Source organism: Butyricimonas sp. DFI.6.44, assembly GCF_022132345.1.
Classification (GTDB): domain Bacteria; phylum Bacteroidota; class Bacteroidia; order Bacteroidales; family Marinifilaceae; genus Butyricimonas; species Butyricimonas muris.
Genome location: NZ_JAKNJD010000002.1, coordinates 1 through 56165, shown reverse-complemented (window position 1 = coordinate 56165; position 56165 = coordinate 1). Strand labels below are relative to the sequence as shown.

Below are 56165 nucleotides of genomic sequence, written 5' to 3'. Positions count from 1 at the left end.
TTCGAGCCCCAGCGTCCAGCCTTTGTAGTCGTCGGGAGAGAGCGAGAAACAACGGGCATAGCGGTTGTTCTCTTTCAGGAAGCGTGAGTGATGCTCATACGAATCGCCCACACTGTCGTAACTGCAGAACTTCTCGTTCGGCTTGTCATCGGAATACAGGCTGTACCGGCCACCCTCGGCAATCCATTCGGGCGTGGCCTTGATACCGAAGTGGTTGTTCTCATTCTGCGCCAAACGGCTCTGTCCGTTGGAACTTTCCAGTATGCCCTGTGCCAGCGTCACGGAGGCCGGAATGCCGTACCGCCGCATCTGTTCCATCGCATAGTCTGCATATTGTTCCGTATATTCTTGATTCTTGTTTGCCATATTTCTACCTCCTCATGGTTGGACGTTGTTCGTTCTCTTCGTCGGTTGTTTCTGCAGGCCCGTTTTGCTGTGCCTTGGACATACCGTCACAATCCATCACGTATGCCCGTAGCGCATGAATTTGCTGCCTTGTTTCCTCATTGTCATGCTCGAATACCAATATGATTTTGTTTGCATCATACGGAACGCGTTCTTTGCTCGGAGGCAGGTTCAGTTCGTTCGCAATGGTCTCCGCATCATACATGGAAGCATAATAGTTGTTCCCATGTTTGAAAAGGACGACCGCTTCCGGTTGTTCTTCTTTGATTTGCTCATACTTGCCATACAGTTGTTCCGGCATATCTTTTATGGACAACTCTTTTAGGGATGAACCGGCTTTCTGGGCTTCCCCGGCGGTTTGTTTAGGATTCTTGTCTTTATCCTGCTGCTGGGTATCCTCTTCTCCTTGTTTCTTTCCGGCACTCTCTTCCTGCGTCTGTCCTTTGCGCAGTACGTCGGCGAAAAGCGTGGCCGCCAGATGGCATTTGTATTTGGCACGGTCCTCCGCCACCCACATGCGTTGCCATTGTTGCCGGGTGACGCTTCGGGGTTGTAATTTCTTTCCGTCAATGGTCGCCACGCACAGAGTCCCTTCTTGTTTGGTCTTGAACACGGACACCCGCTGAATCCGGTTCAGGTCAATGTCCTGCGCCCCGCTGCTGAACAGGTCCACTTTCAGGTCGGGTTGTGTTTCCGCCAGCGCATAATACTTGTGCGCCAGCTCCATGCGTACATTTTCGATATTGTCCATCGACTGTTTGAGGGTGGAGAAGAAGCGGTTCAGGTCGTCCTTGTCGGGATAGATACTGTACCCGCTCTGATGTTCGGGCTTCAGATACAGTGCCCAGCGGTTCTTGTCGTCCTGAATCATCTGTACTTGGTCGAAGCCGATTTCGTCCGCCCGTTTGACCGCAGGCGTTACGTCCAATGTGGAGAGCATCTCCAGCGCCCAGTTCTTCAGCCGGGCCAGTGACACCTGTTTTTGGGCGAAATAAGTATCATCGGGCCTATACCCCCATGCGCCGTCAGGATTGAAGAAACGCACGTTTTCGATCCCTTCCCTTCGCAAAGCCCTGCCGATACGGGCCTTGTTCATGCCCGGCACTTCATTGTCCACTTCCGGCGACGCACCGGCAGGGAGTATCACATCCGCCGATTTCGAGGACGGGTCGATGACAATGACAATGGTCTTGTCCTCCTTGTTCGGGTGTTTCCGGATCTCGTCAGCTACATAGAAATGCTTGGGTAACTGCTCCTGCATGTCCGAGGTCTGCCGGCGGTTGCGCATCGTGGCATATTCGATTTTCTCGCCCCGTTCTGCCTTATGGATTACTTCGAGGGCGTTGTTCACGTCGCTTTCAAGGGCGTCCACCAGGTTGGGGTTCTCCTTGAGTTCCCGGTTCCAGTAGTCCACCAGTTCAAGGCTTTTGTCGGACAGACGGGCGGGCAGTCCCAATTCCAGCATTTTGATTCCCGAAGCCACCTCCACGATTAGCCGTTCCTGTTTGAGGGCATCTTCCGAGGGACCCATACCGTTTTTCATCACCATGCCTTCACGGGCCAGCCGTTGCTGGTGTCCCGTGGCACTTACGATTTGCCGCAGTGCCTCCTGTACATAATCGTTGTAGTGTCCGAAATCCCGTTGGCGCGGCATATAGACCGCATCGCGGTCTGTCTCGTAATGGGGCATTCCGCTTCCGTCCGAACGCACGGGCACGAGATTGTCCCGCATTTTCAGCAGGAAGTCGTTGAAACGGATATGCAATCGCCGTTCGTCGGCCTCGGAATATCCCCGTTCCACGGCACTGCCGTCTTTCAGCAATACCATATCGTATTCCTCCTTATCCACGTAAGGCAGTGTCGTTTGGTCGATATTGAAAAGTGTGCGGATCTCCCGGTTATGTATGCCCTTGTACTGTTTCTGCACCTCCTCGTCCAGTTTCAGATAGGCGTCTCGGCTGATGATGTCCTCCGGATTGTTGCGATGGACGTACTTATTCCAGTTATAGAACAGGAACGGGACTCCCTGCTCGTGCTCACGGACAGATGTGCCGCGAGCCTTGGCATCGCTGTAAAGGGTAAACAGGTTGGTCTTGCACCCGTTCCGGTCCGAATGCAATGCCATAAACAACCCGTTGAACGGGCTGACGGCGACACCGCGCGGGTAGAATTTTGGAAAACCTTTGCCAGCGGCGTTGAGCCAGTGGCCTCCAGCGTTCGATGCTTCGTTCAAAGCCGTGGAGAGCAACTCTATCTGTCGCTCCTCGGCATTCTTTTCTATCTGCGATTTCTCTTTCATATTCCAAAATTTTTGTCGGTTACGAAATGATATTACTGAATGCCCCGTGTCCGCACGATGGTCTCCTGTTGTCCGTTGTCATAGTTCTGCGAAGCCATCTGGCGAAGTCGGTCGCTTTGGACGAGCACGGCATTGGCCAGCGTGTTCAGCGGCAAGGCACCGGCACGGTAGGCGTCCGCCACCGTGGAATTAAGCTGCACCGTGCAGGGCACGTGGTCTATCGTGGCAATAAGGGTATTGCCTTGCAGTACCGGATTCACAATACGTGGATTGAGCGGCTCATCGGGATAGCGTCTGTACTGCACCTTTTTGTCGGTCGTGGCCACATTTCCGTTTCTCTCCGTCCTTTCTTTTCCCAGTGCCTCGTGCCCCGCCTTGTTCAGCAGGTTCGCACCACCCAAGCCGATAAGCAACATCTTTAGCATCGGATTCTTGACGAATATGCCCGCCACGATACTCGCTATCGGCAGCAGGTTTTCTTTCAGTCCCAGTGATTGCGTCTTGCCTGTGAATATACCCAATAGCATGTCTGGCAGCATGGCCAACACACTGCCCGGATTACTCATGACTTCGCTGAAACCTTCCAGTCCGAGGAAACGGGTCAGTCCATCCCAACCGTTCTCGTTGGTCTGTATGGTCTGCGGTTCTTGCCCGGACGGCTCTTCCCGTATCGTTTTCTCGGTGGAGACTGTGGAAACCTGCACTTCTTTCGCCTCTTTTTCCCTCTGTTCGGATTCCTGACCGGCTTGTTCCGTTTCGGTATTCCCTCTTTCCAAGTCTTGCAGATAGGCTTCCTCCTGTCCGGGAGCGACCACCATCGGCACATCTTTATACCGTTCCGCCCGCTTCCGTTCTTCCCCGGCAGTTTCTTCCCGCCACGGCATATTTATACTGTCTGTTTTCCACCAATCCATAAAATCGAATGTTATAATCGGTATCTTTTTCTGTAACTCTCCGTTGGCTTCGGCCAAGAGTGTGTTCTCTTTGGGTGGAATCGCCGCTGCTTCCTTACGGAATCCCTCGAACACATTGCTTTCGCTGCCGAACACACCCTTGCTGATACACTCCTCTGCAGAGAGCGTCTGTGTCTCTTCTGCCCCGAAGTGATCGGCAACGGCCGAGATGGCTGTATCCGCTCCGATGAACCGTGCGAAGCTCGCCCACGAACCTGCACCGCCCAGCATGACGGTATCGGCTGAAGCCCCCAACACCCAACCTGCTCCTTTTTCCAACTTGCTCGGACGATAGGCGGCCTCTCCGCGTTTCTCTATCTCTTCGGCCAGCGGCGAGCGGCTCAACGCCTGAGGCAACCCCAACAGGCTTGATTCAGCCGCTTTGCGGATGATGTAGTCCGCCGAGGACTTGGGCATACGTTCCTTCACCAGATGGTCTATCATCAGTTGCTCCACGCGGTAGTCCACGAAAACGTAGGCGAGGTCACAGCCCAATTCCTGCGACAGTTCGTCGTAACGCTCGCGTCCGACTTCCTGCACGACGGTATCGCGCCACTCTCCGGCCATGTAGGCGAGATCGTGCTGTATTTCTTCCGACGAGAGAATCCGTTTATTGCACATCTCGATGTAGTCCTCTGTCGTTTTGGAGTTCCATTCTCCCGTTACCTTGAGTGTTTGGTACGGGTCGGAGAGCGGTTGGCCCGCCGACGCCATCATGCCGAGTATGCCGCTTATGGAAGTCGAATACTCCTTCATTTCCTCGCCCTGCTTCTCGGTCAGGTAGGTTTGCGTCTGCGTCATGACGGGGACGAGATGATGGCGGAAATAACTGCCCATGAGGGTCTCTATTTCCGCAAACCTCCTGCTATGTTTGATTTCGTCCATATAATCAATATCTTTCTATATCATGTTTATCTGTTTCAGCAGTTGTTTCTTCGTTTGTTCGATGGCGTTGTGGTACACTTCCATTTGCTTGGGGAAAAACTCTTCGAGCCATGCATCTTTTTCGATACGGTCTTGAATGAAGCGTACCGCCTGTTCCCGTTCGATTTCCACCGAGGCTTCCCCTTCTTCCCTGTTGTTGAACCATGCTTTCGTCCACCAGCGGACTCCGGCGCGGTCGGGATAGACGGAGACAATCCTCGATATGTCGAAACTCTGGATGTCGATGTCCAACTCCGCCAGCGGGTCGATGAGTCCGCAGCCCGCTACAGCTTCGTCATGAAGTTTTTTTTTACCTCGCCGCCCATTGTGGAGAGGTACACCTCATGCCGCAGGGCAAGGTAGTTCAGGAAATCCGCTATCAGCAGGTTCTGAACTTTGCAGGCAAGCGGCATGGCTTTGCGCCCCAGTCCGAGGGGATTGGCTATGCTCGGCATCTGCTCGTAGAAATACTCTTTCATCGCTCCCATCGTGAAGATGTGGCGGAGCGACTGTTCCGTATGTGCGGGCACCGTGTACGCTCCCCGCTGCAAATCCTCCATGTAAAGCGGCAGAAAGCGGAGCATCAGCTCTTCTATTTCCCTTTGGTCCTTCTCGTAGTCGTTTTTTACTCCCGTTTCCGCATCGTAAAAACCTGCAGGGCCGTTGCCGTCGGTTTCCTGCAAAGCCTTGATGTTGCCGTACAACATGGTCAGGAACTCTATCGGGTTCAGCTCCTCGCCCTTGAATTTGACTTCTATATGCAGCCGTTCACCGCTCAAAGCCACCGTTTGTCCGGCTTTCACCCGTTGTCCGAATTGTGCGAACACATTCGACAGAAGACCGTATGTCACCTCGTACCCGCCGTAACGGACTGTCTGGCAAATGCCGTGTACCGGGTCGTTTCCCACGCCCGACACGATGCCACTGGCCACAGCCGACAGTATGTAGTACCGCGCTTTGAAGTCTATCCCGTGATGAAAGAACTTTTCTCCCGTTGTCGGGTGTACCTGCTCGCCGTAACCGAGCGACAGTTCCACGTCTTTTCCCCGCGGCTCTTCGAACGGCATACAGTAACCGCTGTCCGAGTGCAGGATCATTTCTTCCGTATATTTCATTGTGATATATATTTTTTATGTGTTCCTACCTTCTCATTCCTCCGCTTTGCGCTTGTTCCTCCGGAGAGAGTGTCGGCGTCTGTGTCCTCGATACCGTTTCCGAGGGAACCGTGCGGACAACGCCCGCATTGTTGCCGATAAGCATCATGCCCAGGAACAGACCGGCGATTTTACCCAGCCAGCCGGAACGTCCGAACACGAGGTACGCCGCCGCAATCAGTCCTGCAATGTTCAACCCCGACACATTGCCTCCTCCGAGGTTTCGCAAAAAGCCGCTGAGCATGTTGAACAACCCACCGCCGGAGGCTTCCCGCAGGAAGTTCGACACCCCGTTCAGTTTCGAGTCCGCGCCTCCCACAGCCTCGCCTATGGCAGAGACCGTCTCTCCGGCTTTGTCTTTCAGTTCCTTCATGTCTTCGGTCGTACCTGCAAGGGCATCCGTGGCGGATTTGCCGACTACGGCCTCACTGACGATCCGTGCGACACTTTTGTCGGTGGTCAGTTTTTCCCAGCCCACATAGCCGACGGCAGCTCCGGTAGTGGCCATTTTGACCGCCTGCCCGGCTCCCCGAAGGGTCTGCGAGGGATGCAGTACCGCATGACCGGCACTTTTTCCCGTCGCATTGGCGGCCTTGCCCATGCCTTTCATGGCCTTTCCGCCGTATTTCAATATCGTATCCCAAGCTCCCATATTTTTATTCTTTTTTAGGGTCTAACATTTCTTCCATTTTGCCGCCATCGTCTTTGGGCGGCTTTCACGATGTCGTACTTGTCCGCAACAGGGCGTGCACCCTCGTCGATTTCCCGCCAGATGTCGCCCATCCTGGTATATTTCACGGCTTTAGTCAGCCGTTGCAGCGTCCGGTTCATCGACCGGAGTTTCGGACGTATGCCGAACACGATCTCCATACGTTCCCTTTCCGTCATCTTGTTGTCCGACAGGCAGGCCGTGCGGATGTCGTTCACAATCTCCACGCTGTTCAATATCATCTCCCGGTAAATCTGGTTGCGCCGCGTGGAGAGGGCGACAGCCAATGCACCCGTCGAATGTCTGCTCAATTGTTTGGTGAAGTCGCCCATGTTGTCCGTAAGCTGCGATATTTCATGGTAGAAACCGTAAATCTGCGCCGCATAGCAGACAATCGAACGGAACGAGTTCAGGTAATTGTTGAACTCCCGTTGCAAGTCCGTCGTACCTTCCACTTCTTCTTTTGTCCACACATGCCCTGTGGTTTGCATCAGCATGACCTTCTCTTGGTTTTTCAGTTCCTTCTCGGCCTTGTTGGTATAAACCAGAATCATTCCCGCAAGGGTCGCATCGTTCTGCGCCTGTACCTTCGAGATACCGGCGCACAGCAACAGAATCCATATCGAGATTATCCGCTTCATCGTTCTTCGTTTTTTATTGTCCTTTTTTCAACGGGCGGTGGCTGCCGCCCTGCGCCAGCGGGACATGGCCAGACGGGCCACTTCGCCGTTGCTGCGGTCTATCATACCCGCCGTTATGTTGTTCCACACGTCGTTCAGGGTATAATAGCGCAGGCTCAAATAGAGCAGATGCAGTTTCCGGCTGAATGCCGCGAGCTGGTCGTTCAAAGCCCACAGGGTTTTGCTCCGTTCCGCCCCCGTGAGCATGTTTTCCATGCCGCCTTTGGCCACGGCATCGTTCAGCAGCGTGAACACGGAGACCAGTTCCGTCGCTGTCTCGATATAGAGGTTGTTCATGTTCATGCTGGCGACGATACCCTGCGGGTTGTTCCGTATCGCTTTGCCCAATTTTTCCAGTGTGAGGAAAATCCGTACACCGTCATTATAGAGGTGCGTGCAGGCTTTCAGCGACGAGGCATAGCCGCTCGCCGTCTTGAGGTAGCTGTTGTACTGTTTCTCCCACTCGTGTATGCGATTGAACTCTGCTGCGATACTGTTTTGCATCAAGGCGGTCTGCGTCTGTCCTTTGATTTGTTTGTCTATCTGGCCGTTAATCAATTCATTGCCCTCGGCCAACGCCGCCCATTCCAGCGGGTTTGAGGCGGCAATCTGCGCCTTGGCCAGTTGCGGAAGCAGACCGGCAAGTATCAAGACCGCCCATATACTAATGATTCGTAATCTCATAGATTCCCTTTTTTCGTTTATTGATTTCCACACGTTCACGGATAATCGCCACGATGTCGTTTCCGCATCGGACGCCGATAAGGTCGAGCCTTGGCGTGTTCCGGTCCATCGAGAGAATGCGAACCGTCTTTAACCCGCAAATCTGTTGCAGGAGGCTCTGGTGTTCTTGAAAGTCCACGATACGGTACAGTTCCATGTAGTCCACCCTGCGTATGAAAATGCCGTGTTCGCTGACAAGCTGTTCTTCGCCGACCCTGTAACGTATCCGACGCAGGTAGATGAAGCGATACAGCAACACGAGGAGCAGAAATAAGGAAACGATTCTCGCCATACTGCTCAACGGCAGACCTTCCATGCCGCCGTACACCAGCCCCGCCATGCACACGAACATCAGCGGCAGTTCGTCGATGACGAATTGCCCGGTATGCGGCCGCAGAAGGATATTCCGCTCGTCTTGTATGGAATGCTGCATAGTCATCGGCGAAAATGTGTTTGTCGTTCTTGTTCAGGTTCTTCCTCTCTGACCGACTCTTCACGGACCGATTCTTGCTGTTGCTCTGCCAGCAATTGTTCATTCCAGCCTGTATAGCGACAGTCCGGCATTTCACGGGAAATGGCGACATCATGCTCCTTGTCGATACCGAGAAAATCCTGTAATTTCTCACGGAACTCACGGTAACACTTCCTCATGGTATCTATTTGGTCCTGCACATCTTCCGGGGCACACAACCTGCTCGAACTCATTGATATGGCTTCTTCCCGTTCGGCATCGAATCGTATGCAGCTCTCTTGCAAGCCGCCTTTGGGCAACAGATAAAATTCTCCTTCGTCCAGATCATTGCCGTCCGGTATGGAATCGAGATATGGTTTCCGCTCCGGTGTCTCCTCGATGGTGGAGCGTATCGTGCGGCAGATTTCCTTTTGCAGGGTTTGGGCAAACTTCCACCCCTCCCGACCGGTGTCGAAACAGATATGCTGCCGGGCCGGGATCGTAAGCTCAAGCACGCCTCGCATCTGTTTCTCGGTAGGTTCGCCGCCCGTTGAGACGAAGACCGCCTTTCGTAGCTCTTGGTTTTTCGCCTGATGAAGCTGGTAGTAGGCCATTGCCTCGCTGGCACTCTCGAACCAGTAGATATGCTTGGCTTCCGAAAGAGCTGTCCGGGCAGGACTGGCAATCCATACACCTTCCCCCGAATGGTTGCCCTCGGTCATGTCGTCGTAGCTGGAGTTACCGTCCGTGTAGGCGTGTCCTCGCTTCTCGAATCCTACGATCTTATCCGCATCTTCGGGTAACGTCATCGGAAAGGCGAGGCAAGTGCGCCTCTGACCGTCCTCGCTGTGTCGGGTCGCCAGACAGAAGTCCCGGTGAAAGGTTTGCTGCGTACAGAGGTCGATACCCCTTTTCTCGAAATAGGGTGCAAACTTCTCCTGCGTACCCCTGTCCTGCGGATCGAACTTCTGAATGTTGTAGTCCGCAATGTCGAACGGTCGGGTGTCCCGCTGGGGTTGTCCTGTGCGGGTTTCCTGTTCGGGAATAGGGTAATGCAGAAGGCGGTAGCATACGAGTTCCACCAGCCGATCCGGATTTATGCCCTCATGGTATTCTGCAAAAAGATGCGGGTGTTCCTTGATGAACGAAACGACGTTGTATTCCTTCTGCCGGGGTGGCTGGCAACAGCACTTCCCATGCTGTGTGATGACGAACTTGTCGCCCCGGATACGCTTTCCCTCACTGTCCGTGCGGATAAACGAAGAGAGACGCAAACCGAAGCGTCGGTTCTGGCGATAACCGGCATCGAGCAGTACATCCCGGATGTCGAGCCTTTGCAAAAAATCGTCATGTGTCAGTTCTTTGTCATTCATTGTCTTCTCTTTTGTTGTTTCATGTGGGGTGTGCCGCATTGTCATCGGTGGAAACGTGCTTGCCGTTCCTGTTCGGGTTCTTCTCTTCTGGCCGGCTCTTCGTGAACTGATTCTTGCAGCTTGGCTTTTGCCAAGAGCTGTTCGTTCCAGTCCTTATAGCCTTTGTCAGCGGGCTCGTACACGATAAGGTCGGTGCTGTCCTCGCCGGGAGCGGGAAGATTACGGATCGCATCCTCTATGGCCATGATATTTTGTCTCATGCCCTCCAGCGTTTCCTCACTGGCCGAACCCTCGGCAAGAGCCATCTCGTACTCATCTTGGCACACCATGCTCATCTCCTGCAAATATCCGTCGCCGATTGTCCGATAGTCAAGCGTACCATCTTCCCGATAGATTTCTTTGGGACGTAAAAGCGTGCCGACTATCCTGTGAAAGTCGAAGGGTTCGAGTTTTACTTCGTAGTTTTGGTTCTCCTCGCCACTGATACGGACCAGCAGTTTGTCGTCTTTCGTCACGTTACTGGTGAATGTCTTGCCCGCATGGGTGAGCGCGAAGTTGATGGCGAAGATCTGCCCGGCACGGTCCCCGTCGAAGCAGAGATGGTGGTAAGCGTGTGGAGTGGCCTCTATCATGGCTTTGAACTGTTGCTGGCTCGGTGCTCCGCCAGTAGAGACGAACACTCCCTTTCTAAGTTCCTTGTCCCATTTCTGGTTAAGCTGGTAATAAGCCATTGCGTCGTAGGCACTCTCGAACCAATAGATACGCTTGGCTTCCGCAAGTGGGGTCTTGGCAGGGCTGGCAATCCACAGCCCCTCGCTCGAATTGCTGCCCTCGGCCTTGCCTTTGTAGCTGCCGCTTCCGTCCATTCTTGCACGTCCCCGTTCTTCGAAGCCCACGACCGTACCGTCGCCTTTGGGCAAGGTCAGCGGAAAAGCGAGATTGGTGTATGCCGCACCGTCCTCACGATGTTTCGTCGCCAGACAGAAGTGGCGGTGGAAGGCATATTGCGTGTAGAGGTCGATACCCCGGCTCTTGAAATAAGGATAGAACTTCTTCTGTGTCTCCCGGTCCTGCGGGTTGAACTTGTGCAGGTCGTAGTTTGCGATGTCGAACGGGCGGATGTCCCGCTTGGGCTGTATAATCCGCGTTGTCCGGTCCTCGATAGGATGGTTCAGCAGCCGGTTGCACACGAGGTTCACCAGTCGGTCGGGGGACATGCCCACACGGTATTCCGTGAAGAACTGCGGGTGCTCCTTGATGAACGAGATGATGTTATAGACTTTCTGCTGCTGGGCTTGGAAGCAGCATTTTCCCTGTTGCGTCACGATGAACTTGTCGCCGCGGATACGCCGTCCCTCGCTGTCTATACGAACATACGAGGGATAGCGCAGGCCGTCGCGCCGGTTCTGGTGGTAGCCCGCGTCAATCAGCACGTCCTGAATGTTCAGCCTTTGCAGGAAGTCGTCGTAGGTAAGGTCTCCTTCTCTCATAGTTGTCTTTATCTCCCTCTTCTCATATCGTTAATATCCTGATTCATCTGTGCCTCGAAATTGCGTATGGCCACGTCTCTCGGCGTATCGACACCGGGTTTGAAATACGGGTGTGGCGGGCCACCGAAACGCTCGCCGTAGAACTCCGGACCGTGATGATGATGCCGCAAGCCGTGGACGACGCCCGCCGTGATGACCGTTCCCGCTGTGAGGGCGGCGAAAATTTTCACGCCGAGACTGCGCTGCGCTTCCGGCCGCATCTTCATGTCCACCTCGCTGAATATCTTCGAAAAGATTTTCATGCGATGGTAGTCATCGACCGCAAGGAATTTATCGTAATCCTTCTGGCTGATCTCGTGAGTGATGACTTGCCCGTCGATGACGGCCGTCATCTTGTACTTGCCCTCTATGGGGGATGGATGTACGGCTATTTCGCCGACCTCGACCTCCCTGCCGTGCCGTTCTTCCCGATACCAGCCCTTGCGCTCGTCGAGCACGGAAATATCCCGTCCATCGACGGAAGCGGTTGCGCCATACGGCATCTCCTGCCGGAGCTGGTTTTCCAGAGGGGAGAGGATTTCCTGCTCCTGTTGCTGGCGTTGCGTCAGTTCCTCCTGCACTTCGGGGTGCAAGCCGAGGGCGATACGCCGCTCGCTGTCGAGATCCGCCATTGTTACCTTGTCGGCGAAATCCGCCCTGATTACCCCGTTCAGGACTTCCAGTCGTTTCTCGACAGGTTGTTCCTCGATGGAGTTGGAGGTCAGGACGGCCGTTTCTTCTTTCGTCAGGTCATAGACCATATCGGCGGCCACCTTTTCGGACTGTACGGTCAGGGTCCGTGCCTCCTTATCGACGATAAGACCGTGGGAGGCAAGACACTCCTGCCATTTCTCGTTGGAAAAATAGACCGGAGAAGCAATCAACTCCTTGTAGGTACGGGCCGGTTCTGTACTGCGCGGACGGCTGACTATCGGCGTGATGACCGTTTGCAAGTCCTGCAGGACATCGGTCTGTCGTGCGGACTGTATAGGCTGCCCGTCCTTGTACTTGTAATAAAATCCGTAGCCGCCCGATTGCAATTCGCCCGGCTTCATGCGCCCGTCCCACCGTTCAGGGACAATGGGTGGTCCCGGATAGAACAGCTGTCCGCCGACCCGCCGCAGATGGAAACCCCACTGGTGGCGTGGCGTCCAACCGAGGAACGGAGGCGGCATACCCAGCCGTCCCACACGTCCGTATTCGCCCATACCGATACGGTAGCCGTGCAATCCCATAGCGACACGGCCGTTGGCGTTACGGGTATGGACGAAGTTCTTGGGCATATAAAAGTCTTTCCCTACAATGCTCGTGAACACGTTGTAGGCTTTCTTGTTGGCCGAGTTTGTCCCCCAGTCCGTCAGGGCCAACATCTGACGCTCGGTAAGGTCGTAGGTCAGCAGCGGCGAGTCGTGGCCCTGTACCACGAGCCGGTAGCCCGTGCCGTCACTGACCACGTGGGCCTGCATACCGTTACGCCTCAATATGTCCTGCATTTCGGGTTGCAGGTCCATCATTCGGGGGTTGGTATTCTTTCGTATCGCCATAATCCGTTGTTAAAAAGGTTTCCGTTATGCGTCTCCGCTCTCCATCGCCGCTTCCAGTTGTTCGTCCTTGTAGTGGACGAACTCGGCGGCCGATTCATTGCCCACCATGAGACCGTGCTCCTTGCAATAGCGGGTATATTCCTCCTGCCATTCGGGTGAGAAATGATTCACATAGTCAAGCCAGCCGTACTGGCCGCGCTCCATCTTCTCGATAAGTACCTCTTCGGGATAATATTGGTGTTCTGCCATATTTGATGAATGTTAAGATGTTATTTGTGAAGTCCCGCCGCACGGTTACGCTCGGCGCTTTTCTTCTGTTCGTTCCACAGTTCCTCGGTATATTCCTCTTCGGGAACGTAGTCGAGATTGCCGTCGTCGTCCATCACCCAGCAGCCGTACACGCCGAAAGTGTATTTGTCCCACTCGCGTTTGGGTTGTTCTTTCCATTTTTGGCTGTCGCCCGAACAGAAGCGGATGCCGGTCTTGTCGTGCAGGTCGATACCCACTGTGACGGGTTCGTCGTCTACGACCAGCGTCAGCGGTTCGCCGTTCTGCATTCCGTTTACCTCTACCGGACCGAGATGCATTATTTCGGCCAGCACTTGCAGGTTGCGCCCGATAATCGGCGTGGGAACATACATCACTTGCTTCGTTCCCTCGTCTATCTGCACGAATGCCTTGCTGTGCCGCCCGTCCGCCGTCTCCACGTCCGCAATGATGGCTTTGCCGTCAAGAAGCTGTTTCTGTTGCGCCTCGTCATAGCGTTCCAGCGGCGAGGATTCCAGAACGGGATAGAACACCACGTCCGGTCGGCCGTCGTCCCTGCGGACAAGGGCGAAGCGGCTGCGGCTCTCTATCAGTTCTCCTTTCTCGTCACGGACACGCACCGGAAGCACGGGAGAGTGTCGACCGTCGCAAATCTCATCAAGGACACGCATCGGCAAGTCCTCGATCATCTCCTGTGTAAGCCCGAATCGGGCCAGTGTCGGATAGGGCAATTCAATTAGTTCAAATCGTACTTTATTCATAATTGATTTTGTATTTTGAATTATACTTTGCAAAGATAGATTCTTTTCATTTCGCTGTATATAATAGAATAATATTAGTGTATTAAGAGTGTTTATTTTTATGTTCAAAGTATGATTTTACACATAAATTCATACTCTGAATGCTTTTTTTGTTGTACTTTGGTCGAAAAAGGTCGTGGAAACGGGACATCTTGGGCAGAGCTGGTTATATTTGCCGCATGAGAAAGAAACTACTGTTTTTGATGGCGGGTGCTGCAAGTGTCGCAGGCCCCGTTCAAGCACAATTCAATACGGTTTCGACCGTGCCGTTCCGATACAGGGTTGAAGTCGTTTCTGCCGGTAGGGATAATGCGGTAACCTTGCCCGGATACACGCTTTCCGTCCAAGACACCTTACCACCGTCAGGAGACGCTGCCCCGGCATTGTCTGCCGACACCTGCAAGCACGTATGGATAGAACGCTATCTTAGCGTAAGCTATCCGCTGCGCCGGATGAAAATCAACTCGCTTTATGGGTATCGGAAAGACCCTTTTACCGGAAAAAGAAAGTTTCACAACGGAATCGACCTCCATGCGCGGGGCGACGAGGTAATGGCCATGATGGCGGGAGTGGTAGTGAAAGTCGGGCAGGACAAATCCTCCGGCAAGTATGTAACCCTCCGGCATGGAAACTACACGGTCAGCTATTGCCACCTGTCGCGTATCCTTACCCGGAAAGGGGCTGCTATCGGGCCGAGGGATGTCGTCGGCATTACCGGTTCTACAGGACGCAGCACCGGTGAACACCTGCATATTTCCTGCAAGCTCGACGGCAAAAGTGTCGATCCGTTAATGGTACTGGATTACATCAAGTCCATACGCGAAGAGTGCGTGGCGGCACTGGCCGAATCCAGAGAAACTTCCTCATTAAGTCTTGCAGATGAAAAATACAGATAATTCTCGTTTATTTTTGTTAATTATTTTATGGAAATGGTAAGAAAGGGGGGCTATGCTTACCCTATGGAAAGTAAAATTAAAGCATAAAAGGGTCCGTTGTTGTTCTATCGTTGGTACTGACGGCTTTGGTATGCAGTTCCGGTGCGCAGCATGTTCCGGCGGCCGGTGTGGCGGCTGCGCAGGAATGTTGTGTCCGAAATACGGACAACGCCTCTTTTCTGCAATTTCATGACAGAAACTCTATCCGGCAAAAAAAGGACAGCGACATAACAGGCATAGTCGGAGAAATCCCCGATGTGGCTTGCCGTGCCGGCGCATAGGTAAATGGGGTGCATCTTCGGTACATATCCGTGGAAACGGCCCATCTTCTCCGAACTTTACAGCGGTATCTCATTTGCCGCATGAACAACCTGACCTATTGTTGTACCCTCGTGCATGACTCTTCCCGTAGCCCGAACTGGGACAATGCCTGCGAGCATTATATTTTCGGGATGAGACGGATTCTGATTTAGCAGTTTGTTTTTCATGGTTTATACTGATGTCTACACTTGGCTGAAAAGCGAGGTGTAGCTGTTCGTGGTGAATATATTGAATAATCAAAAAAATAAAATTTTCGCACGGTATGAATCAAAATATTTTCGCTTCCGAAACGCTGTTCTCGGCGGCATATCTCAATATTGAACAAACTACTGATATTTCACGTCATTATCTCCGTTTCTCTCTGCACGGTCGGACTGTTCATCTTGTTTTGTTGTTGGGACTGCTACGGGCAAGCCTGACGGTGTTTCCCGTGAGGCGAGCAACCCAGTATGACCCGTCGGTATGAAGCTGGACATCATTTAATCTGAGCGGAAACAGGAGCAATATTTCGCTTTATGCCTATGCGGCGATAGATAAAAAAGAGTGGGGTTGGTGTGGATTGGATGCCAGCCCCCTTGTTATACAGAATAAACATACAAAAAGCAATGGCTTGTCCCGCCGGAACAACAGGCTTCGTGTCCGGCTACAAGTCTTCTACGAAATGATTGGTTGCCTCGTCCCAATATTTCCTGTACACGAACTCGTTGTCGCCATTCAGGTTTAACTGGTACATTCTGAATATCACGGGGAAGTTCTTGGGTTGCCACAGTTCTTCGTATGAGTAACGGTACGTCATGCCGAGCTTCCGCATCACGTTTCCGCTTCTCGGGTTGTTCCTGTCGTGCGTGGCGGTGATGTAGGGCAGACCGTCTTTCCTCACTTGGGCGATGACGGCTCCGCCCGCTTCAGTGGCAATCCCCCGATGCCAGAACTCCTTGCGGAGCCCGTAGCCGAAATCGTGGTGTTCCTCCATATCGACTTTCACGTAGCCTATCGGGAAATTGTCCGTTTTCAGGCAGATGGCATAGGCGTAGGCTTGCGGCTGTCCGTATTTCGCCGCATACCTTTCCTGATAAAACCGCCGGGTTTCTTCGAGGTCTTTCACCGGATACCAAGGCAGGAATTTATTGGCTTCTTCGTCTTTGAGTATCAGGAAGAGGGCTTCCATGTCTCTTTCCGTGAACTTCCGCAGTATCAGGCGGGAGGTTTCCAATATAGGTGTATTCATAAGCTTATCTGTCTAACCATCCTTTCAGCTCCGCCGCCCTTTCCCGGCTTACGATGATTTCCACATCGGGATACTTCTTCAAACGAATCTTCAGTCGGGAGTTGAACCAGTTATTGATACTCAAGATACTGTCTATATGGATGAGGTACTGGCGGTTGGCGCGGAAAAAGACATCGGGGTTGAGCTGGGATTCCAGCTCGTCGAGAGAATAAGGCACGGTCTCGGACGTGCCGTTGTTCAGGCAAAGGAGCGTATTGCGTTCGTCCAAAGCGATGTGGCTGATATCTTTCACCTGCACGGAAATATAGCCGTCGCGGTAAGGCAGAAGAAAACGCTCGCGATAACGGTAATTGCTTTGCCGCATATATTCCAATAGCTGGCGCACCTCTTCGCCGTTTGTCTGCGGGGAACTTGCGCGGCGCACTTTTTCCATGGCGGCGGCAAGCTCGTCGGCCTTGACGGGTTTCAGCAGATAATCGAAACTGTTGTATTTGAAGGCCTGGATGGCATACTCGTCGTAAGCGGTGGTGAAGATGACAGGCGAGGGCACTGCCGTCCGGCGCAGCACGTCGAAACTCAGGCCGTCGGACAGGCGGATGTCAGCGAATATAAGCTCCGGGGCAGGATGTGCCTGTAGCCATTCCACCGCCTCCACAATGCTTGCCAACGGCCCGTCGATGCGGAATGTGCCGTCGATTTCTTCCAACAGCCTTTTCAGCCGGTTGAAGTTCCGTTTTTCATCTTCTATGATCAGGATGTGCATAATCGTCGGGTATAATAGGTAATTTGACTATATATGAATGTTCGCTTTTCTTGATGACAGGCTTTTCCTCGCACAACAGGAAGTAACGCTCGATGATGTTCCGTTGTCCGATACCGGTAGATGACAGGTCGGACGACACGGGGCAAAGGTCGTTTTTCACCACAATGTGGTTTCCTTCCCGAAAGACGTGAATATGCAGCGGTTGGTGTACCGACAAGCGGTTGTGTTTGATGGCGTTTTCTACCAGCAGCTGGAGGCAGACGGGGGGAATCCGGCCGTCTGTCCGCTCCAGTTGTTCATCCACATCGACGCTTATGGCATTCTCGTAGCGCATCCCTATCAAGTAGAGGTAGGAACGCAGGAAATCCAACTCTTCGCTTACCGGCACGGTGTCGCGCTTCAAGTTTTGGATGACGTAACGGTAAACGCTCGACAGATTCTCAAGGAAGCGTTCCGCCAATGTACGGTTTTCCACTATCAGTTCGGACAGAATGCTGAAGTTATTGAACATGAAATGCGGGTCTATCCACCAAACTGGCAAAAGAAATGAATATCACGATGAATGACCGTCTGGAGTTTGCCCATGACGAGAACAATCCCAAAGAATGGTTTCTGCACAAGACCGCCGACAAACAAGGTTTCCCGCTGCAGTTCAACAGGGGAGGAACACGCTTGAGGAATAAGTACATCTGTAAGACCATTTTGGATATAGCGAAAGTCAAGGAGAGCGCGACATTCTTGGTATCGAAAGACCCGGTAAAGACCGAGCTGGGGTCATTTTACAGAATAATACTCTCTTGTCCCATTCTCCCGAAGAACAAGCCCAAACTATAAGCCTGTAACCTCTGTGGTCTGTCCGAAGGGCGAATGCCTTTCGGACAGATTGCAGGGCAACCGATACCTTTTATAGCACGATTATCTCCTTTTTTACCTTCAGGCTGTTTTCCCTGTTATACGTCGGCTTTCCCAACCCCGTAAACAGTTGGAAGTCTGTGCCGTAACAAGTCGTCAAGGAAAGGGACGGGAGGCCGTTCCAAACCGGCGGCAGCCCGGATCGTGCCGTTCCATGCCGGAGCTTCGACCTGTCGAAACAACACGGTATTCCACAGCCCGACCGGTCTTTATGCCGCTGGTTTCGGACTTTCCGCCTCCTGTTCCGTATCTTTCCCTTGTGACCTGCCACGTCAAGGGCAAACAGCGATACTTCTTATCCGCCCCGCGCTTTCATTCCGCCCGGTCGAAATTCAGGCGTGGAGCGGATAAGGAGAATCCCGTTCGTGTTTGCCCCGGCAGACCCTTGCTTGACCCGCCCAAGCCGCATTCTTTTCTATTTCATTTTCTCCTGCATTTATATCCGGCAAGGCCGTACCCCCCTTTTTACCATCATATTTACCGGCCTGTTCCGGTTTCCTCTCCGCCATCGCCGTCCGGTTTTCCAGCTGCAAAGGTCGGCTGCCGCGCTTGATCCGGCGGCTTGAAGTGCATTCCCTGCAAATTCTTCCTTTCTGCGAAAGAGTAATTGGCCGGGAAAACCGCCGTATGAAGCCCTGCCGGCAGTCGTGTACCGCATCTGTAAAATCCCGGAACGGTTCAGGCAGAGAAAAGAACCGAAAAAAGGGTAAAAAACAGATGTTTCACATAAAAGACAAGAGATGGACAAGAAAAACTGTAAAACAGGCAAACGCACAAAACGGCAGGTTGAAAAAATCCTGATGGTTATCGACGTCAAACGGGAAATCATAGATATTCTTCAGATAACCAATCGGCGTTTTATGTACAATCCGCAAACGGGAACTTTAATTTTAGGAGATGAAATGTACGGCAAAAGCATTTGCAGCTCCCATGCTCAAGAGTTCCATGCGTCACAAGCGGAAGGACGCTTCGATGATTATTTGCGTGGGTGGATAGGTGTCTCGAAAAGCTATCCCCACGGTATTGTTCATTTTGCCCCCGCTGTCAGCATGGAACAGTTCGACTGTGGATTTGACGCGTTGCAAATGTTCGCCAGACTTGAAGGTGTAAACGAAGATACTATCGTTCGTGGATTTTGCACTATGCCGGAACAGAGGATGGGGGATTTGCTGCCTTCCTCTCTTTAAGATACCGGCCCGGTCAAAACTGGCTATAAACGGGAATCGTGCCTATGGCAACACCATTGGCGGAGGGCACGATATCCGTTTATAAATACCGCAACTCCGTTGTCGGCTTCCTTTTATACCTCTCTCTTTCCCTCTGCTCTTATACTTTGGCGAAGCCCTCTTCCTTTTATATCAGTTATAGGTATAATCTCTACGGTCTCCTCTCTGCCGTCGCCGTCCGGTTTTTCAGATGCAAAGGTCGGCTGCCGCGCTTGATCCGGCGGCTTGAAGTGCATTTCTTGCAAATTCTTCCTTCTACGAAGAGTAATTGGCAAGAAAAGCCGTCGCATGAAGCTCTACCGGCAGCCATGTACCGCATCTATAAAATCCCGGAACGGTTCAGGCAGAGAAAGGAACCGAAAGAAGGGAAAAAATAAACAGTTTAGGTAACGCAGGACCAACCACCTTGCCACAAACAATTTTCTATTATGTTACATGTTCACACTATCGGACGCATCGGCAAAGACTGCCAGGTTATTTCAGGAGTACACGGCTCATTCATGGCTATGGACATAGCCGTTGACGATTATTCAAGAGGACAAAACACTACCACTTGGATAAGGGTACGCAGCAACAAGGACAACCATATCCATTTGTCCGAATATCTGACGAAAGGAAGACTCATACTCGTTGACGGTACACTGTCATCTTCCCTGTGGAAAGACAAGAACGGCGAGAGCCAGATACAGCTCTCCATCACGGCAGAAAGCATTGCCTTTATCAATACCGGAAAACGCGAGGATGCGGCAGCCGGAGCGGACAACGATGTAAACGGTGCAGACAGCGTACCCGTTCCTCCCGCCGATTTTCCGCAGGACGAAAAGGAGGATTTGCCCTTCTGATAAGATAATAACTATCTGAAAATAAGCAGATACTAAATATAGTATTTACTAATCATAGTAAAATAGGAAATTAGTAAACCTATTCTTGTTAAAATTAGTAGATACTATATTTTTGTTTTTTAGTTTCGTCCTTTCTTAAGAGTTCATACATCTCAAACATTTTTTCTATCCTTACAGAGTTTTTCAGAAAATGTTAGCCCATTATTTAATAGATTTGTCTTTCTTGCAGTTTATTTAATATTGGTTTTAGAACAATAGACTTAAAATCCACTCATAACTTTAAGAAAATCACGGTATATAAGGTCCTGTTTCATGAAATTTCACTACCTTTGTGCCGGATTGAGGAAACTCTTTCCAAGACATATTAGAAAAGAAAGAAGCGTTATGCTTATCTCGAAGTCGGGAACGTAGGAAATTCAAGACTATTCAGAGGGAAAAGCGTAATTGGTTTCTCACGCTATAGCGTGGGCTGCTATTACCATACTCTGAATAAAGGTTATTCCTACGACCTCCGACTTAGAACGTGGCATTTGCAGTTCCACGCTTCGTGGTTTAATCAAGCAGACTCTACGGGACTGCAAGAGTCTTAATTTATGATGAACAGATATAGCCAGCAAAGTATTTGTATGCTGAAGAATATGTTCGTTAGCAGAAACATTATTAAATGGGTTTTGTTTCTAATCCTTAATTTTTCCCTATGTACGCAATCTTTTGCAGATCATTATCGAGTGACCGCTCCCAACGGTCTTAATGTACGAGCTTCAGCCAATAAAAACGGAAAACTATTAGGACAATTGTCTAAGGATAACGTGATTGATGTTGTATCTATAGAAAACGGATGGGCTAATATCAATTATAATGGCTGGCAGGGTTATGTCAGCGCATCGTATCTGGAAGCCGTAACAGAAACAGACGAAGCGGGTACTTCCACCAAAGAAGAGTCATGGGACTTAACCTCTTGGTTGTTTGATTCCGAAGGAGAATCGGCTTGGTTCACAGCGATAAAGTGGATACTGTTTTTAGGCATAGCCATCTACATTATTAAGATTGTGTTACAATTCTTCGCATTGATGCTGGTTGTAGGTTTGATTGTTGGAGCGATTGGATTGGCAGTAGGTTTTATTCTTGATTGGCTGGGTTGGATAGACTCTGGTACCATGTGGGATATGGCCCAATGGGGATTCAGTATAGGCAACGGGATAGGTCTTATTATGGGTATTCTCGGTTTTAAAGACTTGCATAAGGGAGCGACGGAGTCTTGGAGCGGTTCATCATCAAGCAGTTCAAGTGGTTTGAAAACAGCAAGTTTTACTGATTCTGGAACATTATATCATCTTACACAAGATTCTCCCTATAGCGAGTGTGATTACACCGACCAATTTGGCGGCAAATGGGGACGCGACAGTTCCGGATTTTATCGCAAATAAATGAATAATGTAACGTATTGATAATTAAATAATAAAACTGTATGAAAAAACAAATTATTTTGAGCAGTTTACTATCCGCACTGCTGATTGGCAACTGTTTGGATACACAGGCTGCAAATGAGGCAAGAACTATCAATGATTTGCCTTCGATGGCAAAAGTTTCCCAGAACAAGAGAGAGGTGTCTCCGGAATTTCCCGGTGGTATCACCGCATTGGTACAATTTTTATCAAAGAATCTAAAGTTTCCGACAGTTTGCAAGGAACAGAAAATACAAGGCAAAGTGTTGGTGAAATTTACAGTCAAGAGCGATGGCTCTATCTCAAATATTCGTGTTACCAAGTCTGTAGATCCTTATTTGGATAAGGAAGCTGTCCGCGTAGTGAAGTCCATGCCTCGTTGGATTCCCGGTACACAGGATGGCAAACCGGTAAATGTGGAATACACTCTGCCTATCACGTTTAAACTCTGATGAATCTAAAAACTATAAAACGATATACGTATGAAGCGATTATCTATTTTACTATGCCTCATTGTCTTAGGGGCATTCTTCATGAGTCATGCGACTTTTGCGCAAACAAGTTTTTCCATTCCTCCCAAGAGTTATCCGGTAAATGTGCCGTTCAAATGCGATGCCGGAGTGGATCGTTATTGGCATGTTACCAGCGTTACTTGTACGGGACGCGCTAATGGCGGCTATAAATTTCAGATAAAGGGAGTGGCACAGAAGACAAGCCGCAGTTTGCCCATAGACTTGTTCTACCTGATGCCGGGCAATCGGATAAAAACAGCGGGTACTTATTATTTTCCACGTATCGAGGAGGGAAAAACATTCAGTTTCGAAGTGGTATCGGCATTCTCCGGGTACGCTCCTTCTAAGTTCAACGGTTTTCTTATCTCCAGTGAAGTGTTGCAAAGAACATTACAACAGGAATTGGAAGAGCAAAAAGAAACAGACAAAGATACTCCCGAAAGAAGATTTGGTATGCCAACCACTCCGAAGGAAGATAGACGAGAACCGGCACAATCCAAGGTAAGCCCCAATAAGGTGTACAAAGGCAGCGAGGTGGATAAGGAGCCGGAATACCCCGGTGGAAACCAAGCATTGCTGGCGGATATTGCCCGAAGCATACGTTATCCCATGATCTGCAAACAGCAGAAGATTCAGGGCGATGTGCTTGTTTCCTTTATAGTGGAGAAAGACGGTTCGGTATCTGATGTTACGGCTGTGAAAAAGGTTCATGCCAATCTCAATACCGAAGCCGTAAGAGTGGTCAAGTCCTTAAAGGAATGGACACCCGGAATCAAAGACGGACAGCCTGTACGGGTACAGTCTGCCGTATATGTCACTTTTAGTCTTTAATTTTAACCATATAAAGCAACAGCATAATGAAAAAATTGATATGCCTAAGTTTGATAAGCCTTGTTTGTGGCTTCTTGAGTGTACACGCGTCTATACAAGCAGATGACACAAAACCCTTTGTGGGCAAATGGGAATATTGGGAAGGCAACAGCCAAATTCAGTTGGAAATAGACCTTTACAACACACCGACAGATGGCAGTTACGGTGCTTACAATGTGTTTGAAGGAGGCTATGGGCTTACCTATAGTATTGTAGACGTCTATCACATTGATAATACAGAGGCTTCGGTTGCCGTAGAAAGCAGTATGGGAAAACAAAAAGCGGAGTTCAAGTACAATCCCACCACGAAGGAACTGTCCTTCTTGCCACCCGGTTCAGAGCCGGTAGTGTTTAAGCAGAAAGATAAATGTAACTACGTATTCATCAGTGGAGGAGATAAAATCAATGTCCGTTCCACCCCTGTATCGGGTAGTTCTTTAATGAAAGCCAACCGTGGACAAAGCTTCAGATTCTTGGGGAAAGAAAAGGGATGGTTCAAGGTAGAGCTTTCTGCCCAAGACAAACGTATCGGATATATTTCTCCGAAGTATGCTTTTTACTTGAAAGATAACACCATCCCAGAACATGCTTTTTCAAAAAGTTATGCCAATGCTCTGACATCGTTCACACTGGAAAAGAAAGGAGAACAAGTTTTTATGGTCAAAACGACCATGTATCCTCCACAAGGTGAAAGCATTCCTATGTCAAGCGTGGAGTCGTATGCCGGAAAAATAGAGGGTAACGCACTGGTCTTTACCTATTTTAGTGGAATGCCCACGCAGGACATCAATGAAATGTCGAAAGTAGAGCCTTATGTGGTGTATTACTGGAAAGAGTCGGGAATGTTTATCATGGAGGGCGAGAATTATGCAGCAGATATGTAAAAAGAGCAGCAGCATGAAAAGAATGGTTTACCTTGTCGCTTGCCTGCCTTTTTGGCTGACATCGTGTGAAGAGAAAGTCACCGCCTTGCATTTCAACGAGGCGGAACAGGTATTTGAAATCGGAAAAGAGAGTGAACTGCGTTTCCTGAACGAAACGTTCGAAATCAAGGATAAAAACATGGAAGCACAAACGCTGCTCACCGATGCAGGCAAGGAGATTCCAGCAGATGAAGTGCGGATTAAACTGGTGAAGGACATCGAAATCAGCGGTGAATGGACACCGATTAAATTCCCGGTTAGGGAGTTCGACGGCAACGGACATACCATTACCTTCGACGGAATACGGGTGGTCATTGAAGAGAGCTCCAAAGGAGTATTTGATGTCGGTCTGTTTGAAGAAATGGGTGGTGAAAAAGAAGCTGTGGTCAAGGATCTGACATTGGCAGGTGACATGACCATCGACGCTCAAAAGAGAGAAGACGGTTATAGCCTGCTTGCCGGTTCTCTGGCGGGAGAGTTCAAGAATGGATGTATCGAGAATTGTACCAGCAAGGTGGATATCTCATTCGCTGACAATAAGGGTATCTGTACACTCTGTCTGGGTGGACTTGTCGGAGACCTGGATAGCTACGGCTCCGAAGTGGAAGTGGCTTTGCGTGGCAAGATAATCAATGAGGGCAACCTCACCGTTAATCCGTGCAGTGATGCCTACATAGGTGGAGTCATCGGGAGGGCCACCAATTATGGTAAAATCTTTATCAAAGAGAATGTCTGCGTCGAGAATAAAGGCGATTTGACCGTGCAGTGGAAGGCCGATGCCCAACCTGATCATAGCTACATCGGTGGTGTTGTCGGACTTTTCAAAACCAATGAAACTGATATAGAGCATCTCCATAATTGGGGAAACATCCGCTTGGACACACAGAATACATCTGCTACATTTAATATCGGAGGGGTATGTGGCGAACTGACACCTCACAACTACGAACGAATCTATCCGTTGGATCTGTACAATGCAGGCAACATCGAAATCAAGCATGACCTGCTGGCTGAATTTTCCGCCATCGGAGGAGTAATCGGCAGTTTCGGAGGTTCCTCTTTCCATCAGGTGGTGAATGAAGGCAAAATCATTGTGTCGGGAAAAGGATGCAAATACATCTCCGGATTGCTGGGTTCGGAAAGCTCGATACACGGGAACTGTTATCTGCATTCGTGCTGTGTAGATAAGGTCGGAGCTTATCCCGTCTGGAATATCTCTTATCATCCTGTCACCAAGCAGGTCCCCTGCAAGGAAAATCATCCAACAAATCAAAAATAACGGAACATGAAAGCATTACAGACCATACAAGCTGTCGCTCTTTCTTGCTTGCTGTCGATAGGAGCAGCAAGCTGTGGCAGTGAAGAAAGCAACCAGCCTTATACACCGCTTCAGGTGTATTTTGATCCGGTAAGAGTGGATATGAATGCGGAACATCTGATGCCTTATTTCGTAAACTATCCTACGGATTGGGCAAAGATGGGATTGCGCAACTATCCGAAGCTGGTCACCTACGAATACCACAATGCACAATGGGGTGTGACAAGCACCTCGCAATACGAGTTCTTGCCTAACGGCCGTTTATCCGAACAGCGGCGCACTTCTTTCAATGTGGGTGCAACCGGATTTGATGTCATTTCGTATGAATATAACGGCAATTCCAATCTGACCCAAATCAAATCGGTAGATGACGGACGTTACAAACGCCGGAAAAAAGATGACGGCTTCACATACGACAGTGCAGGTCGGTTGATACGTCGCGACAAGAACGGGCGGGGACATTATGACACAACCACTTTTCTGTATGCCTATCACGGTAATGGGGTATTGCAATCCATCCTGCCCGAAAAAAAGAATGGCACGGTCAATGAATCGGGCGTGACGCTTCATGAGATGCAGTTTGACTCGCTCGCTCACTTGAAGTCTTTTGAAACACCGAAGACCACGAACATGTTCTTGAAAGACATCGACAGTTACAAGACAGGACAATCGGTGACAACCTATGTCTATACAGGCCATCTGTGTACACAAGCCGTAGAGAAGATTCCCGTTGAATTTGACGGGGGGAACGAAACACTGACTTGTACCAGCAGCTTTGCGTATAACTCACACGGAGACTTGGCTACTTGGACGTATAGCGGAGGTGTATATAAAAGTAAAGGCAACAACTGGCGGGTGGATGACATGACGTTTACCGTCTCCTACGATTATGTATATGATGAAAAAGGAAACTGGACACAAGCTACCGTTACATTCCCGGCTAACATCGATGAGATACCTGCATTGCGTACCTACTATAAGGCTTTCAGAGACGGATTTACATCGAATCGGGATCGTTCTTCTGCTGTCAAAGCGGGTGAGACTCCCAGCCTGACAGCTGTCCGCAGCATTGATTACTGGGACGATGAAACGATTGCTTCCATGAAAGCTGCAAAAGAAAACGGTCAACCTGTCCTAATGGGTAGTTTACGCTACAAAGGAACGGATATTTATGGGTTGTCCGGTAAAGTCAAGTCGGTAAACGGCAATGAGGAATCACTCAAATTTGACCAGGCGGGCAATCTGATTGCCATGCAGAACAAGTTCGGAGACGAAGCGGCCTATCAATATGTCACAGCTACTTCCTACAAAGTGGAAGGATGGGGAGATTATGTGGTGAACATCGAATCAAAAGATGGTATGCGGACGGATATTTGTCCGGATGCTGATACCAACACGGAACTTGACCAGACCTATATGTTTGATAAGCGCAATCGTATCATCAGTCATCAGTTTACTTCGCACATGGCATACGTCACTTGGAAATACAGCTATGAAGGTGACAGCAAATACCCGGCCACGATGATACAGGAGCACCCGGAAGAAGGTAACACCACTTATCGCTATACCTATACCAAGTTCGACAAGCACAAGAATTGGATAGAGCGGAAGGTAAGCTACACCACCGAATACGATAAGTATGATGACAATGGGAACTATGTCGGCGATGAATATACTGCTCCAGAAGAATATACAGAGAAACGAACCATCGAGTATTGGTAAATTTGTAAAATCTCTATTGATTTACTTTCTGACCCTTTCTCATTTGAAATTTGCTGATAAATAAACCAAGCCTTATTAGACAAGAGAATCTATTGCTACAATAATTGCTATGGATTCTCTTGTTTTTTTGTACTCATCTGTAAAGTGTACTCGAAGGATTTTTTCTGAAGAATACACTTAATTCTTGCATTTAAAAAGTACTGTAGTACAGAGCAAATCTGCCTTACTGTATAGTATATACTATATTTAGTATAATAGTAAATACTATAATACTAATATACTAAAATTATATATTGTAGTAAATTAGTATATACTAAAATTAGTAATTACTAAAAATAGTATTATCTTTGTATTGAATTTAAAGGCAATATGTTATGACAAAAATAATTGCGGTTCTAAACCATAAAGGCGGGGTCGGAAAGACGACCACCACCATCAATCTGGCTGCGGCCTTGCAGCAGAAGAAAAAGCGCGTGCTGGCTATCGACATGGATGGTCAGGCAAATCTCACGGAATCCTTCGGCCTCTCCATTGAGGAGGAACAGACCGTGTACGGGGCGATGAAAGGCAAATACCCCTTGCCGTTAGTTGAAACGGCAGGAGGTGTTACCGTCGTACCGTCCTGTCTCGATCTCTCGGCTGCCGAGGCCGAACTCATCAACGAGCCGGGACGGGAACTGATATTGAGCGGGCTAATAGCCAAATCGCTCGATCACCGGAAATTCGATTATATCCTTATCGACTGTCCACCCTCGCTGGGATTGCTTACACTGAACGCCCTTACTGCGGCAGACTACCTGATTATCCCGGTACAGGCACAGTTCCTCGCCATGCGCGGCATGGCCAAAATCATGAACGTGATTGCCACCGTCCAGGAACGCTTGAACCCGAAACTCGCCATTGGCGGTATCGTCATTACGCAGTTTGACAAACGCAAGACGCTGAACAAGAGCGTGGCCGAACTCGTCAAGGATTCATTCTGCGACAAGGTGTTCAAGACCGTTATACGGGACAATGTATCTTTGGCCGAAGCGCCCATAAAGGGCAAGAACATCTTCGAGTACAGCAAGAACAGCAACGGGGCTAAGGACTACATGGCTCTGGCGCAAGAGGTACTGAAATTAAAATAACCCCGATATGAGCAAGAGCGATTTACTGAAAGACAGTATGAAGGGCGGACTGGACGGGTTGCTGTCGTCCACGAAAAAATCTACCGGCGGAAAACAGCCGGTAGCAGCCCCCACGGAGAAAGAAACGGCGGTTCATTGCAACTTCGTCATCAACAAAAGTATTCATACCCGTATGAAATTCCTCGCCATCAAGAAGAACATGTCGCTGAAAGACATCGTGAACGAGGCAATGAAAGAATATCTGGAAAAGAACGAACAGTAAACAGGCATGGCTGCCGCATCTGCCCACCCCGGAGACGGTAGCCATGCGTCCTTTTTTATCCGCCCGCTGTTTTCCATAGGGCGCATTCCACCTTTATAGTCTTACCATCTTTTTCTTTTTACCTGCCCGCAAGTACAGGCATATTGCCCGTTTTATCCCTATTCTAACCCTGACGGGCATATCCCTTTTTTACCGATTCCTTTACCGCTGTCCCGGCTTCATTCTCTGCCGTCACCGTTGTGTTTTATCAGATGCAAAGGTCCGCTGTCGCGCTTGATACGGCGGCTTGAAGTGCATTTCCTGCAAATTCTTCCTTTCTACGAAAGAGTAATTGGCAGGAAAAGCCGTCGTATGAAGCTGTACCGACAGCCGTGTACCGCATCCGTAAAACCTCAAAGCGGTTCAGGCAGAGAAAGGAACCGAAAGGAGGGAAAGAAAAAACAACGTAAAATTGACAGCGATATGGATAAAATCAAATTGGTAGTTTATAACGAGTACGCACTGGGTTATATCATGCCCGAACAACCCGACAAAGTTTGTACGTTGGTGGATAGGATAACGCTCGGCGCACCGTTTCGGACAATGAATGAACCCTATTTCATCGGGAAAAGAGATACCGTCAGACTGGCGGGCAGAAAGGACTTTGACACTTTTCGGGTAGTGTTCGACGGGTACGACAATCCGCAGGAGTACGAGTTTGACACCGCACAATAAAGACAATAGTAATCAAACAATCTAATGTAATAACAAATTGAAATTTATGAATTATGGAAACAGCAAACATTCAATCAGTAGTAGAGAACAACATCGTATCGGTTGCATTGATGAATATTCAGCCGAGCAGTTATAACCCACGCAAGCACTTTGACGAGGTGAGCCTTGCCGAACTGGCCGAGAGTATTCGTCAGCAGGGAGTGTTGCAACCTATCGGCGTGCGCCCCATTGCGGACACCGACCGCTTCGAGATTGTTTTCGGAGAGCGCAGGTATCGTGCCGCCCTTATGGTAGAACTGACCGAGATTTCAGCCGTCATCTTGCATGTTTCGGACGAGACCGCCGCCGAAATGGCCGTGACGGAGAATCTGCAGCGCAAGGACGTTACCCCCATAGAGGAAGCCAACGCCTACCAAAAACTTATGGAGAGCGGTCGCTATGATGTGCAGTCATTGGCCGAGCAGTTCGGCAAGAACGAGAACTATATCCGTACCCGTCTGAAATTCGTCTCACTGATACCCGAAATAGCCGAACTTTTGGAAAAGGACGAAATTACAATCAGCGTGGCGAGTGAGATTTGCCGATACGGTACGGATATTCAAAAAGAGGTGTACTACAAACATTTGAAAGACAGCGACAGCATGTTGTACGACTGTTGGCGAGGACTGAAAGCCGCCGAGGTGGCAAAGTTTATCGAACGGGATTTCACGACAGACCTTAGCCGTTACGCATTCGACAAGACCTTGTGCGCCTCATGCCCCCACAATACCAACAACATGATGTTGTTCTGCGAGGGTGGTTGCGGAAATTGCGCCAACCGGAGTTGTCTGGCCGAAATGAACGCTTCCTATCTCGTGGAGAAAGCCGTGCAGTTCGTGGAACAATACCCCTCCGTATCGCTATGCTACCAAGATTTCAACAACAACATGATTGCGGTGGAACGCCTTACCGCTATGGGGTACGAGGTCGAGCACCTAAATACCTATGCCACGCCATACCCCGAAACGCCGGTAGCTCCCGAAAAGGAAGAATACGACACTATCGAGGAATACGAGGAGGCATACAAGGAGTACGAGCAGGATTTCAGCAACTATATGGAAAAATGCAAGTCAATCCATGAACGAATTGACACGGGCGAACTCACGTTTTATATTAGTATCGGACAGAAAGAAATTACGCTGTGTTATATGGCAAGTGCTGCCGCCAATGCGGACATGGCTACCGAAAAACAACTCTCCCCGGTGGAAAAACTGGAGAAGCAGGACAAACGTAACAAGGAAATAGCCGTCGAGAAAACCGTTGCAGACGCTAAGAAACAGATTTTGGACGTCGATATGTCCGAAAGCAAATTCACGCAGGACGAGGAAAAGATGATATATTTCTTCCTGCTGTCGTCTCTCCGCAGGGAACACTTCGGGGTATTCGGTATCGGGGAGAAAAAAGCCACCAACACCTTGAGGACGAAGAAAAGATGAACATCATCGCCAACCTAACGGCCAAGCAGAAAGCCGTTATCCGCAGGGATTTCTTGATAGACAACTTCAAAGGCGCATACGGCAATAACGCTACTGCCACCCTCTTGCTCGATTTTGCCCGTAAGCACATGCCCGACACGCTCGCCGAAATTGAAAGTGGATATAATGAGGTGTATGAGAAACGCCATAAACGTATCGAGGAACGCAAAGCCGCCTTGTTGGCAAAGGAACGGCAGACAAAGCCCGAAGAAACCGCCGAGGCGGAAAATACACAACCCACGGCAGAGGTACAACCCGAAGAACATACGCAAACCGAAGAACATACGCAAACCGAAGAGGTTGCTGCTTGACCATAATTCAATAGCAGGACGGAGAAATCCGCCCTGCTGGTTTCTAAAAAGAGGTAATGATGAAATGTAAGGACTGCAAACATTACAACGGTGCAACAATGCCCGGAGCAGGATTGTGCAATGCGACACAGGCACGTACCTTTGCCACGACGGTTTGTTTCAACGGATTGTTTTCTCCGAAGAAACGGAAAGACAAGCCGGATAGCAAGGCCGGAAAAAAATAGCGCAACGCTACAGGGAGATAGCCGCAGGAGTGGCTGTCTTTTTTAGCACTGCCGCCGGCAGATCTCCCTTTTTACCCCTTCGTTTTCCTTTTGTATGGAAATCCCTTCGCCGACGGCTCTGCCCGTCGGGACATGCTTTTTCCGGTGCAAAGGTATTGCCTTGGAGGAACATTCAAGTACCGCTACGCTATTTGAACACAATTTTTCAGCAGCTTTCCCGATTTTCAATCGTCCATATTTCGCGGACGCTCAATACCGCAACTATAAAATTCTGCCCAAATTCCTTGCCTGTTTCTCCCTGAAAGGCAATCTTTGATGCACGTAAAAATCAAATCCCGACGGGAGAAGCCTGAAGGCTTCCGAAAGGAGGGAAAAAATAAACAGATTGTTCAACTGATTAATGTTAAAATTTTATGGAAATTCAATTTGCTATCGTGCGTTCCGAAAACAGAGAGTATTTGTGCTACAAAGCAGGTGAAGCGTATGTAGATGCCAGTAACCCTATGATTGCTTTTGCCGCAGGTGAAGATGAATTTGAAATCGTAGAGCCGGACAGCTCTTTCAGGCAGAAAGAATACGAGTTCAGAGGCGAACAGTATTACCTCGTACCAGAGTTTTACCGCAATGGTTGGTTGGCTCTCACCTTGGTAATGGTGGAAGATGAAGACGAATATATCGTGCTTTCCGTTAATTTGGAGGAAATGGACGCACTCGGTCTGCCGGACCGTACATTTATCGACGTCAATCATTACCCCGAAGCAATGGAGTTCTTGGTGAAAAACGGACTGGCGACCGATTCCGAGTATAAGCGCAGGAGCGGCTTCGTGGAATACCCTATGGCTATGTTGAACCTGCCGCTTCTTTATCAGCATAACCCGCAAATTTTCCAAAAAGCGAACATCGAGCTATTCGGAGAAGAATGTTTTTGAAAAAGGATTGTTCCACGAATAGAAAAGCATCGGGTTCCGAAAATTGAATGTACAAGATAGCGTACCGATAATACAGTCAGTGCGCTGTCTCCTTTGTCTTTATCGCCCGCCTTCGTCCTTTTATAGTCAGCCTCCCGGATACCCCGCCACCGCCCATTTCCTCTTATAATTGCATTCTTTCCCTTTTGTAGCGGTATGAACCGCCTGTTCTTCCCATCCGACTTTTCCGGCCCTCACCGCACGGGTTTTATCCGATGCGAAAGTCGGACGTCGCGCTTGATTCGCCGGCTTGAAGTGCACTTCTTGCAAATTCTTCCTTCCCAAGTGAAGCGTAATTGGCAAGAAGAGCCGTCGTATGAAGCCGTGCCGACGACCGTGCATTGCATCTGTAAAACCTCGAAGCGATTCCGAAGGAAAGGAATCGAAAAAAGGAAAATAAATAATCAATAACTCACAAGACAATGGGAAAATACGATTTTATCAAGACCGGGAATCTGCTTTATTGGCATGACCCGGACAACGGTTTGTCCGACGGGGCTTACCGAGTGATTTCTGCACCGGAAAACATGGAAGACGACAGCATTATTCTGATTTCGTCCGGTACTTCGGAAGCGGAGGTTTTGCCTTCGGAATTATCACCGATAAGTACGGGCAGAAGTCACAAAGAGGATTTTTTGCGCTGGAAAGCGGAACGTGAAGCCGAAGGCATGGAGTTTTACAATCGCCTTTCCGAAGTCATGGATACGGAGGACGATTTGGCTGTAGGCGACATAGTGGCATTTACAAACGATTATGGAGTAGTATTCGGCCCCCAAGAGGTATTAGCTTTCAGGAAGCCTTGGAACGGTGACAGATGTGTGTATCTTGACAGCGACGCCTATTGGTTTCCCGACCGTCCCGACCAGTTGACCCTCCTAAGCAAGAAAGGGGCGGAATGACAATGACAAGAGAGTGTGTCAAAACTCAATTTTTGAAGCTATGAACTTAGAATTTGAAATTTGAGTACCCTCAAAGGCTAAAAAAGGGTCGTATCATTACTCAATACAGAGCTTAATACGACCGTTTTAAAATGTCATAGTTACAATCTATAACTTTTCGGAGGGGACATTTTAGTTTTGACACACCCCCTCATTTCCCCTACATGAAATCCCACGCTCTATTTTAATCGGTCTGCCCGGTTGTCGCTCACGCACTCTATTCGTGCGGCGATTTCCTTTTCTATCGTTCCTATCCATTCCTCTCCGACACCGGCCTCCCGGCCGTATTCCGGGTAATGCGAGACGATACCTATGGCCTTTTCTATGAACGGCTCTGCGGCCTTTATACCATACCGGCGGGCTACTTCCAGCAAATCCTCCGCAGTAATGCCCTCCGTCTTGTTGTTGATTGTCATGCTGTGGCGGTTGACGTAATACGGTGCGTCCGGATCGACCGAGAACGTGTAGTCATAGGTCGGAGCAACGTGCCAATGCCCGTCGTCGTCCATCAGGAAGCTGAAATTCTTGTTATGGTCATCGACGTTCCCGCCCAGAACGTTCAGCACCATCGAGCGGAACAGTTGCCGGAGTTCCCCCGGCGGCACGCCGATACGGCAAGCTGCCTCGAACAGTGCTTCGTAAGAATCCGCCGAGGGGTTCATGGCAGCCAATGTCTGGATATGCACCTTCTTGCCGTTCTGGCGGTCGAAACGCTCGGTCAGGAAGTGCGCTGTCTGCTCGCCTTCAAGCAGGCGGCTCGGCATCATCTGAAGCTCGGCATCCACAGCCATCAGGTAATAGCTGTATTCTATCCGTGTCGTCGGCATCTTCTGGTGTTCGTCGAACTTGACGATCATCGGCGTGTAGCCCGGATAAGGGGTCGCCACCTGTCCGGAGTAACATTGTCCCTCCTCGAAATTGACGTTGACCACTGCCTTGGGCCGTCGCCCTCCTGCGGACGTACCCACCTTGAACAGGCTTTCGACCATCAGGTTGCCCGATACCGGGACGTTGAACCGTCCGGCTTCCTCGAAAGCCTGCCGGGCCAGTTGGTAGAGATCGGCGATCTCGACCTTGAACGGTGTCTCCAGTTCCTCGGCAGTGGGCGGGACGAACTCCAATGCCCCCATGCCACGCCGTCCGATATAGGCGAGACGGTCGAGGGCGGACAAGTCCCTCATACGGATATGATGCACTTTGGCCCATTCGTTGAACACGGTGTTTCCCCAATGGTCGGGCAGTGAATCGGCTATGAACGACGGCAGGCCGCCGAAAAGCCGCTCTTCATCGGGATAGACCGGCAGGCCGCGCTGTGCGGCAACCCCTTTTACCGGCGCACGGAGCGGGGCGATATCATAGCCGTTGCGGACATAATCGCTGTCGAAGTAGAAACAGGCTTTGCTGCGGTGTCCTTCCCGGTTGGCGACAAGCGTGCCGACCTTTTTATCCCATAGGATTACATCGAGACTTTCTATCATTTCTTGCCCCTCCTAACTCGTTTAGGTATCAGTTTCTCAATTTCCCGAAGTGCCATCGGCGGCATGGGCAGTTCCGGCAGGATTTCCGCGAGCCGCTGTTCCTGACCGAGCGCACGCAGCAGGGAGATGAAATTGGCCAAGGTTAGGTTACGGCTGACCCCTTGTTCAAAATGGCTGATTGTCGTCTGGCTCACGCCCGACTGTTCGGCCAGCTCCTTCTGGCTCATGCGAGCTGCCAGACGGTACTCCTTGACACGCAACGCCAGAAGCGTCAGCATATCGCTGTTTGTGGTATAGTTCGTTGCTCCCATAATATCAATATATCACTATTTATATGCAAATATAGCAACAATTATCCATATATAGATATATAATTTTCTTTTTTAGTTTCCAGCCGTCCTTTTCTACCACTTTCAGGTCTCCGTATTCTCTTCCGTCTGGCTTTCCTGTCCGTCACCGCATCGGTTTTTATCGGTGCAAATATGGGCTGTCGCGCCTGATTCCGTCGTTTTGAATTGCATTTCTTGCAAATTCTTCCTTCTACGAAGCGTAATTGGCAAGAAAAAACGTCGGAAAGGGCTTTTTCGCCAGCCCCGGAAAGCACCATAAAACCCGAAGCGGCTCCGGTAACAAGGAAGCCGAGCAGAGGGAAAGAAAAACAATCATTAAAAATTCAACAAATGAAGACATTAGAAGAATTATTGCAAGAACTGGGGTGTGAAGGTAACGCATTCGACAGCACCGGAGAATTTACAAAAGCGGGAGAAAAGGCGTATGACCGCTTGGAGCATTTGCTGTATGACATAGAAAGGCTTACAGGCAAAGAGGTGACACCCATAATTAGGGAACTTGACAAAATATGCAACGAGAACTATTAAAATTCAAGAATATGGACATTAAAGAAAGCAAAGAATACCGCCTCGCCAAAGACTGGGAAATGGCGGTAAACAGTTTCAGTTTCAACCCCGAACGGTTCGCAGCGGCAATCCCCGACATGCACCCCACGCTTCAGCAAAGCCTGTATCGCCTGATTAAGGCGTGTATCAAGGTCATGGCGGACGAAACGCGGCACTATGACGAACGAAACCAAGCCTCGCACGAGGAAGCGAAGCGCATCATGGAGTACCTCAATGAACACGGACGTAATATACCATTAAAATAAGGAGGATAATATGAAAACAAATGAAATTCAATTTGGCGGCAAGAGCTATGTATGCCGTATTGTGGAAGCCAACGATGGCGAAGAACTGCTGATTGCCCCGACCACCCTGCTGGATGCTCTGCAGCCCGGTAGTTTCAATGACGAAAACGAAGGTTTCGCCAGTAAAGAAGCCGAAAGCATTTATGACGAAGTTTTCTTCTTTACCGATGAGAGAACCCTTCAACTGCCCGAAAACGAGCTGGTAGCCGAACTCAAAAAGGATAACCCGGACTGGTTCGAGTGAATCATGGAATAATAATTTATAAACTTACAAACTTAGAGTTATGGAAAAAGAATATGTAATGCAGGTTGCACAGATCATTAAGGAACAGTTAGTAGCGTTAACCCCCATGACCGTCCTCATGTCATGGAGTATCGAAGAATTTGCCGCCACTCTATACAGGGATTTGCCGGCACTCCGAATCAAGGTAAACGGACGACTGCACGCGGGATATGTCATCGTCGTGCTCAATGGTTCGGACTATTACGAGGTTTATCTTGTGAAGGGAATGGACGTGGAATGTGTGAACAACGAGGTTTGTTTCGATGAACTGGGCGGTGTCATCGACAGGGCTATCGAAAGCGGTACGGACAAAGCCAAGTATGATAAATTCTGTGAACAGGAGCGACAGAATTTATATGTAACTGTTGTCACTGTCTGATTCCTCTTTTTGGGGGACGAGAGCCGTGCCTTGTCGGTAAACGAACAGGGTACGGCTTTTCTGTATATAATGCAGAAAAGAATAAAAATCTGCCGTTTGTAAATGATTTCAGTCGTTCATAAAACGGATTGTCTGTGACTGCCTGCTCCCTTTATATTTGCGATGCAGGTTCACAAAGTAATAACGGGGGCATTACTCCGGCTATGCCTTCGACCTGATTCCCGTAAACGGCAATATGATGGAATTCAAGAGTTTCTGTCGTGGTTTTCTTAGAGTAAGAGAGTTTGACCAGTTGATTTCCGAGAAAGAAAACAGTCAGGGAGTACCGTCGTGGATGCACATCGGGTATAAGAACTCGGAGGGTAAACAACGCAAGCAGCTGCTGTCTATGATAGGCGGCAAATATTATCCCATGACTTGATTTGACTCGTTTCAGGTAATCACCATCGGTCAGAGTGCAAGCGTCGGGTTCGTGCACCCTCCCTCTATACATTTTAATGCCGTTATTATCAATTCAACAGCAACAAACGACCGGTGTCTCCTGTATTTTTCCTATATTTGTTTCCGATTTACAGTCAGATATGGAACAATTAGCAAATTCAATACAAAGCATATCCTTTGAGCAGTTGGCTCAAAAGATTATAACCGTCGATGATTCAATGCGTGGGGTGGCGGTTAAAACCATCAATCAGGCAACCACGTTACGCAATTGGATAATCGGATGTTATATTGTTGAATACGAACAAAATGGCAGCGACCGGGCCAAGTACGGGGACAATCTGCTGAAAAGTCTGGAAAAACGTATCGGGCAAAAGGGCCTGAATGTCACCCTTTTCCAACTTTCACGATTGTTTTATAGAGATTATCCGCATATCGGTACACTGGTTTCCGCAAATCATGCGACGGCGTTGCATAAATTGCCGTTATCAGAAATTTATGCGACAGTGTCGCACAAATTGCCGGAAATTGACTCTTTCGCTGTTAATAAGAAAAATGCAGGCAAGCTTTCTGAACAGTTCAATACACCCCCTGAGAATTTGGTTTCTGCACTTTCCTTTTCGCATATCAGGGAGTTGCTTACGATAGAAGACCCGTTGGTACGTTTTTTCTATGAAACGGAATGTATTCGGGGAACATGGAGTGTGCGTGAATTACGCCGTCAGATTGTTTCCAACCTTCACATTCGCATCGGACTGTCGGAGGATAAGATGAAAGCGATGATGCTTGCAGACAGCAAGGCAGAGCGACACACCCCGCTTTTGCAGATACGCGACCCCTATACGTTTGAGTTTCTCGGTCTCCAAGCCAAAGATGTCGTTACGGAAAGCGATATTGAAGAAGCCCTGCTCGGACACTTGCAGGAGTTCTTGCTGGAACTTGGGAAAGGCTTCTGTTTCGAGGCGCGTCAGAAACGCATCATCATAGACGGAGAATATTATTTTGCGGATCTCGTTTTCTACAACCGGTTGCTTCATTGCAATGTCATTGTGGAATTAAAAAATGACGAGTTCCGCCATGAACACATAGGACAGCTGAATGCCTATGTCAGCTATTATGCCGAGAATGAAATGCAGCCGGGCGACAATCCTCCGGTCGGTATTTTGCTTTGTACACACAAAGGAAAGAAGATGGTGGAATACGCCCTTGGCAGTATGGATAATCATCTTTTTGTTTCGACATACCAGTTACAGTTGCCAAACCGTCAGCAATTAGAACAGTTCTTGATGGACGAATGTCGGGAACAGTCCTCGGAAGTGTGAAAAATAGATAGGAAACACCGAAACGCCTGCAATAATCACGGAATCATTGCAGGCGTTTTGCTTCTTTCCATAACGGAAGCCGACTTTCTATTTCGCACCCCTTTTGTTCAGCACGTCCTTTATCATTTCTTTCACCTCTATTCCCACATTCACGAAATTCCGGTAAAGAATGCGTTCCCGTTCCTCCCTCGACTTGAACGTGTAGAACTTCGGCAGTGGTACATACGCAGCTTCCTCCTTCTTGATTTCCTTCATGTCGAAATCCGTTTTGCAGAAGAACTTCGAGGTCTTGAACTCCTCCGATTCCTGTACGTTCATCGAACCTCCTATACCGGTTTTTGTTTGGATGAAGTCCCGTGCCGTCTGACCGCATATCCAGCCCGTCGGCATATCCGAGATTTTCGAGGCGGGTACGAGGCTGTCCATGTTTTCATTCAGGTTGATGGAAGTTTTGTCCCGGTCTATCGTGACACCCTTTTTGATTTGCACCACCTTGCCGAATATGTCGCTTGACAGCCATTCCAGCGTCTCCTTGGCACGGGCTGAACCGCTCACCACATTGCCCACCGTCGTGATGATTTTTTGCATACCCACCTTTCCGTAATCCGCTTCGAGCTGCGGCAGCTCTTGGAAACCGAGCGTCACGCTCACCTTGTTGCTTCGTGCCGTACCGATCAGGCGGTCTATCTTGTGGAAATAAAGTGTCGGCAGCTCGTCCACGATAATGCTCACGGGGATGTTCTTGCCCTGCCCGGTATTTACGCGGGTAACGAGACGGTTCAAAATAAGGGCGTTCAGTGCCCCGATAATGCTCTCCATCTCCGGGTCGTTCGCTATCAGCAGGTAACTCGGATTCTTCGGGTCGCTCACCTTCAGGTCGAAGTCGTCGCCGTCACGATGGAATATCCAGTAACTCTCTTTGGTCGCCAAGCGCGAGGTATAGACACGCAGCGTACCTATCATACCTTCCAGCTGCTCCATTGCCTTGTTTTTGAAAGCCGTCTGGAACGGACCGAGCAATGGGGCTACCTCGTTGTCGGTCTCCAGTACCTCGAAAATGGTTTGGTAACTCTCATTCAGGAACGACAGGATATGCGGCATGTCCGAGTATTTTCCCAGCCAGTAGGCAGGTTCAACGATTTCTCCGCCCTCTTTGTCCCGCACCACACCCGTTGGCTTCCAGAATTTCGTTTCAGGGTCTTGCCGTTTCTCTGCGTACAGTTTGTTTCCTTTGACATCATAAGGCTCGCGCTCGTAGTTCACGAAGAAATAGATGCAGGCGGCGAGGAAGTTCACAGCCGAGGTCTGGAAGAACTGGTCGCTGCCACCGCCTCCCTCTTTCTTGCCTTTTTGCAGGCTCTCCAACAGCGTCTCCGCCGTCTCGCTGGCCGCAGCGAGGTTGTTGATGTATTTCGCCTGAATGGGATTTACCCGGCGGCTGTACTCCACGTCCACGAAATTAATCATGTTGAACTGGCAGCCTTGGGGCAGCTTGCCGAGTTTCTGGTTTTTCTTGTAGTGGTAGTACAGCTTCGTAGCCAGAGTCGGGAACTTATAGTCATAGACCACCATTGCGAATCCCTTGGCCGAGTGCTGCCGGATAAACGGCTCGATGATACTGAATGTCTTACCCGACCCCGGTGTTCCGACTACCCACGTTCCACGGAAACAGTTGGTTATGTTGGTCCAGCCTTTACGAAATTTGCCCTTGTAGTAATACCGCATAGGGATATTCACGCTGTACGGGGTCTCTATCAGTTCCTCGCACTGCTCGAAACTCTCGTTCTCGAAGTTGAAGCGGTCCTTCATCAGTCCCTCCTTGAGGAACTTGGAGATGTTGTCCAGTGCGACATGCACGAGGATAACCCCCACGAGGGAAGTTGTCATATAGAAGATAATATTCAGCGGCAGCGTATAAAGTCGTGCCTCCATCGGATAACCGAACAGCCATACGGACAGCACTAACAGAACAAAACCGCTTATGAGTGGGTACAAGACCTGCCGCCGGGCGTTGAACTCCAAATGTTTCTTGGCTCTGGTGCCTATACATGTAATGCAGATGAGTAGCACCGTGGCGACCTTACTGTACACGAGGTTTCCGTCGTTATAGATGGTCCACTGCTTGATACGTCCGTGAATGTCGCAGAGTATGCCGCCCCAGTGGTCCAGCATAGCCGGGTCGATGGCATACTCGAAAAACTCCATCAGTACGGAGACATATACCACCGCACGGAATATCCGGTAAAATCCCTGTAATTCCTTGCTCTCTTCCATTGCTATGTCAATTCTTTTTAATGCCCCAGAGAACATGGATATGAGGCCATTGCATACGGTTATCAGCAGTAAGCTGGCAGACATGGGAAACTGCATATAGAGGTTTAAGCCTTAAAGCGTCATATATTGCAGAAGCCCGTACTTCCGCTGTAAACTTCTCAAGGAAAATCCGGACAGCATCGTTAGAGCCACAAGTCATGAAATCAATGAAACCTTCAATCAATTCTTCATTGACATAGTAGAGCTGCCCTTGGAAAATATCATGGTAACGGCTGATACGGCCGTTCCATTCCGTCCGGATTTCTTCCCTGCGGTTCTTTGCGGAAGGAAACCTCTCGTAGCAGTCTATTCCATCATCGAGGAATATGTAATTACCGGAAACGTCCTCTTGCTTAGGACATTTGCATCTCAACAGATACCCGAAAAATCCTTTGTCCGGATGTACTATATCCACATATTGTGGTGCATTGAAATCTTTAATTCCGTTCATAATCATAAATTCAGTTGTTGATGGTTATAATGGGACGCACTTTATGCGCCTGCGTCTTGGGCGTTTCCTGCATGGCTCCGCTGGCTGTCGAGTAGAGCCATGCTTTGACCGTCTGCTGTCCTTCCACCTCCGTCGATGTCCAGTACCAGCACTCGTCGGCTTCGGTCGGAAGCGGGTCTCCGCCGCATTTCTCGATGACCGGATTGATAATGCCACGTGCCGCATACAGCAGGCGCATCTGAGCCACCGAGGGAACATAGGCGCTCTGCCCGTATTTCCACAGGGCAAAAACGGCTTCAGCCATCGGTGAGGCTGTCTCTTCTGTTTCATACAAGGCGAACGTGTTCTCATTCCCGTCGTATGCCGTGATGTCTGCTGACGTACCCTGCTCGACACCAAGGCTGTCGGCAAAAGCTTTCGGCGTCATATCCCACAGATAGACGGCATAGCCGTTTCCTTCCGTTTCCCCGTCGGAGCCGATATGGAAGACGACGGCAATCGCCTGTTCCTTGGATTGTTCGTACTCACTGTACGGTATTACTGTCCCGTCCACACAGAGGACGTGTACGGGATATTTTGTTTCTTCGGATTCTTCTATATGTGCGTCGCAGGCAGCCAACGCCCCGGTTATGAGGAGAACCGGCACTACCTGGCACGTTTTTCTGATAATGTTCTGTTTCATCTTTCCCTTATTTTATAGGTAGTTTAATACCGAGGGCAACCCCTGTACGCAGCACGTCGGCCCCCTTTATCATTACGTCTCCCTTGACTTGCCAGTATAGCGTCCAGCCCGCCCGCAACACATAGTTGTGCTCGTAGCCGAAATGCAGTCCTGCAAGGAACTTCTTCGTGTCGCTTCCGCCCGAAGCCCCGATTCGGAGGCTTCCGTAATGGTTGCGTCCCCTCGTGACGCAGGGTTTGTAAGCCACGCCGAAGCTGTAGGTGCGGTAGTTCCGCCAGAAAGATTTCGGGCATACATGCTTGCAGGATTCGCACTCTGCCCATTGCAGGTAGCCGTTGGCAAAGAACTCCCACGCATGGCGGTAGTTCATCTCGTGTTCGTAGGCCAGCGTCACGTCCAGCCCGTTCTTGTACAGCAGCCCCGCACCGAGTGAGAGGCGGCCGCTGCCTCGCTGTGCATACGCTCCTACGGCGAGGCACATGCAGGCAATCGTCAGGATAATCGTCTTTTTCATCGTCATTCCTCCTCCAGCAATGCCGCGCTGAACGAATCGGCTGACAGCACGTCCTCATAGTCGATATTCAGGCTGATGTTACGCCCGCTGATTTGTTTCTCCGTCATCTCGATGGTCAGCACCTTGTCGTTCGGGAACGTCATTTTCTTGACCACGACCACATTCCGGTAGCCGTGCCGGAACGTCTTGCCCGCCTCCAGCACCAGTGCCGGGGTCAGTTCGATGACCTGTGCGTTGGTCGCCTTGGTCAGTTTCTTGTCTGCCAGCTTCACCCGTATCTCGTCGATGTCGAAGCGGATGTTCGTCCGGTTCTCTATCGAGAAGTCGATGAAGAAATACTCACCCACGGAGTAGATGTTGTTCAGCCGCATGGTCATGCGATGTGCCTTGGTGGCGACGTTGCGGATCTTCGCGGGCGAGTTCCAGATACGCCGGGCGAAGCGTGTCATATCCACGGTGGACATCGAGACCGCCGGGTTGTGATAGGCGTTCCGTTCCTGCAACTGGATTTCCTTGTCAGTTACCGCCTCCCGCACCCGTGTGGTGTAGAGCAGCGCATACTGCGTGCGGTAGCGTTCCGTTACGATAGTCACGATGGCCAGCACCTCGCCGTCCTCGTGTCCGCCCTCTTTCGGTTTCAGGCGGACGATATTGTCTATCGGTTGGTCGCCGACAACCTTATCTGTGGAGATGTCCACGAAGCGTACCGGTTCCGAGGCCGTGATGACCGTCGTTACCTGTTCATTTACCGTAAGTTGTTCCATCTCCTCGTAGGTTCGTTGTGCCTGTACATTCGGCGTTCCCAGCAGCCCTGCCGCCAGAAGAAATGCCGTTACGATTCCTTTTTTGTCCATGTCATTGATTTATTGATTTTGTTTTTCTTCCCTTATCTCTTTTTCCTCTTGTACCTTGTTCCTGCATTCCAGTTCCTCCTGAATCCGCCGCTCGGCAATCTCGCAGTACGCCTGTTCGATTTCAAATCCGATGTAGTGCCGTCCCGTGCGGATAGCGGCCACGGCGGTTGTGCCTGACCCGATACAGTTATCCAGTACAACATCGCCTTCGTCGGTGTAGGTCCGTATCAGGTACTCCATCAACGCCACGGGCTTTTGTGTCGGGTGGTAGAACGCGCCTTTCTTGTGTTCCTTCGGCATGAAGATGACCGAGGTCGGATATTTGTCATCGGCTATGCGTACCGGTGAGAGTTTCATCGTTCCGTAACAACGGTTGGTAAATCCCTCCGTTTTACGCCTCCCGTGATTTCTCCGTTCCGGAGGACACGGTGTCATCTGCGGATGATAGGCCGGCTGTTTTTTATAGAATACCAGAATATCCTCGTGCTGCCGGAACGGCATACGTTTGGCATTGAGATGTCCCGTCACCCGATCTTTCTGCCACACGAGGTTGTACCGCCATAGCCGGGGTTGCGACAGCATGAGCCATGCGGAGAAAAGCCCCTGCCCGAACAGGATAATGGGGCTGTCCGGCTTGGTAATCCGCCGGTATTGCTCCCACAAGGCTGCTAACGGTATCTGGCGGTCCCAGTTCACCGACGGATTGCTGCGATTTAACACCCCGTAAGGTAGGTCGGCGATTATGGCGTCCACGCTACCATCCGCTATCTGTTTCATGCCCTCCATGCAGTCCATAAGGTAAATGCGATCCGTCTCTATCATATTGCGTCTGTTTTCGGTTCTACAATTTGCCGGGCGCTCATCCAGGTACAGCGTTCCGTCCGGGTTTTCCGGATTTCACACTCCCAGAGGGTATTCTTCTCCACATGTTTGAAATTGACCGCACCGTCTCTCGGCCCGTAAAAACCGGTATGCTTCTGGAAGGCGAATAAGGCAATCCTCCGCCCGTCCACTGCCTGAAAGTTGCATATCAGGGCGAATCGTACCCCTTTGTGCCACCATTCGGTACTTACGAGCTTCCCAACGAATGTTTCGGGCTTATCGGGAGCGATGTAGTCTTCGTAATAGAAGCCGTCCGTTCCCTTATGAAGTTTTGATATATCTGTTTCCATTGTCACTGACCTTTTAGTTCCTGTTTTCCCGTCCGTTCACCAGATACACAAACGTCCCGTATTTCAGCTTCACCTTGTTTTTCTTGATGGCCTTGCTGATGGCGTTACTCGTTTTCTGGTAGGCATTGTTCACCGCCTGCATACCCCATTGGGCGAGGCTGTTACCGTATCCGCTGGTATTCATGTTCATACTGCCCGACATGGCACTGCTCGCCACGTCCTTGCTTGTCTCGCGGAATTGGCTGATGGGTACGTAAAGTCCTTCCAGCCCGTCCGTATCGTAGATTGACAAGCTGACCTTGACCAGTTCGTCCTCCACCAATATGCTGTTGATGCTTCCTTTTACACGTCCGGAAGAGAAACCGCTGACTGTGGCATACAGGTAAGTACCACGCCTGACCACGCTCTCGTTGATTTCGATGTCGTCCAGCAGGCGCAGCCGCACACGCGAGCCGTCCACGGCCTTGATGTTTTCGTCGATGATCGCCTTGATGAGTTTCGGTTCCCGTGCATCTTTCGCCAGTGTGTTGAAGTAGTCCGAAGTCGTCTTTACCTTCTTCACCACCTCGCTTGCCTTGTCCGTCTCCGCAGGAGCTTTGACCGAACGGCTTTCCTCGTCGATGGTTCCCTTGGTCTGCGTCATCGTGTCCGGCGGAGCCACCGTTGCGGTGCTGTCCGTTGCGGACGGCATGACCTCCCGTTGTCCTCTCAACCTCGCTTCGGCGAGTGCTTTTTCCAGTTCTGCGAGAGCTTCCTGCTCCCGCCTCTTGGCATCGGCCGCTTCCGCTGCCAGATCTTTCTCCTTTTCCTGCCGGTCAAGCAGGGCGATATCCTCTTCGGTGTATTGCGATTCATATTCCTCTTGGTTATCGTCCGGTTCGTCCCGCTCGATGTTGTCCACAGCGGAATAATCTTGTATCTTGCCCCATGATTTGGCCATGTTCTCATACTTGCTGCCGATACCGTCGCCGCCCTTGATTTGGGCGTCCGGCAATTCGGGATTCAGGAACTCGGTCGTCTGGAGTGTCTTGTCCTGTACCTCGGCCTTCTCGGTATGGAACAGGTCGAAAATGAAGTACGACGTGCCGAGAAGGGGGATATAGAGGATAGCCGGAAGCATATACTTCGGCTGCCTGAAATTGATTCTCTTGAAGATATTGTTCATTGTTTCCCTTTAATTGAGTTGCACATACTTGCTTATAGTTCTCTCAAACGGCATATTCATAAGCCTGCCGTTCTATTCCGGCCTTTCCGTACCGCTTTCCTTCGTATCGAATCTTCGTACATGCGGTACGGAAAGCATCTTATGCCGTTCCCGGAGCACGGAATCCTGCATTTCCGTGGCCGTTCGGCGGACTGGATGATGGCAGTACACCACCGTCAGGCGGTAAATATTCCATGTCAGCCCGCAGATGGCGAAGCCGAATACGATGACGAGAAACAGCGTCCGGTGGGCGTTGGCGAAACCCTGTACTTTGGCCACTGCCTTGTCGATACGTGTCGCTTTGGCGAAGCGTCGCCCGGCATCCACGTCGCGTTCGTAGCGCTCCTTGTATTTCGGGTCGTTTTTGTCCGGCATCTTCTCGCCGAACAGCATACGTCTGAATCCTTTGATATTCATAGGGCTGGTAGAGTTAATAGTTGCTTTTTGTCTTTTGCTCGATGTCCTTGTTCAGCAGCGTGCGCCAGTTCACGATGAGCAGCCCGTGCGGGTTGTTCTCCGTCCGGGGTACACGCTTGAGCTGTCCCGCCGTAACCAGTTCGCGCATCAGGATATTGCTGCGCCGTTCGATACGCTGCCGCCCGTAGTAAGTGAACTCCATCTTCTCCTTGTTGAAGGTGATACTGTCGCAGAAAATCGAAAAGACGGCACTCGTTCCCAAGATGTTGGAATAGAAGCCTTTCTCCTTGAGCGTATTGTACTGCGCCAAGCCCGTTTCGTCCACTAAGTACATCGCTTTCTCCATCGTGTAGCGGATGTACTTGTCGTCGGGAGCAAGGGTAAAGAAGTAGTGGTGGAACATTTCGACATGGTTCTTGGCTTCCACGTCGAGCGTTTCCTCCATTGTCGTGCGGCGTACCAGTATGGGCACGTTGCCGTCCAGCACATACACTTTCTTTTGAGCGTCCGTAACCATCGTGCGGGCCGTCCAGATACTCGACACGCTGATGATGACGCAGCCCACAAGAAAGGCGGTGCAAATAATTCCGACCAGTTTGATTTTGTTCTCTAAATTCTTGATGACCATTTTGTTTGAATATTTATCGTTACTTTGTTATCTCATTACCGTACCCATTGCGCCTGTTGCCGTCATTTTAGCCTGCTGCGCCACGCCCTCGCCGAAGTTTCGGGTTGAGAACGCCGTGTCACCCTCCGGTATCATCCATGCCGCAAGGTCGGGGACGAGGTTCAGGCATTTCAGGGCCACGATGCTTGCCGCCATCAGATAGCCCGCCGAGAAGAAGGAGTTTTGCAGGTAAGCTGCCATCGTCTGCTCGCTTGTCGTTATCGCCGTCAGGTTCTCCACCTGTATGCAGAGCACGATGTCGAACAGCAGCAGTACGTAGAAGCCCACGAAGTAGAGCATCGCCCCGTAGAAATGCACCGTCAGATACCTCGTGAGCCACTTCGCCCATGCGCCTTCCCATTTGGGCAGGAGCGAAAACGCCCACTGGATAGGTCCGAAAATGGTGAGCATTCCCAAAAGAATTTGCTGGCAGTAAATCGTCGCCCACCAACCGATACGGAACACCACCAAGGCGATAAGTATGATGATTTTGTCTATTCCCACGATGACACCCGATGTCAGCGACGTGAACCACAGCTTCGCTGCATCCTTCTCCATGTTCGTAACCTCGTCCACGCCAGTTTGTTCCATCGTTGCCTCGATAAGGTTGGGATCGGACGTACCCGTGTGGGCGACATCGGCTTGTGCCTGCAGGGCAGTGTACATCGTGTCGCGCACGTAAATCAACTCCTGCACTTCCTCGAACTTGTCCGAGATTTGCGAGGCTTCGGCCTCGTACAGGTCATGTGTGTACGAACCGACGCAGTTCGGGATATAGGAGAGGAAATCTAAAAAGCACCAGTTGCTCCCGCTGTTTGCCATGCCCGTGTCTGCCGGAGGATACCACCAGCAGAGAATGAGCGACACGGCCAGCGGTCTGAAGAGCTTCATCACGTCCAAAGGCTCGTGCTTGACCATCATTTTGTACGCCATGCCTGCCGCCATGACGATAGCGAACAGGGCGGCCAGCGCCATGCACATCTGCAATATCCACCAAAATGGACCTTGCGAGCCGGTAAAGGTCGCGTCGGTCAGGAACTCGTTGGTCTGAAAAATCACGTCGTCGATCTCCTCTTCCAAGAGGTCGATACCGAAATCCGAAAGAATATTTCCGTCTGCCATAGGTTATATGCTTTTAGTTCCCTCTGTTTACCGTCTCGTCTCCGTCGCCCGTTCCAGTGCCGCCGTCCGACTGTGAACCTCGCACCGCAAGGCGCGATTCGTTCCAGCGGCTCATGGCGTTTCTGACGACGCTGCTTTTGTCCAAGGTTCGGTCGGCGGTTGCGTTCAGCAATCCGTCCGTGGCCGTGGCGTTCTGTCTTCGGGCAAGGTAGCCGACCAGAATCTCGTTCTGCCGTACCACGTCTTCGTAGATCCGCAGGTATTCTTTCTTTCGTTGCGCATTGGGCATATAAGCGTCCTTCGTTGCGTCGATGGCACACTGGTACACATGATAGTATTCCGTCCACCGCTCCTTGTCGTCCGTCGTGCCCCCGGCAAGGAGAATCCGGTCTATGTTGCGCTGAAACCGCTCCATTTGAGCGTTTATCTTATCGCCCTCGGCCAGCCATGCGAGGTCAATCTGCCGGTCGGCCACGTTCAGCGCCTCGATTTCGGCACGTTTGACCAGAGCCGAGTCAATGGCTTCCGCTTCATCTGTCTGATTGTAGAGATTGACACCCGCCAGCGTGCGGAACGACAGTTTGTTCTTGCTTGCCGCCGACTTCTTGTACTTGTTATGCAGCAGCGTGTAGTAAAGTTCGGGCGACAGAGCGCCCGTACCGGTTTCCATGACCGTAATCTGGTTCTGTTTCGGCGAGTCATGGTTGTAAGTAACCGACTGCGCCTTGACACCGCTCGTTGCAACTGCTGCAACCGCCATGAGTAAGAGAGTTCTGTTCATATTAATTTCCGGTTATTCATTATTTTACAGTTATTTATATCGTATAGTCATACTTTGAGGGCCTGCTTCAAAGCCGTAAATATTGGTACTCATTCCTGACTCGTTTCTCTCCCTGCGAGAAATGCGTCTCGTCTTTTTCAATGCAAATACATTTTCTATGCGTATAGATACAGGCAATTGCGGTGCTCATGCTCCCCGATGCAAAATCAAGGACAGTATCTCCTTCCTTTGTGTATGTTCTTATCAGATACTGCAATAATGCAATCGGCTTTTGGTTGACATGAATCGTTTTGCCTTCCGATTCCGCTGTTTTGAAGTATATCACACTTCGTGGATACCTTGTCCCTTTGTTTTCATTTCTGAATGTAGGATTGGGGACATTGTTTATTCCTGTCCAATTGCTTCCTCTCTTCGTGCGATTCCCGTAAGGCTCACCTTCCTCCATGATGGGATAATAAGGGGTTCTACCTTTACCAAAGACACTTATTAGCTCATGTGCTTTTAGAGGTTGTTTTTTAGCGAGAAGAAAATTGCTTGCTTTTGACTTTTCCCAAACCCAGTCATATTTAAATTCCTCTAAATTACCGCAGCGTAGAAGGCTGCTGAACGGTTCGCTGCCAAATAAGACCGTAGGTGCATTTTCTTTCCTGACTCTCCTGATCTCTTTCCACATTTCCGGGAATGGTATTATTTTATCCCACTGTGAAGCTGTGATTCCAAAGGGGGGATCACATAAAACCAAGTCGATACTTGATTCCGGAAGAAAAGGCATTACTTCAAGACAGTCGGCTTTATATAACGTAATGTCTTTTGCAAAAACAATCTTTTCCATTGCATCAATCTAAATGTCTCTTTATCCCTTGGTTATAATCCCAATAGGCTTGTTCGTACTAAAAATTCTTTCTCTGTTTTTATTTCCCGATGTCGATGGCATGGAAGTCAAACTCCAACCTGTAGATAGTCTGTCTTCTTTCCCTTTCATCGTTCATTAATAATCCAGCCGTCCCGCTTTGCGCCATCGTCCGAAAGCTCCGTCGATAATCTCCTTGACCTTGGGACGGTAAATCTTCGCTTTCCAGTAACCGATACGCACCTGTATGTACCGCCATGTCTCGATATACGCCCGGTTCAGGTGTCGCTCGATGTCGTCCAGCGACGTGTTCACCGCTTCCAGTACCAGCAGCAGGTCGGAGGTCGAGCAGGCCGCCGCCCCGGTGGCATACAGCACAAGGTCGCTCACCGACTTGTAGAGCTGCTCCCCGTCATTGGCGATGTCCCGTATTGCCTTTTCGTTGATGGCCAGTATCACGGCATCGCCGGGGTCGATGCGTCCCCGTTTCACGATTCTCTCGTTGAAGTCCTCCAACAGTTTCTTGTAATCGCCGATACGGTCGCTGACCGCCGTATAAGTGCTTTTCACGTTCAGTACCGTCCGCAAGGACTGGTACATCACGTCGATGACATCGAAGGCACGGGTGTAGCGATCCAAGTCCACATTCAGTTCCTTGTACTCGCCGATCTCCTTGCGGCTGTATTCGTGCAGCAGCTTGTTGCTGTATTCCAGCGTACTGCGGGCCAGCAGCAGGCTCCGCTGTTTCTTGTGGTCGTTGATGTAGGCTTCCACTGACACGATGTCGAAGGTCCATTGCGCCTTGGCGATGCCGGGCAGGAGAACCAGCAGCACGACTGTCATCAGCAGGGCACGTTTCATGGCCGCACCTCCTTTCCGCTGTCTTTGCCGTTTCCGTTCCGCAGGTTTCGCGCATTCTCCACCCAACGTTCGTGGCATTCCTCCACGAGCGTCAGCCTGCGTCCCTCGTCCATGTCCAGTTCGGGCAGCACATCCTTCAGCACGTCGATGATGCTCCGCTTATAGTGCATCATCTTTTCCAGCGACACGAGGTCTGCATATATTTTTGTAATCCGGGAATCCACTTCCCGTGCGATTTCGAGCCGGTCGCTCGACCACAGCAGATGGTACACCTCCCCGGTCGGAGTCTCTTCCAATGGCGGGGTACGGGCGTATTCCGTCGTGATCTTGCACGAAGGGTGTTCCCGTGCAATCTCCGCAATACGGTCGTTCACCAGTTTCGTTTTCTCCGCGTCCGACAGGTTCGGGTCGAGTGTCAGCACGTCGGCTACATACGTGTCGGTATATTCCGTGGTCAGTTCCCAACTGATCTGCACGATGGCACGGTGTATCTTGATACCGAGGAAATATTTCGGTTTGCGGGCTATCGAGACCGTCGCCTTGAACGTGATGACCCCGTTGATGTTCGGCATGGTCGCCTTACGGACATAGGTGTAGCCGTTCCACGCCCCGCCGTCCTGCCATGACAGGCTGTAAGCCGTCTTACAGTCCTGCATGATGGCCGGTATGCGGTAATAGTCGTCCGTTGCCACATCGTTATCGCCCGCCGCCTCGGCTTTTGCGTCGGTGTATTCCCGTTGTTTCTTCTGCCATTCGGACAGCTCGCTTTTCAGGCGGTCTATCTGTGTTTTGTTCGCATTGTACTGCTGTCGGTACACCGCCGCATCTTCCACGCTCGCCTCGGCGATTTTTTTCAGCAGGTCGGCATTCTCATTCTCCAACGCATTGATTTGCGACTGAAGGGCGGCCACCTGGTTCTCCGCCTCCTGCAGCATGGCGTCCAACTCGGACAAGTCCAATTCGTTCTCCGTAACCGTGGTCTGCATGGCACACTCCTTTGAATGGGCGTTCAGGGATTTGCCGCACTTTCTGCACTTGTACTGCGTCGTGCCCTGACCAAGCGTAGCCCCGTCCGAGCAGGTTACGCTGATGGTCACGCTCTCGCAGCCCTGCAACTTCGCAGCGTCCGTCGCCTGATAGTAGTTCCGCGCATCGGATGCGATATAGTAAGTATAACCCTCCTCGTTGTCGTTGAACTCCAAGAGGCGGGCATTGAGTTGCGCCTTGAACGTGTTCAGGTCCATCGAATAGGAATCGAACACCTCCTCGTAAATGATTTCCTCCCGGTTCCAGCTTTTCTTCACATGGATTTCATAGGCATAGGCTTTCTTCGTCTGTTTGCCGCCCCGACTGATGATGTAACCGTTCTGCCAGTAGTCGATGGTGTAGGTATAGCCGTCGTTCTGACTGTTGAGCAGCTGAACCCGGCTTCTCGACCAACCGGCGTACCGTTCCGAATTGGCGAGAACCTGCTCCCGTTGCGAGGCATTGGGATAGAAGCCGGGATCGGTCGTCTCGAAACGTGTCCACTCTCCGCCGTTCAATATGCTGTTGTCGTCCGTCGGCGGGTAGTAATCGCACAGGGCGATACTCCCTTGCTCGCGACGGGCGATATACCACCGTTGCGTGTAGTAGTTTCCCGCTGTCTTGTCCAGATAATCTGTCATCCACGAGGTAAGGTCGTAGTTGCTGAAATCGAACAGTCCCGCCACGTTGTCCTCTCCGCCCACCATATCAATCAGCAGACCTCCGAGGTCATGTTCCGCCTGCTCGAAGAGCGCACCGTAATGGTCATACAGGTCGATGACCTTGCTGACCCTGCCGCCCATCAGATCATGGAAAGAACTGGTCTGCAGCAGGACGTCACCGATATTTCCGATACCAGCCGAGGCGAGACCGACACCCATGTTGTAGAGGTTGTCGATGTCGTGTTGCAGGTTCTCTTTCGTAAAGTTACCCGGCACGCTGGCGAGATCGTCCAACATACGTTGCCAGTCGATGTCGCCCACTTCCGAGAGTTTCAGCAGAGGGGCGATGTTTCGGTTGATTTCCAGAAACACGATGTCCGAAAAGCCCAGCGTGCTGTTCGTCACCACACTCTCGAACTGCATACACAGACTTTTCGTCTCGTCGCAGATTTTCATCAGGTAGCTGCCCCAGTAGATAGCCGTTTGAGGCGAGCGGAGCATCAGTTTCGCCACCACCCATATCTTCGGCATGATTTTCTCCGAGACCATGCGGTAAATGCGGCGGTAGTAGTAATTTTCTGTACTGCTATTCCAGATACCGAGGTCGGAAAAGGCTTTATGCTCCAAGAACTTGGAGGCAAAAATCCCCGCCGTAGCCACTTCCGCCGCATTGTAGTGCTTGAGAATGTCATCGACCTGCTCCCGGTAATAGCTTTCCGCCACGGCTTCCGTACCGAAAGCGGTAGCCATTGCCGCCACCGTGCGTGCGTCGTAGTTCACGCTGTAATACTGCGCGTGGACCTGCTGCACAACGGCGAGCGACAGGAGTATAAGGATAAGTGACAGCCGTTTCATCATGGATTCCTCTCCGGTTAAAAACAGATATCCGTCAACGGTGCGTCATGCCTCTTAGTGCACGTATCAGTCCGTCGGCCTCATATACGGCGGAATTTGCCACCAGACGGTGATGTATGAATACCTCCTTGGCGATCTCGTACCTGCGTTGTTCCCACTTCGCCTCTTCTTCCTCGTCCTGTACGGAATTTTCTATGCCGGCGTATTCGTCCAGTTCCTTACCGAGCATCCCCAACCGGAGATTGTATCTTTCCAGAACATCCTCTATTTCCTCAATGCTTTTTCTTCCCATGTCGCGTACCCTTACCAAGTCCTTTCCGGGCCATTGGCACAAATCCCGGATGGTCTTGATGTCGAACTCACGGAATATCCGCTGGATACGGGCTTCATATTTGCTCCCGAACTCAAGTGTCTTTACACTTTGGCTAATGTCTATCTTTTCCATTTTTGTAATTAATGATTTGATTGTTATTGTTTTACATGAAGGTTCAATACCTGCCCGGCCTCGTTGACCTTTTGGGCGAACGGCAGGGACTTCCCGATACCGCTGGCGTTCCAGTCCCGGCAGTACGCCTCAATAGCTTCCTGATGACTGCACCGCAGTTCCCGTTTATAGAGTTTCAAGGCTTCTTTCTCCGCCCGCTCCGTGGTGTAGGTCATGTAACATTCTCTTGGTTCTTCTACACCGTACACGCCGCTGGTCGTTCCCCGGCGGATGAACACCTCGCGGAAGAAACTGCGCCCTTCCTTGTTTTCCAGCCGGTTGATGGTGAATATCTTCTTGCAGTCCACGTCAGTAAGGCCGAGGATAGCCTTGATTTCATCGAACCGCTCACGGAACTTGCTCTGGTCGAGCAGCATCACCACGTCCGAGTTGTTGATGATGGCTTCCTTGACGATAGGGCTGCCGATGATGTCCTGTATCTCCTGTGTCACCACGCCGACCGAAGCCCAGAACTTACGGGCCGTCTTGTACATAAACTTGATGTATTCGGCCATGAGCGGGCTGGCAATCGCCTTCCACGCTTCCTCTATGACCAGGACTTTGCGGTTCTTCTTGATACGCATCTTCTGTAAGAATACGTCCATGATAATCAGCGTGACAAGAGGGAACAGGAGAGGATCATCTTTTATACTGTCGATTTCGAAGACGATGAACGTCTCATCAAACAGTGAACTGTCCATGTTCTCGTTCAGCGTCTTTTCATGATTGCCTCCCCGGTAGAAGTCCTTCATCATGTAACGGTACGTCGAGATGTCGATGCCCGAAATGTGGTTCTCGGTACAGATGTCGGGGATGCGCTGCACGGAAAACTCATAGAACGAGTTGAACGACAGCTCTTCCACTTTTAGCTCCTTACGGCGGCGTTCCATCTCGTCGATCATGCGCTCGATACGCCCGGCCCGCTCTCCTTCGTCCTCGTCCCGCTTCTCGGTACGGTTACGGTCGTCGATGAGCAGCCCCTTACGCAAATCCTCCCGTTGCAGGGGCGTGAAGCCGTCGAAACCGTTGAAATAGGTGTCGTAATACTCCGTGATGACCTGTTCTATCAGGCGGTCCTCCGTCTTCGTGACCGTACCCTGCGAGCCTTTCCAGATGAGCAGTACGAGGTTTTTCAGGAAGCCCGTTTTCTCCACATTCATTTCAACCCGGTTGATGCGGAACGGGTTCATGGTAATCGGTCTTTCCTCGGTATAGGAAATGTACTTGCCGCCGAGGTATTCGCAAAGGCCCTCGTAGCTGTTACCCGTATCGACCATCACCACGTCTGTGCCCTGCTCGTACAACTGGCGCACGACAGAGTTCATGTGGAAGCTCTTGCCGCTGCCCGAAGGCCCTAAACAAAAGAAATTCGAGTTGTCCGTCAGTTTGTTTTTCCCTTCCTTTCCCGTGATGTCGATAGCTACCGGCACGCCTTGGCGGTCCGTGTAGTAAATTTTCAGCGGTGTTTCTTCGCTGTGCTGTATGTGCTCCTTATACATCAGGCACACCGCCGCGTCACCCAGCGTCAGGAAGCGGTCATAGTCCTCGTTCATGCCGTAGCAGTTACCCGGAAACGAGTTTACGAACAGTTCCAGCTGGTTGTACGCCCTTTTGGAAATATGGATACCCATACGTCCGAAAGCATTCTCCAAATGGTTCGTGCATTTTTGCAGGTCCGTACCAGTCGGTACGGCGACAATCAGGTTGAAATGAGTGTACACGAGCTGCTTGCTTTCCCGCGCGATGACCTCCTGTACCCGCTTGATGTCCTCCACGGCCATCTGGTTGCTCGGATTGGGAATACTGGCGTGCCGGTTCTTCTTTTTGTCCAGCAGGGCCAGTTCCCTTTTCTGATTGGGCAGGAAGACAATCTGGTTATAGATGACAGCCTCCGCACTCGGAATGCTGTCAATGGCAGCCAGCAGGTCCACGGGCATATCCGTGTTATTGACCTCTATATTGGTATAAGGTCTTATCAGTGAAGGCAGTGCGGCGCAGTCCACATCGACAAGACTATATACCTTGCAGCGTTTGTCGCCCATCGAGACTGTCTCGTCGTCTGCCTTGAAGTTGGTCATCGACACGATCCGGTCCTTGAAGTTCATGGCGAAATAGCGGTCCACGTATTCGCTCGCCTCGGCTTTGTTCAGGAACTTGGCCTGTACCCCGGCATCGTGCAGCTGGTCATGCACTTTGCGGATCTTGACCAGAAAATCGCGCCACTTCTTGTTGTCGAACGAGAACAGTCGGCTCTTCTTCGCCTCCTGTGTGATAGTCAGGTAACACACGCTGTCCGTGTAGTTGCGCCCCTTGAAGTAACGGAAGTAGGCCGACGAGAGGAACTCGTGTTTGTCGCCCGTCTCGTTCTCGAACTGTTTCCTGACGAAGATGTCCTGTTTGTGCAGGGCATATCCTTCGCCGAGCGTCTGTGCGAGGGCGGTGAAAAGGTGCGTGAACTCATAGTAGCTGTCAATGTTCGCGCAGTATTTTTGCACGGGGTTCTCTATTTTCAGGATAGCAGAATATTCGCCCGTCTTGGTATAGAGCACGCCCACGCCGTTCGTCTCTTCCACGGAAAAATAGATGTCCTGAAAGATACGCTTGCGCTTGCCTCCGGTACCGAACGCATAGACCGACAGGGCCATGCCGGCACACAAGGCGATAAAAAGTAGAATGATGTACAAAGTCATCTTAAAATACGATAAAAAAGGCCGGGCCGCCCGGATTTCAGGCGGCCGGCCCGCGTTCAACATTCAACAAGACCACACGTTGCCCGTGATGGTTTTTCTTTTCTTCTCACAGCTTCTTCGAGTGGGCGTAGATATACACCCCGCGCCCGTCTTTCTTGGTATGCAGCCCTTTCCGCTGTTTGAGCATGATAAGGGCGATACCCGTCGAGACGACCGCAACCAGCACGACCAGTCCGACCACGAACCCTGCGAGACAGTAGGCGATGATAAAGCCGACGATGGCTCCGCCGGCAACGCCTGCCGCCCAGTAGATATAGCGTCCCTGGATGCCCATGAACTCCAAAGGCCGTTGAAGACCTTTGAACAGCGGGTAGTCAGGGTAACGTTCGTCCTTGCCTTTCATCGTGCGGAAGGTTTATGCGCCGATACCGAAGAACATCGGAAGTGCTTGTGCGGCAGCGATTAAGAAAATACATGCGCCCACGACCATCATGATTTTCTTCTTCACGTCCTGTTCCTCGTTGTGTGGGCTAAGCACCCAGCGCCATACCCACCTTGCGGTGGGCGGTT

The 56165-nt window shown here is 50.5% G+C and carries 64 protein-coding genes and 1 pseudogene (1 of these 65 running past the window's edge); 25 read left to right on the top strand and 40 right to left on the bottom strand.

Going from position 1 to position 56165, the window contains the following annotated elements:
- The 14 genes in view from L0M98_RS03435 to L0M98_RS03370 are tightly spaced (at most 41 nt apart) and all read right to left on the bottom strand, a layout consistent with a single transcriptional unit that may run on beyond the window.
- Positions 1-366, bottom strand: the beginning of a protein-coding gene (locus L0M98_RS03435) for a glucosaminidase domain-containing protein (protein ID WP_004289399.1). The gene continues 1143 nt to the left of window position 1, outside the view; the window shows 366 of its 1509 coding nt (coding positions 1-366); its start codon is at positions 364-366; its stop codon lies off the left edge, out of view.
- A 4-nt stretch (positions 367-370) separates the two neighbouring features.
- Positions 371-2704, bottom strand: a complete 2334-nt coding sequence (locus L0M98_RS03430; protein ID WP_004289398.1) for a zincin-like metallopeptidase domain-containing protein — start codon at positions 2702-2704, stop codon at positions 371-373.
- 32 nt (positions 2705-2736) lie between these two features.
- Positions 2737-4542 (bottom strand): hypothetical protein, encoded by a 1806-nt coding sequence (locus tag L0M98_RS03425; protein ID WP_004289397.1) that lies wholly within the window; start codon positions 4540-4542, stop codon positions 2737-2739.
- Between the two features lie 15 nt (positions 4543-4557).
- A complete protein-coding gene (locus tag L0M98_RS03420) occupies positions 4558-4842 on the bottom strand; it encodes a hypothetical protein (RefSeq protein ID WP_039953110.1) in 285 nt (94 codons plus the stop codon).
- 23 nt (positions 4843-4865) lie between these two features.
- Positions 4866-5696 (bottom strand): M23 family metallopeptidase, encoded by an 831-nt coding sequence (locus L0M98_RS03415; protein ID WP_004289395.1) that lies wholly within the window; start codon positions 5694-5696, stop codon positions 4866-4868.
- 25 nt (positions 5697-5721) lie between these two features.
- Complete coding sequence (locus L0M98_RS03410; protein WP_004289394.1) at positions 5722-6387, bottom strand: hypothetical protein; 666 nt, start codon at positions 6385-6387, stop codon at positions 5722-5724.
- 14 nt (positions 6388-6401) lie between these two features.
- Positions 6402-7085 (bottom strand): hypothetical protein, encoded by a 684-nt coding sequence (locus L0M98_RS03405; protein WP_004289393.1) that lies wholly within the window; start codon positions 7083-7085, stop codon positions 6402-6404.
- 27 nt (positions 7086-7112) lie between these two features.
- A complete protein-coding gene (locus tag L0M98_RS03400; RefSeq protein ID WP_004289392.1) occupies positions 7113-7808 on the bottom strand; it encodes a hypothetical protein in 696 nt (231 codons plus the stop codon).
- Positions 7789-8286 (bottom strand): PH domain-containing protein, encoded by a 498-nt coding sequence (locus L0M98_RS03395; RefSeq protein ID WP_004289391.1) that lies wholly within the window; start codon positions 8284-8286, stop codon positions 7789-7791. The genes L0M98_RS03400 and L0M98_RS03395 overlap by 20 nt, the downstream gene beginning before the upstream one ends.
- Positions 8283-9671 (bottom strand): toprim domain-containing protein, encoded by a 1389-nt coding sequence (locus L0M98_RS03390; protein WP_005776169.1) that lies wholly within the window; start codon positions 9669-9671, stop codon positions 8283-8285. Before L0M98_RS03390 ends, L0M98_RS03395 begins: the two co-directional genes overlap by 4 nt.
- 41 nt (positions 9672-9712) lie before the next feature.
- Positions 9713-11161 (bottom strand): toprim domain-containing protein, encoded by a 1449-nt coding sequence (locus tag L0M98_RS03385; protein WP_227212407.1) that lies wholly within the window; start codon positions 11159-11161, stop codon positions 9713-9715.
- Positions 11162-11169: 8 nt separating this feature from the next.
- Positions 11170-12744 (bottom strand): hypothetical protein, encoded by a 1575-nt coding sequence (locus L0M98_RS03380; protein ID WP_004289387.1) that lies wholly within the window; start codon positions 12742-12744, stop codon positions 11170-11172.
- Positions 12745-12768: 24 nt separating this feature from the next.
- Positions 12769-12993 carry a hypothetical protein gene (locus L0M98_RS03375; protein ID WP_004289386.1) on the bottom strand — a complete coding sequence of 75 codons (225 nt, stop codon included), beginning with the start codon at positions 12991-12993 and terminating at the stop codon, positions 12769-12771.
- 20 nt (positions 12994-13013) lie between these two features.
- Entirely contained in the window at positions 13014-13772 is a 759-nt protein-coding gene (locus tag L0M98_RS03370) for a DUF4099 domain-containing protein (protein ID WP_004289385.1), read from the bottom strand.
- A gap of 140 nt (positions 13773-13912) precedes the next feature.
- On the opposite strand from L0M98_RS03370, the gene L0M98_RS03365 reads away from it, so the two are divergent.
- Together L0M98_RS03365 and L0M98_RS03360 are read left to right on the top strand one after the other, a co-directional pair.
- The gene (locus L0M98_RS03365; RefSeq protein ID WP_004289384.1) at positions 13913-14707 is read left to right on the top strand and encodes a M23 family metallopeptidase; all 795 of its coding nucleotides are present in this window, start codon (positions 13913-13915) and stop codon (positions 14705-14707) included.
- 622 nt (positions 14708-15329) lie between these two features.
- Positions 15330-15533 carry a hypothetical protein gene (locus L0M98_RS03360; RefSeq protein ID WP_007219806.1) on the top strand — a complete coding sequence of 68 codons (204 nt, stop codon included), beginning with the start codon at positions 15330-15332 and terminating at the stop codon, positions 15531-15533.
- 177 nt (positions 15534-15710) lie between these two features.
- On the opposite strand, the gene L0M98_RS03355 is transcribed toward L0M98_RS03360, so the two are convergent.
- Genes L0M98_RS03355 through L0M98_RS03345 form a run of 3 tightly spaced genes read right to left on the bottom strand, consistent with a single transcriptional unit; the run spans position 15711 to position 17599 of the window.
- Positions 15711-16295, bottom strand: coding sequence for a GNAT family N-acetyltransferase (locus L0M98_RS03355; RefSeq protein WP_004289380.1), 585 nt, complete (start codon positions 16293-16295; stop codon positions 15711-15713).
- A gap of 4 nt (positions 16296-16299) precedes the next feature.
- Entirely contained in the window at positions 16300-17058 is a 759-nt protein-coding gene (locus L0M98_RS03350; RefSeq protein WP_004289379.1) for a LytR/AlgR family response regulator transcription factor, read from the bottom strand.
- Positions 17033-17599: a sensor histidine kinase gene (locus L0M98_RS03345; protein ID WP_005776164.1), complete on the bottom strand. Its 567-nt coding sequence runs from the start codon at positions 17597-17599 to the stop codon at positions 17033-17035. Before L0M98_RS03345 ends, L0M98_RS03350 begins: the two co-directional genes overlap by 26 nt.
- A gap of 5 nt (positions 17600-17604) precedes the next feature.
- On the opposite strand from L0M98_RS03345, the gene L0M98_RS03340 reads away from it, so the two are divergent.
- Positions 17605-17892 (top strand): hypothetical protein, encoded by a 288-nt coding sequence (locus L0M98_RS03340; protein ID WP_004289377.1) that lies wholly within the window; start codon positions 17605-17607, stop codon positions 17890-17892.
- A gap of 410 nt (positions 17893-18302) precedes the next feature.
- Here L0M98_RS03340 and L0M98_RS03335 read toward each other — a convergent pair whose 3' ends face one another.
- A complete protein-coding gene (locus L0M98_RS03335; RefSeq protein ID WP_004289376.1) occupies positions 18303-18479 on the bottom strand; it encodes a hypothetical protein in 177 nt (58 codons plus the stop codon).
- Between the two features lie 231 nt (positions 18480-18710).
- On the opposite strand from L0M98_RS03335, the gene L0M98_RS03330 reads away from it, so the two are divergent.
- The 15 genes and pseudogenes from L0M98_RS03330 (at position 18711) to L0M98_RS03260 (ending at position 31912) form a co-directional block, all read left to right on the top strand.
- Positions 18711-19157, top strand: coding sequence for a hypothetical protein (locus tag L0M98_RS03330; protein WP_004289374.1), 447 nt, complete (start codon positions 18711-18713; stop codon positions 19155-19157).
- A gap of 44 nt (positions 19158-19201) precedes the next feature.
- Positions 19202-19573, top strand: coding sequence for a hypothetical protein (locus L0M98_RS03325; RefSeq protein ID WP_007478980.1), 372 nt, complete (start codon positions 19202-19204; stop codon positions 19571-19573).
- A 51-nt stretch (positions 19574-19624) separates the two neighbouring features.
- Positions 19625-20038 (top strand): single-stranded DNA-binding protein, encoded by a 414-nt coding sequence (locus tag L0M98_RS03320; RefSeq protein WP_004289372.1) that lies wholly within the window; start codon positions 19625-19627, stop codon positions 20036-20038.
- A gap of 593 nt (positions 20039-20631) precedes the next feature.
- Positions 20632-21465, top strand: a complete 834-nt coding sequence (locus tag L0M98_RS03315) for an SH3 domain-containing protein (RefSeq protein WP_004289370.1) — start codon at positions 20632-20634, stop codon at positions 21463-21465.
- A 41-nt stretch (positions 21466-21506) separates the two neighbouring features.
- Positions 21507-21935, top strand: a complete 429-nt coding sequence (locus L0M98_RS03310) for an energy transducer TonB (protein WP_004289369.1) — start codon at positions 21507-21509, stop codon at positions 21933-21935.
- 30 nt (positions 21936-21965) lie between these two features.
- Entirely contained in the window at positions 21966-22826 is an 861-nt protein-coding gene (locus tag L0M98_RS03305) for an energy transducer TonB (protein WP_004289368.1), read from the top strand.
- Between the two features lie 26 nt (positions 22827-22852).
- Positions 22853-23749: a hypothetical protein gene (locus tag L0M98_RS03300; protein ID WP_004289367.1), complete on the top strand. Its 897-nt coding sequence runs from the start codon at positions 22853-22855 to the stop codon at positions 23747-23749.
- A gap of 13 nt (positions 23750-23762) precedes the next feature.
- Positions 23763-25067 carry a hypothetical protein gene (locus tag L0M98_RS03295; RefSeq protein ID WP_007478974.1) on the top strand — a complete coding sequence of 435 codons (1305 nt, stop codon included), beginning with the start codon at positions 23763-23765 and terminating at the stop codon, positions 25065-25067.
- Between the two features lie 6 nt (positions 25068-25073).
- Complete coding sequence (locus L0M98_RS03290; protein WP_004289365.1) at positions 25074-26828, top strand: hypothetical protein; 1755 nt, start codon at positions 25074-25076, stop codon at positions 26826-26828.
- 374 nt (positions 26829-27202) lie between these two features.
- Positions 27203-27958: a ParA family protein gene (locus L0M98_RS03285; RefSeq protein WP_004289364.1), complete on the top strand. Its 756-nt coding sequence runs from the start codon at positions 27203-27205 to the stop codon at positions 27956-27958.
- 7 nt (positions 27959-27965) lie between these two features.
- Positions 27966-28220 (top strand): plasmid partition protein ParG, encoded by a 255-nt coding sequence (locus tag L0M98_RS03280; protein ID WP_004289363.1) that lies wholly within the window; start codon positions 27966-27968, stop codon positions 28218-28220.
- A 462-nt stretch (positions 28221-28682) separates the two neighbouring features.
- Positions 28683-28934 carry a hypothetical protein gene (locus tag L0M98_RS03275; RefSeq protein ID WP_007219414.1) on the top strand — a complete coding sequence of 84 codons (252 nt, stop codon included), beginning with the start codon at positions 28683-28685 and terminating at the stop codon, positions 28932-28934.
- Between the two features lie 53 nt (positions 28935-28987).
- Positions 28988-30759: pseudogene (locus L0M98_RS03270) on the top strand (ParB/RepB/Spo0J family partition protein).
- A 56-nt stretch (positions 30760-30815) separates the two neighbouring features.
- Positions 30816-30983, top strand: a complete 168-nt coding sequence (locus tag L0M98_RS03265; RefSeq protein ID WP_004289359.1) for a hypothetical protein — start codon at positions 30816-30818, stop codon at positions 30981-30983.
- Positions 30984-31396: 413 nt separating this feature from the next.
- On the top strand, positions 31397-31912 hold the full coding sequence (locus L0M98_RS03260) for a DUF4313 domain-containing protein (RefSeq protein ID WP_004289356.1): 516 nt from the start codon (positions 31397-31399) through the stop codon (positions 31910-31912).
- A 126-nt stretch (positions 31913-32038) separates the two neighbouring features.
- Here the strand turns inward: L0M98_RS03260 and L0M98_RS03255 are convergent, their stop codons facing one another.
- Positions 32039-32236, bottom strand: a complete 198-nt coding sequence (locus tag L0M98_RS03255; protein WP_153257584.1) for a hypothetical protein — start codon at positions 32234-32236, stop codon at positions 32039-32041.
- Positions 32237-32373: 137 nt separating this feature from the next.
- Here L0M98_RS03255 and L0M98_RS03250 point away from each other — a divergent pair, with 137 nt between their 5' ends.
- Entirely contained in the window at positions 32374-32850 is a 477-nt protein-coding gene (locus L0M98_RS03250) for a hypothetical protein (RefSeq protein WP_004289354.1), read from the top strand.
- A 218-nt stretch (positions 32851-33068) separates the two neighbouring features.
- Here L0M98_RS03250 and L0M98_RS03245 read toward each other — a convergent pair whose 3' ends face one another.
- Both L0M98_RS03245 and L0M98_RS03240 read right to left on the bottom strand, forming a co-directional pair.
- On the bottom strand, positions 33069-34367 hold the full coding sequence (locus L0M98_RS03245) for a type II toxin-antitoxin system HipA family toxin (RefSeq protein WP_004289353.1): 1299 nt from the start codon (positions 34365-34367) through the stop codon (positions 33069-33071).
- A complete protein-coding gene (locus L0M98_RS03240; RefSeq protein ID WP_004289352.1) occupies positions 34364-34678 on the bottom strand; it encodes a helix-turn-helix domain-containing protein in 315 nt (104 codons plus the stop codon). Before L0M98_RS03240 ends, L0M98_RS03245 begins: the two co-directional genes overlap by 4 nt.
- Before the next feature lie 369 nt (positions 34679-35047).
- Here L0M98_RS03240 and L0M98_RS03235 point away from each other — a divergent pair, with 369 nt between their 5' ends.
- From L0M98_RS03235 to L0M98_RS03210, 6 genes are all read left to right on the top strand, one after another.
- Complete coding sequence (locus L0M98_RS03235; protein WP_005776149.1) at positions 35048-35245, top strand: hypothetical protein; 198 nt, start codon at positions 35048-35050, stop codon at positions 35243-35245.
- Between the two features lie 11 nt (positions 35246-35256).
- Positions 35257-35529 (top strand): hypothetical protein, encoded by a 273-nt coding sequence (locus tag L0M98_RS03230; RefSeq protein ID WP_008666811.1) that lies wholly within the window; start codon positions 35257-35259, stop codon positions 35527-35529.
- A 10-nt stretch (positions 35530-35539) separates the two neighbouring features.
- Complete coding sequence (locus L0M98_RS03225) at positions 35540-35812, top strand: hypothetical protein (RefSeq protein WP_004289349.1); 273 nt, start codon at positions 35540-35542, stop codon at positions 35810-35812.
- A 40-nt stretch (positions 35813-35852) separates the two neighbouring features.
- On the top strand, positions 35853-36230 hold the full coding sequence (locus L0M98_RS03220; RefSeq protein WP_004289348.1) for a hypothetical protein: 378 nt from the start codon (positions 35853-35855) through the stop codon (positions 36228-36230).
- A gap of 235 nt (positions 36231-36465) precedes the next feature.
- Positions 36466-36651: a hypothetical protein gene (locus tag L0M98_RS03215; protein ID WP_004289347.1), complete on the top strand. Its 186-nt coding sequence runs from the start codon at positions 36466-36468 to the stop codon at positions 36649-36651.
- 238 nt (positions 36652-36889) lie between these two features.
- On the top strand, positions 36890-37990 hold the full coding sequence (locus tag L0M98_RS03210) for a PDDEXK nuclease domain-containing protein (RefSeq protein WP_007219420.1): 1101 nt from the start codon (positions 36890-36892) through the stop codon (positions 37988-37990).
- Between the two features lie 87 nt (positions 37991-38077).
- On the opposite strand, the gene L0M98_RS03205 is transcribed toward L0M98_RS03210, so the two are convergent.
- From L0M98_RS03205 to L0M98_RS22570, 19 genes are all read right to left on the bottom strand, one after another.
- Complete coding sequence (locus L0M98_RS03205; protein WP_008666805.1) at positions 38078-40264, bottom strand: type IV secretory system conjugative DNA transfer family protein; 2187 nt, start codon at positions 40262-40264, stop codon at positions 38078-38080.
- Positions 40265-40271: 7 nt separating this feature from the next.
- On the bottom strand, positions 40272-40760 hold the full coding sequence (locus L0M98_RS03200) for a hypothetical protein (RefSeq protein ID WP_004289344.1): 489 nt from the start codon (positions 40758-40760) through the stop codon (positions 40272-40274).
- Between the two features lie 4 nt (positions 40761-40764).
- Positions 40765-41436 carry a hypothetical protein gene (locus L0M98_RS03195; protein ID WP_004289343.1) on the bottom strand — a complete coding sequence of 224 codons (672 nt, stop codon included), beginning with the start codon at positions 41434-41436 and terminating at the stop codon, positions 40765-40767.
- Positions 41437-41443: 7 nt separating this feature from the next.
- Positions 41444-41956: a hypothetical protein gene (locus L0M98_RS03190; RefSeq protein WP_004289342.1), complete on the bottom strand. Its 513-nt coding sequence runs from the start codon at positions 41954-41956 to the stop codon at positions 41444-41446.
- Entirely contained in the window at positions 41953-42804 is an 852-nt protein-coding gene (traN, locus tag L0M98_RS03185) for a conjugative transposon protein TraN (protein ID WP_004289341.1), read from the bottom strand. Before traN ends, L0M98_RS03190 begins: the two co-directional genes overlap by 4 nt.
- Before the next feature lie 9 nt (positions 42805-42813).
- The gene (locus L0M98_RS03180; RefSeq protein WP_004289340.1) at positions 42814-43626 is read right to left on the bottom strand and encodes a DNA-methyltransferase; all 813 of its coding nucleotides are present in this window, start codon (positions 43624-43626) and stop codon (positions 42814-42816) included.
- On the bottom strand, positions 43623-43976 hold the full coding sequence (locus tag L0M98_RS03175) for a hypothetical protein (protein WP_004289339.1): 354 nt from the start codon (positions 43974-43976) through the stop codon (positions 43623-43625). Before L0M98_RS03175 ends, L0M98_RS03180 begins: the two co-directional genes overlap by 4 nt.
- Before the next feature lie 13 nt (positions 43977-43989).
- Positions 43990-45141 (bottom strand): conjugative transposon protein TraM, encoded by a 1152-nt coding sequence (gene traM / locus L0M98_RS03170; protein WP_004289338.1) that lies wholly within the window; start codon positions 45139-45141, stop codon positions 43990-43992.
- Positions 45142-45213: 72 nt separating this feature from the next.
- Positions 45214-45597: a hypothetical protein gene (locus tag L0M98_RS03165; RefSeq protein WP_004289337.1), complete on the bottom strand. Its 384-nt coding sequence runs from the start codon at positions 45595-45597 to the stop codon at positions 45214-45216.
- A gap of 13 nt (positions 45598-45610) precedes the next feature.
- Positions 45611-46225: a conjugative transposon protein TraK gene (gene traK / locus L0M98_RS03160; RefSeq protein ID WP_004289336.1), complete on the bottom strand. Its 615-nt coding sequence runs from the start codon at positions 46223-46225 to the stop codon at positions 45611-45613.
- 27 nt (positions 46226-46252) lie between these two features.
- A complete protein-coding gene (locus tag L0M98_RS03155; RefSeq protein WP_008666798.1) occupies positions 46253-47386 on the bottom strand; it encodes a membrane protein in 1134 nt (377 codons plus the stop codon).
- Between the two features lie 13 nt (positions 47387-47399).
- Positions 47400-48167, bottom strand: a complete 768-nt coding sequence (locus tag L0M98_RS03150) for a DUF5045 domain-containing protein (protein ID WP_004289333.1) — start codon at positions 48165-48167, stop codon at positions 47400-47402.
- Between the two features lie 67 nt (positions 48168-48234).
- Positions 48235-48999, bottom strand: coding sequence for a DNA-methyltransferase (locus L0M98_RS03145; protein ID WP_004289332.1), 765 nt, complete (start codon positions 48997-48999; stop codon positions 48235-48237).
- Between the two features lie 156 nt (positions 49000-49155).
- Positions 49156-49878, bottom strand: coding sequence for a hypothetical protein (locus L0M98_RS03140; RefSeq protein WP_004289331.1), 723 nt, complete (start codon positions 49876-49878; stop codon positions 49156-49158).
- Positions 49875-52421: a hypothetical protein gene (locus tag L0M98_RS03135; RefSeq protein ID WP_005776136.1), complete on the bottom strand. Its 2547-nt coding sequence runs from the start codon at positions 52419-52421 to the stop codon at positions 49875-49877. The genes L0M98_RS03140 and L0M98_RS03135 overlap by 4 nt, the downstream gene beginning before the upstream one ends.
- Before the next feature lie 34 nt (positions 52422-52455).
- A complete protein-coding gene (locus L0M98_RS03130; RefSeq protein ID WP_004289328.1) occupies positions 52456-52866 on the bottom strand; it encodes a DNA-directed RNA polymerase subunit alpha C-terminal domain-containing protein in 411 nt (136 codons plus the stop codon).
- Between the two features lie 23 nt (positions 52867-52889).
- A complete protein-coding gene (locus L0M98_RS03125) occupies positions 52890-55595 on the bottom strand; it encodes a TraG/VirB4 family ATPase (RefSeq protein WP_080546218.1) in 2706 nt (901 codons plus the stop codon).
- 106 nt (positions 55596-55701) lie between these two features.
- Positions 55702-55998, bottom strand: a complete 297-nt coding sequence (locus L0M98_RS03120; RefSeq protein ID WP_004289326.1) for a DUF4133 domain-containing protein — start codon at positions 55996-55998, stop codon at positions 55702-55704.
- A 12-nt stretch (positions 55999-56010) separates the two neighbouring features.
- On the bottom strand, positions 56011-56165 hold a 155-nt coding region (locus L0M98_RS22570; protein ID WP_195580648.1), incomplete at its 5' end, for a DUF4134 family protein.

Bases quoted from the DNA above. Each gene is read 5' to 3' on its own strand.
- L0M98_RS03380 (WP_004289387.1), bottom strand. From the start codon at position 12,744: ATGGCGATACGAAAGAATACCAACCCCCGAATGATGGACCTGCAACCC.
- L0M98_RS03125 (WP_080546218.1), bottom strand. From the start codon at position 55,595: ATGACTTTGTACATCATTCTACTTTTTATCGCCTTGTGTGCCGGCATG.
- L0M98_RS03250 (WP_004289354.1), top strand. From the start codon at position 32,374: ATGGGAAAATACGATTTTATCAAGACCGGGAATCTGCTTTATTGGCAT.
- L0M98_RS03295 (WP_007478974.1), top strand. From the start codon at position 23,763: ATGAAAAGAATGGTTTACCTTGTCGCTTGCCTGCCTTTTTGGCTGACA.
- L0M98_RS03275 (WP_007219414.1), top strand. From the start codon at position 28,683: ATGGATAAAATCAAATTGGTAGTTTATAACGAGTACGCACTGGGTTAT.
- L0M98_RS03210 (WP_007219420.1), top strand. From the start codon at position 36,890: ATGCGTGGGGTGGCGGTTAAAACCATCAATCAGGCAACCACGTTACGC.
- traK (WP_004289336.1), bottom strand. From the start codon at position 46,225: ATGGTCATCAAGAATTTAGAGAACAAAATCAAACTGGTCGGAATTATT.
- L0M98_RS03305 (WP_004289368.1), top strand. From the start codon at position 21,966: ATGAAGCGATTATCTATTTTACTATGCCTCATTGTCTTAGGGGCATTC.
- L0M98_RS03335 (WP_004289376.1), bottom strand. From the start codon at position 18,479: ATGGCGGAGAGGAAACCGGAACAGGCCGGTAAATATGATGGTAAAAAG.
- L0M98_RS03350 (WP_004289379.1), bottom strand. From the start codon at position 17,058: ATGCACATCCTGATCATAGAAGATGAAAAACGGAACTTCAACCGGCTG.
- L0M98_RS03175 (WP_004289339.1), bottom strand. From the start codon at position 43,976: ATGGAAACAGATATATCAAAACTTCATAAGGGAACGGACGGCTTCTAT.
- L0M98_RS03395 (WP_004289391.1), bottom strand. From the start codon at position 8,286: ATGACTATGCAGCATTCCATACAAGACGAGCGGAATATCCTTCTGCGG.
- L0M98_RS03365 (WP_004289384.1), top strand. From the start codon at position 13,913: ATGCTTTTTTTGTTGTACTTTGGTCGAAAAAGGTCGTGGAAACGGGAC.
- L0M98_RS03320 (WP_004289372.1), top strand. From the start codon at position 19,625: ATGTTACATGTTCACACTATCGGACGCATCGGCAAAGACTGCCAGGTT.
- L0M98_RS03430 (WP_004289398.1), bottom strand. From the start codon at position 2,704: ATGAAAGAGAAATCGCAGATAGAAAAGAATGCCGAGGAGCGACAGATA.
- L0M98_RS03425 (WP_004289397.1), bottom strand. From the start codon at position 4,542: ATGGACGAAATCAAACATAGCAGGAGGTTTGCGGAAATAGAGACCCTC.
- L0M98_RS03245 (WP_004289353.1), bottom strand. From the start codon at position 34,367: ATGATAGAAAGTCTCGATGTAATCCTATGGGATAAAAAGGTCGGCACG.
- L0M98_RS03195 (WP_004289343.1), bottom strand. From the start codon at position 41,436: ATGAAACAGAACATTATCAGAAAAACGTGCCAGGTAGTGCCGGTTCTC.
- L0M98_RS03260 (WP_004289356.1), top strand. From the start codon at position 31,397: ATGGAAATTCAATTTGCTATCGTGCGTTCCGAAAACAGAGAGTATTTG.
- L0M98_RS03235 (WP_005776149.1), top strand. From the start codon at position 35,048: ATGAAGACATTAGAAGAATTATTGCAAGAACTGGGGTGTGAAGGTAAC.
- L0M98_RS03315 (WP_004289370.1), top strand. From the start codon at position 20,632: ATGATGAACAGATATAGCCAGCAAAGTATTTGTATGCTGAAGAATATG.
- L0M98_RS03240 (WP_004289352.1), bottom strand. From the start codon at position 34,678: ATGGGAGCAACGAACTATACCACAAACAGCGATATGCTGACGCTTCTG.
- L0M98_RS03155 (WP_008666798.1), bottom strand. From the start codon at position 47,386: ATGGCAGACGGAAATATTCTTTCGGATTTCGGTATCGACCTCTTGGAA.
- L0M98_RS03385 (WP_227212407.1), bottom strand. From the start codon at position 11,161: ATGAGAGAAGGAGACCTTACCTACGACGACTTCCTGCAAAGGCTGAAC.
- L0M98_RS03150 (WP_004289333.1), bottom strand. From the start codon at position 48,167: ATGAACAGAACTCTCTTACTCATGGCGGTTGCAGCAGTTGCAACGAGC.
- L0M98_RS03230 (WP_008666811.1), top strand. From the start codon at position 35,257: ATGGACATTAAAGAAAGCAAAGAATACCGCCTCGCCAAAGACTGGGAA.
- L0M98_RS03325 (WP_007478980.1), top strand. From the start codon at position 19,202: ATGGCAACACCATTGGCGGAGGGCACGATATCCGTTTATAAATACCGC.
- L0M98_RS03205 (WP_008666805.1), bottom strand. From the start codon at position 40,264: ATGGAAGAGAGCAAGGAATTACAGGGATTTTACCGGATATTCCGTGCG.
- L0M98_RS03355 (WP_004289380.1), bottom strand. From the start codon at position 16,295: ATGAATACACCTATATTGGAAACCTCCCGCCTGATACTGCGGAAGTTC.
- L0M98_RS03165 (WP_004289337.1), bottom strand. From the start codon at position 45,597: ATGAATATCAAAGGATTCAGACGTATGCTGTTCGGCGAGAAGATGCCG.
- L0M98_RS03225 (WP_004289349.1), top strand. From the start codon at position 35,540: ATGAAAACAAATGAAATTCAATTTGGCGGCAAGAGCTATGTATGCCGT.
- L0M98_RS03130 (WP_004289328.1), bottom strand. From the start codon at position 52,866: ATGGAAAAGATAGACATTAGCCAAAGTGTAAAGACACTTGAGTTCGGG.
- L0M98_RS03220 (WP_004289348.1), top strand. From the start codon at position 35,853: ATGGAAAAAGAATATGTAATGCAGGTTGCACAGATCATTAAGGAACAG.
- L0M98_RS03300 (WP_004289367.1), top strand. From the start codon at position 22,853: ATGAAAAAATTGATATGCCTAAGTTTGATAAGCCTTGTTTGTGGCTTC.
- L0M98_RS03215 (WP_004289347.1), top strand. From the start codon at position 36,466: ATGATGGAATTCAAGAGTTTCTGTCGTGGTTTTCTTAGAGTAAGAGAG.
- L0M98_RS03410 (WP_004289394.1), bottom strand. From the start codon at position 6,387: ATGGGAGCTTGGGATACGATATTGAAATACGGCGGAAAGGCCATGAAA.
- traM (WP_004289338.1), bottom strand. From the start codon at position 45,141: ATGAACAATATCTTCAAGAGAATCAATTTCAGGCAGCCGAAGTATATG.
- L0M98_RS03180 (WP_004289340.1), bottom strand. From the start codon at position 43,626: ATGATAGAGACGGATCGCATTTACCTTATGGACTGCATGGAGGGCATG.
- L0M98_RS03135 (WP_005776136.1), bottom strand. From the start codon at position 52,421: ATGAAACGGCTGTCACTTATCCTTATACTCCTGTCGCTCGCCGTTGTG.
- L0M98_RS03390 (WP_005776169.1), bottom strand. From the start codon at position 9,671: ATGAATGACAAAGAACTGACACATGACGATTTTTTGCAAAGGCTCGAC.
- L0M98_RS03290 (WP_004289365.1), top strand. From the start codon at position 25,074: ATGAAAGCATTACAGACCATACAAGCTGTCGCTCTTTCTTGCTTGCTG.
- L0M98_RS03265 (WP_004289359.1), top strand. From the start codon at position 30,816: ATGATGAAATGTAAGGACTGCAAACATTACAACGGTGCAACAATGCCC.
- L0M98_RS03140 (WP_004289331.1), bottom strand. From the start codon at position 49,878: ATGAAACGTGCCCTGCTGATGACAGTCGTGCTGCTGGTTCTCCTGCCC.
- L0M98_RS03370 (WP_004289385.1), bottom strand. From the start codon at position 13,772: ATGAATAAAGTACGATTTGAACTAATTGAATTGCCCTATCCGACACTG.
- L0M98_RS03145 (WP_004289332.1), bottom strand. From the start codon at position 48,999: ATGGAAAAGATTGTTTTTGCAAAAGACATTACGTTATATAAAGCCGAC.
- L0M98_RS03330 (WP_004289374.1), top strand. From the start codon at position 18,711: ATGGACAAGAAAAACTGTAAAACAGGCAAACGCACAAAACGGCAGGTT.
- L0M98_RS03285 (WP_004289364.1), top strand. From the start codon at position 27,203: ATGACAAAAATAATTGCGGTTCTAAACCATAAAGGCGGGGTCGGAAAG.
- L0M98_RS03400 (WP_004289392.1), bottom strand. From the start codon at position 7,808: ATGAGATTACGAATCATTAGTATATGGGCGGTCTTGATACTTGCCGGT.
- L0M98_RS03415 (WP_004289395.1), bottom strand. From the start codon at position 5,696: ATGAAATATACGGAAGAAATGATCCTGCACTCGGACAGCGGTTACTGT.
- L0M98_RS03280 (WP_004289363.1), top strand. From the start codon at position 27,966: ATGAGCAAGAGCGATTTACTGAAAGACAGTATGAAGGGCGGACTGGAC.
- L0M98_RS03120 (WP_004289326.1), bottom strand. From the start codon at position 55,998: ATGAAAGGCAAGGACGAACGTTACCCTGACTACCCGCTGTTCAAAGGT.
- L0M98_RS03405 (WP_004289393.1), bottom strand. From the start codon at position 7,085: ATGAAGCGGATAATCTCGATATGGATTCTGTTGCTGTGCGCCGGTATC.
- L0M98_RS03310 (WP_004289369.1), top strand. From the start codon at position 21,507: ATGAAAAAACAAATTATTTTGAGCAGTTTACTATCCGCACTGCTGATT.
- L0M98_RS03190 (WP_004289342.1), bottom strand. From the start codon at position 41,956: ATGACGATGAAAAAGACGATTATCCTGACGATTGCCTGCATGTGCCTC.
- L0M98_RS03200 (WP_004289344.1), bottom strand. From the start codon at position 40,760: ATGATTATGAACGGAATTAAAGATTTCAATGCACCACAATATGTGGAT.
- L0M98_RS03340 (WP_004289377.1), top strand. From the start codon at position 17,605: ATGAATATCACGATGAATGACCGTCTGGAGTTTGCCCATGACGAGAAC.
- L0M98_RS03360 (WP_007219806.1), top strand. From the start codon at position 15,330: ATGAATCAAAATATTTTCGCTTCCGAAACGCTGTTCTCGGCGGCATAT.
- traN (WP_004289341.1), bottom strand. From the start codon at position 42,804: ATGGACAAAAAAGGAATCGTAACGGCATTTCTTCTGGCGGCAGGGCTG.
- L0M98_RS03375 (WP_004289386.1), bottom strand. From the start codon at position 12,993: ATGGCAGAACACCAATATTATCCCGAAGAGGTACTTATCGAGAAGATG.